Genomic DNA, 55190 nt, shown 5'->3' with positions numbered 1-55190 from the left:
CCCTGGAGGAACTCGAGGAGCAATTCCATGCGGGCGACACTGCCGCGCTTCGCCGGGAAGGCGCTTCGGTACTGGTCAACCGGCACTAGGCGACCGCACCATCTACCCCGGCCATCGTGAGTTCCTTTCAGGACTTGGAGGACTGCCCACCGGGAACGGTCGGAAGAAGAAGGGCCCGGGCACGGCAGAACAGCCGATCCCGGCCCCTCGTCATGTCCGGCCCTTTACCCCACGTGGTCAATTTGTTAGTATGTCAGGACAAACCAACCCTGAAGGAGGCGCACATGCCGCTGATCCGTATTGATGTCATCGAAGGCCGTTCCGAGCAGGAGCTCGAAGCCGTCAGCCAGGCCATCCACACCGCCGTCGTCGCGGAGTACGGGATTCCGGAACGGGACTACTTCCACATCCTGACCGTGCACCCTTCCGGCCAGATTGTTGCCCAGGACGCCGGCCTTGGGTTCGAGCGGTCCCGCGGCGTCGTCATGATCCAGATCTTCACCCAGGAAGGCCGCAGCGCCGTCGCCAAGACGAGCCTGTTCGAGGCCGTCCACAACTCGTTGGCCGAGGTCGGCGTCGCCAGCGAAGACGTCTTTATCGGCTACATGGAAAACGGGCCGGGGGACTGGTCCTTCGGCTTCGGGCGCGCCCAGTACGTCACCGGGGAACTGGCTGTCCCCAAGCGCTGACACCCCTGCAGTTACTCCAACGGCGGCCATCCTTCCACAGGGCACCGCCCTCCGCCGGCCTGCGGGACATGGTTTAGTGAACGGGACGATGCGGCTCCAGCCTGCGCATCGCGGCCCGGAACCCCATTTCCCGTTCTTCTTCGCTACGGAACGCATCGTTGCTGACTGTCACGGCGACGTTCCCCGGCCGCCCGCCAGCGCCGCTTCCATGATGCCGGCGACGACTGGCTGGAGAAGGCCGGCCGGCCGCAGCCGATGGGCAAGCTCGGTCAGCGGACTTCGTGGTATTCCTGCTGTCCGAACAGCCTCCGGCACATCCGGCGCCTTGAGAACCACGCCATGGCTCCAGCAGTGGCCGGCGATTCGGTCCAGCTGCGCCACACAACCGGCCGGCGTCCAATCCTCGTTGGAGGTGGAAGCGCGCGCGGAATATAGATGCTGGACCGAGACCGAGGGCGAGGACACTATCAGTTGGCTGTCTTCATCGGGCACGACCTGAATCCGGACAACGTCCACCTGCTGCGCGAAGGCCGGATCAGCGCATTGCTGCACCATGACCTGCGCCAAGACGTCAACCGGTGCTGCCGCATTCTGATGCGCCATCATGGTGCTCTGCCCGTGGACCCGGTGTCGGATGCGTCAAAGATCGACGTCGTCACCCCGCACAACATTCCGGCCGGACTGTAGGCAGTCCGGCCGGAATAACCCGGGATTTGCGTGCCCTGTTCCTTGAGTGGTCAGGCGGTAAAGGGCAGCCGGGGATCCATCTGCTGGCCCTCCCAGGTCTGGCGGATCCAGCCGTGGTGCGGGTCGTCGCTGATCAGCCATTCCCGGACGCGGCCGGGGCCGGCCATCACGTTCAGGTAATACAGGTCGTAGCCCGGGGCGGCCATGGCCGGTCCGTGCCAGCCGTAAGGGACCAGGACCACGTCGCCGGTGCGGACCTCGGCATTGACATCGATGGGCCGATCATCCGAGGCATAGACACGGGCATACCCGATAGCGTCCGCCTCGGCAGGAGCCGGCGCGTCCTTAGCCGGCCGGGTCTCAAAGTAGTAGATCTCCTCAAGGCTGGTCTCGCCGTCCTTCTCCTCGTCATGCTTGTGCGGGGGATACGACGACCAGTTGCCTGCCGGCGTAATGACCTCGCACACAATAAAGCGGTCCGCTTCCAATGCCGCGGGGGTGCCGAAGTTGTGCACTTGTCGGGAGCAGATCCCGGAGCCGCGCAGTTCCACCGGGGTATCTTCGGCTTTGATCAAGCGCACCGGGTAGCTGGCCTTGGCGGGCGCCAGCGCCACCGCCACCCGTCCGCCGTCGGACGAGGAGATGGCGATAGAGGTTTCGATGCCGGTGTACAGCACATCCGAGGGGCCTGCGAAAACGGATCCTCGCCCGCGGAGTGCGTAGTCAAAGCCGTCCACGGTTACGGTGAAGGCACCTTCAAGCGGGATCACGATGCGCTCCTCGGCATCGGCCGCCAGCTTCACGGCCTCGCCCGGGGCGAGCCGGGCCATTTTGATGCCGGTGTGGGCCCAGCCGTCCACCTGGATAGGGCTGTCGCCGGCGCCGAGCGAGACCTGCCAGGGGCCGTCGCCCGCGGTTCCTAGCGGGTACACCCATTGCGTAGATTCGGGCATGGCTATGCTGCCTTTCGTTGCGGGAACGGAGTCGGTCTGTGTGTAACGGAAGCTGCTTATGCGGTCTGCCGACCTGTCCGGTGTGTCAGCGTTGGACCAGGGTCATCTCGAAGCTGTAGGAATCGGCGCGGTAGACATGATGCCCGGTTTCGACATTACGCCCGGTGTCATCTACCGCGGTTCGTTCCATGGTGACCAGTGCGGAACCTGTCTCGGCGTCGAGCAGGCCGGCCTGCCTAGTATCCGCCACCATGGCACCGATACGCTGGCTGGCCAAGCGGAAGTTCACTCCGGCATCTCGCAGAATCTGGTAAAGCCCGAGCTGCCGCAAGCCTTCTTCGGTGATCTCGGTAATGTCATCCCGGACCCAGTTCTCCATCAGCGCCAGTGGTTTGCCACCCACGCTCCGCAGTCGGGTGAAATGGTAGACGTTCACACCGGAGGTCAGGTCAAGGGCCTGTGCGATGGACTCATCGGCCTTGCCATGACGGAACTCAAGGACCTCGGTGGTCGGCTCCTGGCCCGTGCGCTTAAGGTCGTCGAAAAGGCTGGACAGCTCGAGGTGGCGGCGGACCTGGTTGGAAACCACCTGTGTTCCCACGCCGCGTTTACGGACCAGCAGGCCGGAGCGGACCAACTCGTCCATGGCCTTGCGCATGGTCGGCCTCGAAAGCTTGAGTTTGCTGGCCAGCTCGATCTCGTTGTCCAAGCGGGAGCCGGACTCGAGTGTTCCGCTGTGAATGGCCGCCTCAATGCCCTGCACTACCTGGTGATACAGAGGCACCGGCGAGGACCGGTCTATAGGGATATTGAGGTCTGTGCTCATTACTCCTCCTCCGACTGCTTCCGGGTCTTGGGTGATGTTGTTAAAGATGATAGGACAAATGGCCTTGCCGTGATGGTATCAGCGATTTCTCTCGCGCCCACGGGTAGTCCCAGGAGTGAGGAGAGATCTAACGTCACAGTTTTTTCTTATTGTAAATATGTCCTTACATACTATTGACTTCTGTGACTCCTGTCACCATGCTTGTTCCCAAGGAACTGAACCGGGGCGAAGGCAATGCTTCGGGAAGCGGTCCACCGGCCTTCGGGGAAGGCCGGTCCACGAAAACAAAGGAGATTCTCGTGTCACAAAAGCTTTCCTGGCGGAAACTGGCGGCTACGTCGGTACTGGTTCCCGCCCTGGCCCTCTCCGCTTGCTCCAGCACTGGCGGACGCGCCCCGGAAGCGGGCAGCGAAGGCGGAGGCGGCGAAGTTGCCAGCACCGAGCGCATGAAGGTCGCGTTGATCACCCATGCTCCGGCGGGCGATACGTTCTGGGACATTGTACGAAAGGGTGCAGAAGAAGCTGCCGCTAAGGACAACATCGAACTGCAATACCTCAACGATGAGGACGGCGGCCGTCAAGCGCAGCTGCTCGAGCAGGCCGTGGACCAGGGGGTGGACGGTATTGCGATCACCCTCGCCAAGCCGGATGCCATGGCCTCGGCGCTGAAGGAGGCGACCGATGCTGGTATCCCCATCGTGTCGCTCAACGCGGGCGAGGACCAGTCAGCCGAACTCGGGGCGTTCACCCACTTCGGTTCCAACGAGAAGCTCGCCGGCGAGACGGTCGGCGAGCGCTTGAAGGAAGAGGGCTACGAGAATCCCATCTGTGTCATCCAGGCTCAGGGCCACGTCGGCTTGGAGAACCGTTGCGCAGGCGTTAAGTCCCAGGTGCCGGGCACAGAGATTCTTTACGTCCAGGGTACGGACATGACGCAGGTCCAGTCCACGGTGACGGCAAAGCTGCAGTCGGCAGCCGACGCCGACGTCATCATCGGCCTAGGTGCCCCCATCACCATGACCATCCTGCAGTCCGCTGCCACGGCTAACAACGACATCAAGGTGGCTTCCTTCGACCTTAACGCCGAACTGGCCCAGAAGATCGTTGACGGCGAGGTCATCTTCACCGTTGACCAGCAGCCGTGGCTGCAGGGTTACGGCGCCGTCGACGCGCTGTGGCAGAACAAGCGCGGAGGATTTGAAATCGGAGGTGGCCAGCCGGTCCTGACCGGTCCGACCGTGATCGACTCCACGAATGCCGAGGAGGTGCTGGCGTTCGCCGAGGAAGGCCTCCGCTAACCCGTTTTGATCAGCCCGGGGCGGCGGTGCTGCCGCCGCCCCGGGCCCACAGAAAGTGACATAGACATGACAAGTACAGCGACTATCAAAGCACCGGTGTCCGACGAACGGGTTGCCATCAAGAGCACGTTGGCCAAGCTTCTCGGCCGCCCTGAGATCGGCGCCCTGGTCGGTGCCGTCGCACTCTTCATCTTCTTTTCCGCTGTGGCACCCGTCTTCCTGCAGCCCGGTTCCATCGCGACGGTACTCTACGGTGCCTCGACCATTGGCATCATGGCGGTGGGCGTGTCCCTGCTGATGATCGGAGGGGAGTTCGACCTCTCCACCGGCGTGGCCGTGATCAGCTCGGCGCTGACTGCGTCGCTGTTCAGCTGGTACTTCTCCATGAACATTTGGGTTGGCGTGCTCCTGGCATTGGCCGTGTCTCTCGGAATCGGCTTTATCAATGGGTGGATCCTGGTCAAAACCAAGCTGCCCTCCTTCATCGTCACCCTGGCGACCTTCTTGATGCTGACCGGCCTGAACCTTGGCCTGACAAGGGCGATCGGCGGAAGTGTTTCCACTCCCTCCATTTCCACCATGGACGGTTTCGAGTCGGCGCACGCCATCTTCGCTTCCTCGGTGAACATTGCCGGCGTCGACGTCAAGATCACCGTCTTCATCTGGATCGCGATGGTGGCCGTGGCCTCCTGGCTGCTGCTGCGCACCAAGGTGGGGAACTGGATTTTTGCTTCCGGCGGCGATGCCAACGCGGCGCGTGCGGTAGGTGTGCCGGTGGTCCGGACCAAGATCGGACTGTTCATGGGGGTGGGCTTCTGCGCCTGGGTGGCCGGCATGCACAACCTTTTCGCCTTCTCCACGGTCCAGTCCGGCGAAGGCATAGGCAACGAATTCCTCTACATCATCGCTGCCGTTATCGGCGGTTGCCTGCTGACCGGTGGTTACGGTTCTGCCATTGGCGGCGCGATTGGCGCCTTCATCTTCGGCATGGCCAACAAGGGCATTGTTTACGCCGATTGGAACCCTGACTGGTTCAAATTCTTCCTGGGTCTGATGCTGCTCCTGGCCACGATCGTCAACCTCGTGGTCAAGCGCCGGGCCGAGCAGAAGTAAACGAACGATACAGGTACGTCCAGGTTGGAGCTAAGGAAATGACAATCATGAAAAACAGGGACATCACCCAGGACACGCTGCTCAAAGGCGAAAAAGACCCCCTGACCAGCACCCCCGTCCACCTGTTGGAACTGGACAAGGTCGGCAAGCATTACGGCAACATCATTGCATTGACCGACGTAACCATGGCGGTGGACGCTGGCCGTGTGACCTGCGTCCTCGGTGACAACGGCGCCGGCAAGTCCACGCTGATCAAGATTATCGCCGGACTGCATAAGCATGATGAGGGAACCTTCTCCATCTTCGGCGAGCCGCGGCACCTGAATTCGCCGAGGGAAGCACTGGATGCGGGCATCGCCGCCGTGTACCAGGACCTCGCCGTCGTGTCCTTGATGCCGATCTGGCGCAATTTCTTCCTCGGCTCCGAGCTGACGACCGGCTTCGGTCCGTTCAAACGGCTGGACGTCGAGACGATGAAGCAGATCACCAAGAAAGAGCTTCAGGAGATGGGCATCGACCTGCGCGACGTGGAGCAGCCCATCGGTCAGCTCTCCGGCGGCGAGCGGCAGTGTGTGGCCATCGCCCGCGCCGTCCATTTCGGGGCCAAGGTCCTGATCCTGGACGAGCCGACCGCCGCACTGGGCGTGAAGCAGTCCGGGGTGGTGCTTCGCTACATCCTGCAGGCACGCGATCGCGGCCTCGGCGTCATCTTCATCACCCATAATCCGCACCACGCGTTCCCCGTGGGCGACCGGTTCTTGCTGCTTAAGCGCGGTAAGTCCATCGGCTACTACAACAAGAAGGACATCACGCTGGAGGAGCTCACGGCCCAGATGGCCGGCGGTGCGGAACTGGCGGAGCTGGCCCACGAACTGGAGTCGCTCGGTGGCCACGGCGACGTCGTCGCAGAGGTCGAGGCCGAGGTCGCGAACACCGAAGCGCACCGCGGCTAAGCACAGTTAGACCAATCTAATCCGCAGTCACCAGGAACCAACAGGAAAGAGGACCATGACCATCCGCACAGGAGTGATTGGCGCCGGCATCATGGGAGCCGATCACGCGCAGAACCTGGCACGGAACATTGGCGGTGCCTCGCTCGCCTGTATCGCAGATATCGATGGCGAACGAGCGCAGGCGGTGGCGTCCACGTTTGGTGCCCGCGCAGTGACCGATCCGCTGGAGCTGATCAAAGCGGACGACGTGGATGCCGTGGTCATCGCGTCCCACGATTCCACGCACGCGGAACTGGTTCAGGCCTGCCTGGATGCCGGCAAGCCTGTGCTCTGCGAGAAACCGCTGGCCCCGACGGCGGCGGAAGCGCGCGAGGTCGTGGAGGCCGAGCGCAGGGTCAGCGGCGAGCACGGAAGGTCCCTGGTCAGCGTGGGCTTCATGCGCCGTTTCGACCCGGGGCACTTGGAGGTCCGCGAGGCCATTGAGGACGGCCGGCTGGGCCAGACGCTGCTGGTGCACGGTGTCAGCCGCAATGTCTCTGCGGCGCCGGGCGCCACGAGCGAGTCCGCCGTCACGAACTCGGCGATCCACGAACTGGACTCCTTCCCGTGGCTGCTGGACAGCCCGATCACGGAGGTGGCCTGGGTACCCGGCATCCTCCCGACATCGAAGGCGGCGGGCGGGTTGCGGGATCCGGCATTCATGATGTTGCGCCTGCGCTCGGGGGTGCTCGCCACGCTGGAGCTGTTCCTCAACGCCGGGCACGGCTACTCGACCCAATGCGAGGTTGTCGGTGAGCACGGCACTGGCCGCTTCCTGGAGCCAGCGTCCGTGGCCTACAACTCGGACCTGAAAAGCTACACGCAGTACCCGCAAGACTGGCGGCCGCGCTTCGCTGAGGCCTACCGACGGCAGCTGCAGGCCTGGATTCACTCCCTGCAGGAGGGGACAGGGTCCCCGCTGGCCAGCGCCGAGGACGGCCTGCGGGCCACTCTGGCTGCCGAGGCCATGGTCCGGTCCATGCACAACGGAGGAGCTTTCACCCCGGTGGGGCAGGCATGAGCCCGACATCAAACGCGCGCTTTCCTGACGCGCTTCCCGGCAGCCGCGTGCCGGACTCCCGGGACGCGCCCCCGCTACGGTGGGGCATCGCCGGACCGGGCTGGATCGGGGAGCGCTTCGCCGCTTCCTTGCAGCAACACACCCGCCAGATTGTGGCCGCCGTCGGTTCACGGTCTCAGGAGCGTTCCGGAGATTTCGCCGGACGGTTCAGCATCCCTGCGGCCTACGGCAGCTACGAGGAGCTGGCCGCTTCGCAGGACGTGGATATTGTCTACGTGGCCACGCCGCACAACCACCACCATTCCGTCGCGCGACTGGCGCTCGAGGCGGGTAAGCATGTCCTGATCGAGAAGCCCATCGGCGTCGACGCCCGGCAGGCCGAGGACATCGCTGGTCTGGCGGCGTCGCGGGGGCTGCTGGCTGCCGAGGCGCTTTGGACGTTCTTCCTGCCAAAGTACGACGTCGTGCGGCAGTTGCTCGAGTCCGGCGCGCTGGGACGGTTGGTCACCGTGCAGGCCGAGTACGGCGAGTACTTCGAGCCAGGCCACCGGATCTTCGACCCGGAGCTGGCTGGCGGGCCGCTGCTGGACCTGGGCACGTATCCGCTAGCGTTCATCTCCTCGGTCCTTGGCGTGCCCGAGACCGTGCACGCCCTCGGGACTCCGCACCCGGCCGGCGTCAACGGCCAGATCTCCGCGGTGATGGACTTCCCCAGTGGTGCGCACGCTGTGCTGAACACCAACCTCTTCGGATTCACACCCACCACGGCCACCATCGTGGGGACTGAAGCAACGCTCACCTTGGACGGACCTTTCAACGTACCCGGCGGTTTCACGGTCCGCACGGCGGATGGGCGGGAACTGCGCTACGGGGAACCGCCCGGTGATCACGTGGCGGGGCTACACTTCCAGGCCGCGGCAGTGGCCCGTGCGGTGGCCGCAGGGAAGCTCGAAGTGGCAGAGCGGCCGCTGGGCGAATCCATCAAAACGATGCGGCTGGCCGACGAACTGCGCGCCCAGCTGGGAATCAGTTTTCCCGACGCGCGGGATAGCGCGGCCGCGGCGGCGCGTACCAACTAGCAGCCCCGACCACCACCAGCAGCCTTATCAACCAGCAAAGGAAACAATGAAGAAGTTACCCCTCGGCCTGGCCGGCGTCGGCCGAATCGGCACCATGCACGCAAAGAACATCTCCGCCCTCAACGAGGGCCTGAGAGAGCAGGGCATTCAGATCCGGCTGCAGATTACCGACGTTGCCGCGGACCACGCGCGCGCGGTGGCCGAATCGGTGGGTGCGGAATTCGTCCCTAGCGTCCGGGAGATGCTCGACGGCGGGGTCGACGGCCTGGTCATCGCCACCGGCACCGCAACCCACCCTGAGCTCATCCGTGGAGGGGTGGATGCGGGCGTGCCGGTTTTCTGCGAGAAGCCGGTGGCCGGCAACGTGGCGGACTCGCAGCCCGTGCTGGAGTACATCCGGGAACACAACGGCGTGGTGCAGATCGGCCACCAGCGCCGCTTCGATGCGGGTTACCTGGAAGCCAAGCGCCGCCTCGATGCGGGGGAGCTAGGTTGGATCCACTCGCTCCGGGCCATCACCGGCGATATGTTTCCGCCGTCTGTGGAATTCCTGGCGACGTCGGGCGGGCTGTTCCGCGACTGTTCGGTGCACGACTTCGACATTCTCCGCTGGCTGACCGGCCGCGAGATCGTGGAGGTGTATGCCCGCGGCTCGAACAACGGAGATCCCGCCATCGGCGCCGTGGGCGACGTGGACACCGCGCTCGCCGTCGTTACTTTCGATGACGGAACGGTGGGCACGGTCTCCGCCACCCGCTACAACGGGGCCGGCCACGACGTGCGGCTCGAAATCCAGGGATCCAAGTCATCCGTGATGGTGGGGCTGGACGAGAAGACTGCGCTGCGGTCGACCGAGGCCGGAGTGGAGTTCCCGCAGGGGGAGACCCACAAGACTTTCGCTGAGCGGTTCGACGCTGCCTACCGGGCCGAGATGCTGGCGTTTCTCGAACTGATCCAGGGCCAGCGGGAAAACCCATGCACGCCCGAGGACGCCGTCGCTGCCTCCAAGGTAGCCGACGCTGCACAGCTGTCCTTGGAGACCGGCATCCCGGTCAAAGTGGAGCTCTGACTCTCCCAGTCACGAGGCCCGGACAAGGCCTCGCGGCCAGGACCCCCGATCGGTGATCGGGGGTCCTGGTTGCGGTACGCCCGGCATGGGCATTTGCTTGGAGGTGGAAGTCCTCTGGAGGAGAAGGTGGTTTAACTCCTAGCCAATGGCAACTGCGTCACCGCGAGGTGGGGTGGGAAGGAAGCCGGAGGCAAATCCCTGCACCGAGGGACACAAATCGCATATAAGGCATTCCGGTCGGGGTAAGGCCGCCGCAGAGGCTGAAGCCCGTTCCACCGAAACGGCCGGGGTGTAAATGCGGCGGGGGCAGGGGGAAAGTAAATGTTCTTATCCGGGGAGGTCTGTCCCGGTGCGCCGGTACCCGTCACGGGTGCTGGAGCGGGTCAGCCTTAAGGGCTGGTCTGACGGGGCAGAAGTCAGCCGAGGCCGTAGTACCGGCGGGAATCGTTATGGTTTGCCGGGAAGGGCCGAACGTTGGGAAATGACATGTTGAACGGGCATTGCTCGTGGACATTACGTTGATCGCAGCCATCCCGCCGTGCGCGGGCCAGAGCAGACGGAGGTATCGGTGAATCCGAAAGGGCCCCTGCCTGAGCGTAGTGATGTCCCGGCGCGTGTCGGTAATACTGTCAGCGGCGGGCAGGACCTGTGGGGACTGGTGTTCTCGCGGGATAACCTGCTGGCCGCGTTACGCCGTGTCGAGGCGAACCGGGGTGCTCCTGGTGCTGACGGACTGCGTACGGACGAGCTCCGTTCGTGGTGCTTAGGACATTGGGCAGGTATCCGAAAACAACTCGATGCGGGCACGTACCGCCCGCAGCCGGTGCGTCAGGTGATGATTCCCAAGCCTGACGGCGGTGAGCGGATGCTGGGCGTGCCGGCCGTGCTGGATCGGTTGATCCAGCAGGCGATCGCGCAGGTGCTCGTCCCGGTCTTTGATCCGGGGTTCGTGCCGGTCTCGTACGGGTTCCGGCCTAACAAGAGCGCCCACAACGCGGTCCGGGTCGCCCGGACCGTGATTGAGCAGGGCTATCGGTGGGTGATTGAGGTTGATCTGGATGCGTTCTTCGACCGGGTTAACCACGACGCTTTGATGGCCCGGGTTGCGCGGAAAGTGAAGGACAAGCGGTTGCTGGGCCTGATCCGCCGTTATCTTGAGGCGGGGATCATGGCAGGTGGTGTGAAGCGGCCGACGGAGGAGGGCACCCCGCAGGGGTCGCCGTTGTCTCCGTTGCTGTCGAACATCATGCTTGATGATTTCGACCAGTTGATGTGGTCGCGCGGCCACCGGTTCGTCCGGTACGCCGACGACATCCGGGTCTTCGTCAGGAGCAAACGCGCCGCGGGAAGGGTGCTGGACCAGTGCACGAAAGTGCTGGAGCAGGACCTGTTGCTGAAGGTGAACCGGGAGAAGTCGAAGATCAGTCCGGCAAAGGCAGCTACGTTGCTGGGCTATGCCTTCTTCTTCACGGCGAAGGGGGTGAAGCTGCGGGTCGCGCCGAAGGCCCTGAAACGGGCCAAGATGCGGATCAAGCAGCTCACGTCCCGGAAGTGGAGTATCTCGATGGGTGAGCGCATCACGCTGTTGAACCGCTATATCCGGGGCTGGATGGGGTATTTCCGTCTGGCCGATACGCCGCGGAAGTTCGCGGATCTGGATGAGTGGTTCAGGCGGCGGATGCGCCAGATCCGGTGGAAGGAATGGAAGCGACCGCGTACCCGCGTGGCTAACCTGCGAAAGCTCGGCATCTCTGCGCGCAACGCGTATGAATGGGGCATGAGCAGCAAGGGCTACTGGCGGATCGCCGGATCGGCTGTCCTCCAACGGAGCCTCACCAACGAATACTGGGAAACCTCGGGTTTGCTGTTCCTTCACGACGCCTGGCGTCGCTACAGGACAACCTGACGAACCGCCGTATGCGAGGCCCGCACCTACGGTGGTGTGAGAGGAGGGCCGGGAAACCCGGCCCTCCTACTCGATCTGCTGCTAACCGGTGGAGATTCCAGCACCGAAAGGAACCGAGCGCCGTAGCGTGAACGCTTCACGGAAGCGTGCCAGGGCCAGCTCGCTGTCGGATTCGGCCCACGCCTCCATCCCTACCGTCCCCTTGTACCCGATCTCGTCCAGCGCGCGGGCAATGGCAGGGAAATGGATCTCTCCAGTGCCCGGTTCGCAGCGCCCCGGAACGTCCGCTACCTGGATCTCGCCAATGTGCGGCAGAGCGCGGCCGAGCAGGTCGATCAGGTTCCCTTCGCCGATCTGCGCGTGATAAATATCGAGCATCATCTTCACATTGGGGTGCTTAATCGCCTCGACGAGGGCCAGCGTGTCCTTGGCCCTGGCGAGCGGAATACCCGGGTGGTCAATAATGGTGTTGAGGTTCTCGAGCGCGAATGTGACGCCGTGCTCCGCGCCGAGCTCGCCCAGCTTTTCAAGAGTCCGCAGTCCCGTGAGCCACATCTGGCCGGTAGCGCGGAAGGCCGGACGTGCAGCCTGCCCGTTGATCAGCTCCGCCGGGTGGACCACCATGCGGCTGACGCCCAGTTCCAGTGCCGTGGGAATGAGCTCGGCGGCCGTGCGGAGGACATCGGGCGCGGTGTCCGGATCGATGACGCTGCCAGCCGAGTAGCCGGTCATCGAGGAGAACTTGGCGCCGGTGGCGACGAGCTGTTCGACGTCGTGCTTGCGGGTATCCCATAGCTCGACGTCGAAGCCAGCGTCGGCGATCCGGCGGACACGTTCCTCGATGGGCAGGTCCAGGAAAACCATCTCTGCGCAGACAGCCAGGCGGATGTCGACTGGGCCCCGGCTCGGCGCGGCCTGCTCGCTCATCGGGCGTCCGCCGGAAGTGCGCCGGCCGGGACGGCGGCGGGGAGAACATCGGCGACGTTCACGGGGGCACCGGTCTCGACTGATTGGATGCAAGCCAGGGCGAGGGCTAGGGCCGCACGGGCATCGGCGCCGCCGGGTGCGGCAAGCTCAGGAGCGGGCGTGCCGTCGCGCCGGCTTCGGATGACCTCCGCGAAGTGGGCGATTTCCGCGGTGTAGGCCTCGTGGAACAGCTCTACGTTCAGACGCGGGGTTTCGCCGCCGAAGCCGTGCGCGGTGTAGCTTGTGGCTGATGTCTCGTGCAGCGAACCGGCCTGGACCATGCCGGCCGACCCGAATACCTCGCCGCGTACGTCGTAGCCGTATAGGGCGCTGAAGTTTGCTTCGGCGACGGCGATCGCTCCATTGCTGTAGCGGATGGTGACGACGGCGGTATCCAGATAGCCCGCATCCTTGAGGGAAGGTTCCACCAGCGCATCGGCCATCACATGGACCTGCTCCGGGACGCCTCCTTGGTTGAACCAGTTGAGAGTGTCGAAGTCGTGAATCAGCGTCTCGAGAAAAATGGTCCACTGCGGGGTCCGATCCGCGTTTAGGATGGCGTCCGTCGTGTTGGGATCGCGGGTAAGCGAACGTAGCAGGCGTGGCTCGCCCACTGTTCCGGCGTCGATGGTGCGCTTGGCAGCCGCGAAATCCGCCGCGAATCGGCGGTTGAAGCCGATCTGGAGCTCGACGCCGGCCTCGTCTACGGCGGCCAGCGCCTCGTCCAACTCTTCGAGGGTTCGGGCGGCCGGCTTCTCGCAGAACACATGCTTACCGGCGGCAGCGGCTGCTGCGATCAGGGACGAGTGGAAGCGGGCCGGTGCTGCGATGATGACGCCGTCGATGTCCGGATCGGCAAACAGGTCGGCTGGATGGGCAGTCACCTTTGCGACGCCGAGCCGGTCCGCCAGTTCGGTGGCGGGTCCAAGGGCAGGATCGGCGATCGCCTCGAGGCGGGTTCCGCCGATCCGGGTGGCGGCGCTTTCGGCATGGAAAGCTCCCATCCAGCCGGAACCGATCAGGGCAAGCCTGATGGGGTATGCCGAGATTGGGCTGCGCTCAACGTAGGCCATGGATGCTCCTTCAGCGAGGTTGTCCGGCGGCAAAGGCACGGACTAGAACGATCTAGTTAATGGGACGAGTCCACTGTGGCATACGTGGACAGCACTGTCTAGATCGTTCTAGTATCAATTTTGGGTCGAGGAAGAACTGAAACGGCGGCTGGAAAAGCCAGCTGATGTATCGGACGGGAACGCAGGCCGAAAACGAAGGAGCATGGTGCAAGTAACGTCTGAGGGCACACCAGGACGCAGGACCACCCTGGCGGACGTCGCCGCGGCGGCCGGAGTTTCGCGAGCGTTGGCTTCGATCGTGATGCGCGGCGCCGAAGGTGCCGGCGAGGCCACCCGCCGCCGCGTGCTCGAGGTGGCCAGCGAGCTCGGCTACCGTCCGGATTCCCGGGCGCGCCTGCTGCGTAGCAGCCGGACCAGGCTGCTTGGCGTCACCTTCACACTCTCCGAGCCGTTCCACGGCGAGGTGGTCGAGTCCATTTATGCCGCGGCAGAGGCGGCCGGTTTCGACGTGACACTCAGCGCTGTCGGCCCGCGACGGCCGGAATCCCGCGCACTGGAGTCGCTGCTGGACGCGGGCATTGAGGCCGCGCTGATGATCTCGCCGTCCTCCGCCCCGGAGGAATTGGCTGCCTATGCCCGTCAGGTGCCGGTGGTCAGCCTCCTCAGCCCGACGTCGGCTGAAGGTGTTGACGTAGTCCGCAGCGACGACGGCGCTGGCGTTCGTGCGGCCGTGGAACATCTGGTGTCGCTGGGGCATCGCAATATTGTGCACATTGATGGTGCCGGCGCAGTGGCCGCTGAGGAACGCAGCGCCGCCTACCGGTTGACCATGCAGGAGTACGGGCTCTCGGCCAATATCCGGGTGCTCCATGGCGGAGCCCACGAAGAAGACGGGCTGCGCGCGGGTGGCGAATTGGTGGCCGGTTCGGTCCCTGACGCCGTAGTGGCCTTCAACGACCGGTGTGCACTGGGCGTGCTCGAGGCGGTCCGACGAGCGGGACTGAATGTTCCTGAGGACCTCTCTGTAGCCGGGTACGACGACAGTCAGCTTGCCCGCCTCAGCCACGTGCAGTTGACCAGCGTCAGCCAGGACGCGCCGCGGTTGGCTGAAGCCGCCGTCGGGTGCGCGGCCGCGCGGCTGGCCTCCAAGGAGCCCGCCGGCCTGGTCCACCAGCCACAACTGGTGGTCCGGGCTACTACAGGCCCCGCTCCCGCCGCGTCTAGCGTCCGCTGACAGCGGGCGTCGCCGTCGTCGTAATCCTGGTGAGGTCTCGGGAGACGGGTACCGCCAGGAGGAGAGCCGCCGCGCACAGTCCCGCCAGGAGGAAGAAGCCGGCGTCGAACGAGCCAAGCGCATCTTTCGCCGACCCGAGCAGGTACAGCGAGAACAGGGCGCCGATGTTCGCCCAAAAATTAGAGAAGCCACTTATCGTGCCCGCAAATTCGCGTCCCAGTGCGCGGACAGGAATGTCGAAAAGCGGACCGAAGTAGATCTGGACCAGGAATTGGTTGACGGCCACCAGGACCAGCAGGGCAGCGGGGGACTGGGCCTGCACGATCAGCAGCAACGTTCCGCCGATCAGCACCAGTGCTGTGGAGATGACCGCCACGGGACGGTTGAAACGGTCCGCGATGTAGCCGCCGAGGAAGTTTGCCGGGGCAGAAAGCAGAGCGCCCGCGGCGAGCACCAGCCCTGCGGCCTGCAGCGACATGCCCTTGTCCGCGACCAGATACGTTGGCAGCCACATCGCCGTTCCGCCGGTGACAGCCAAGCGCACGAATTGGATACCTGCGCAGAGCCACAGGATGCGCTCGCGCATGATGGCCGCGAGCTCGTGGAGCCGGACGGGCCGGCTGTCCTGCCCGGTGCCAGGTGCCTCCGGCGTCTTCCAGAACAGGACCAGGAACAGCAGGCCCAACGCGGCAAAGATGAGGAATAGATTTCGCCAGCCAAGCGGGCCCACCAAGACCGGACCGAGGGTGTTCAGGAAGATGTTGGAGGTGAAACCCAGTGCCACGAACAGTCCCATTGCGGTTGCGCGGCGCTCGGGCGGGAACTGGCGTGACATCAGCACCATGCCTGGCGCGAACATAAGTGACCGGAATACCCCTGATACTGCCTGGTCCAGGAGTAGCCAGCCAAATGTCGGCAGCAATGCAAAACCTAGGGCTGTCAGGTTCACCCCGAGGGTGCCGATCAGGAATACCCGCTTGGCGCCGAACCGGTCCGCGAGATATCCCGCGGGAATCTGCATCGCCGCATAAGTGGCCGTGGTCGCAATGGCGAACAAACCGGACTCGGTAAAGGTCAGTCCAAGTTCCGTCCGGATCAGCGGAAGGAACAGCGCGATGCCTGCGTATGCCAAGGACTGGGAGCTTTGGCAGAGCACGATCAAACCGGCGATAAAACCGCGGGAACTTCTCATCGGACCAGTGTTGCAGGTCCGCCGTGTGGTGAAACATGTTGCAGGTAATGCTGAGTCGCAGATTGGCTTGCCAATCCCGCCCTCAGGGGTCGGACCGGCGGATAGCGGCGCTGACGGCAAACGCCCAGCCGAGGATGCCGACTAAACAGATCCGCTCCGCCAAGCCGAGCAGTTCCGGTGCAAAGCCGATGGTCAGGCCAAGGGACGCGAGCCCGGCGCCGGCGAGCAGGGTGAAGGCCAAGGCTGCCGGATACGCGTTGCGCAGTTCCGTGCTGGTCCGGATCCACAGTGTCAGCAGGACGAAGGCCGCCAACGCTGCGAGGAACCCGAAGGCCGCGACATAAAGATGGATGGTGCCTTCGGTGGTGGAAACCCGCAGACCGGATGCGCCGGCAGCATGGACGTCGGCCGAGAAGAACGCCAGCACCCCCGAGCACACACCTCCGACGCCCAGAAGCCAAGAGCCGGTGCGCCGCAGCCTCGTCGCCGGCCCCGTCCGGCTGATCGCGGCTATCACGCAGAAAGTCATGACGGCGCGGCCGAGGAAATTGAGGTTCATAATCCAGCCGAACGGACCCACCGCGAGGTTGCTTTCGGCGTCGCTGATCGGGTTGTAGTGCGGCGGCAGCAAATGAAGGACAACGTCCACCACGGCATAAATCACGGCGCCGGCCATGGCAGCCGCCGCGTATCGGCGTCGACCTGCGGTGAGCGGCTGCGTTGTCATAGGGCCCAGCATTCCACTAAGCGGGCATCAGCTTGTAGTTGGTCACCGCTAGGCCTAGCTGTAGGCGACTGACCCGGAAAGGTGAGCCCCGCCGTCGTCGGCCCACTACGCTGGAAGAAAATTCCAACGACGACGACGAAAGGCGGGGCGACGTTGAACCCACAGCAGCAGGTACAGCAGACCCGGATGATCAGCGCGGACGACAAGGGACTGCCCGGCGATGCGGCCGGGCGCACCGTTGAGGAGTACGTCGCGGCCGGTCCGGGCCTGGCCGATTTCTGGACTCCCTTGCTGGTTTTGGACGAGGAAGCCCTGGCGCACAATGTCGCGTTCATGGCCGGCTGGCTGGGCGAGCGCGATCTGGAGCTGATGCCGCACGGCAAGACCACCATGGCGCCGCAGCTCTGGCAGCAGCAGCTCGATGCCGGTGCCACGGGCATCACCGTGGCCAATCCCAGCCAGCTGCGGGTGGGGCGGGCGCGTTCCTTCAACGCGCTCCTGCTGGCCAACCAGCTCACGGACCCGAACGCGATCCGCTGGGTCGCCAGGGAGCTAGCTGATCCAGAGTGCTCCATCTGGTCCTGGCTCGACAATCCCGCTGCCATCGGTGTTGCCGAAGAAGCCCTGGCCGGGGTCACGCTGGCCCGGCCGCTGTCCGTGCTGGTTGAGCTCGGTGCGCCGGGAGGGCGGACCGGTTGCCGCAGCGTGGACGAGGCCGTTGCGCTCGCCGAAGCGGTTGCCGCGTCACCGGTTCTGCGGCTGGCCGGGGTGGCCGGCTACGAGGGGGCGCTCGGGCATGACCGGGACAAGGCGACGCTGGACTTCCTCCACCGGTACGTTGCGGATCTGTTGGAGCTGCACCAGCGGATCGGACACCTGTACGACGACGCCGACGTGCTGGTGACCTGCGGCGGCAGCAACTATCCCGACGTCGTGAGTGAGCTGTTCGCGCAGGCGCGGAAGTCCGACACTGCCCGGTACGTCCTGAGGTCCGGTGCCTACATCACCCATGACCACGGGATCTACCATGCGCTGTCGCCCTTCGACCCGGACCGCGCGTCCACTGGTGACGAGACACTGGTGCCGGCAGCCCGCGCCGTCTGCCGGGTGCTGTCCCAGCCGGAGCCCGGGCTGGCCCTGCTCGACGGCGGCAAGCGGGACTTTCCCTACGACGAGGGCTTCCCCATCCCGCTGACCGCCGTATCCCGGACAACGGGACAAACTTCAGACCTGCGCGGGGCTACCGTGAGCGGGATGAATGACCAGCACTCGTTCCTGCGGACGGCCGACGGCGCCGAGCCCGCCGTGGGGGACCTGGTGGTGCTGGGACTCTCGCACCCGTGCACCATGTTCGACAAATGGCGGCTCATCCCCGCAGTTGAAAGCTTCACCCCTGGGGCCAGCGCCAAGGTTACCCGGCTGATCGAGACATTCTTTTAGGAACACCACGTGCCCGGAAGCTGTGGGCTTCCGGGCACCCGGTGTTCCTGATGGCGCGATCTTGACGGGTTAGTACTTGTAGATGTACTCGTAGTGGCTCTTCTCCCAGCCGTACCACTTGGACCAGTCATATCCGTGCTTGTGCGTCCTGTAGTTCACGCTGTGGTAGACCTTCTCGCCATGCCTGTAATGGTCCGGGGCGTGGTACCGCACGGTGTAAGTTTCGTAGCCTTCATGGTCGAACTTGTCCTTGTGCTTCCATCCGCCCATGTACTGGTCGCCGCCGTGGCCCTTCTTCCAGGTCTTCTGGTGCAGATCGATCCAGTAGCCATCTTCGCAATGGACCTTGAGCTTGTAGTCGATGTAGTGGGCCTTCTTGTAGTAGTTGCCGTGGTGGTCCTTGTGCTTCTTGTAGTAAACCTTCGGCTTCATCGGTTCCACCTCGCACCCGTACTTGTAGCCGTGGTGGCCCTGGCTCTGCGTGACGGCTGCAGTTTGGGCGACGACGTTTGCCTGAGCCGGTCCGGCGAGGGCAAGAGGCACGGCCGATGCGGCGATTGCCAGGCCCGCGGCAGTGGTGGCTGCCTTGACCAGCGTGCCCTTGCTGCGTACTGATGCTGCTCCGTTACCGGAGTTCTTCTTAGCGAACATTGATTTTGCTCCTGCATGTCTTGGCTGATTCGTTGCGTCCCGTCGGGGTACGCCATCAGTTTCGCCTCGGCAGGGCATCCGGCGGATCCATCTGCAAGTTGGTTCGCGCGGTACATCTGCAGGTGTAGCACGATGCCCGTGGCGGTGCCGGCTACATCCCGGGAAGTACGGCGGTTTTACGCCCTGCGGTGGACGCTGCCGGAGCTGTTGCAAGCGCATTCTGGTTCAGCATCTATCGGACCTCAGGAGCGGATATGGACATCTTCGGCATAGGACCAAACGGCAGCGTCAATGATGAGGACCAGTGGAGTCTGGGGTTGATCGGCTGCTGGCGCTTGCGGCGCGGCATGGTTGACCACACACCCTCACGACGCGAGCAGCGCCTGATCGCCTTGCTGGCATTCCAAGGGCCAATGCCACGTTCCACTGCGGCACGCATACTATGGCCGGAGGCTAGCAAAAAGCAGGCTTCAGGATCGTTGCGCATCAGTTTGTGCCAGGTATCCCGGGACTTGCCGGGCGTCCTGGTTGCCGAATTCGGGCGGGTCGGCCTGGCACCGGACGTCCGGGTGGATGTCCAGGAACTCCGGCAGCAGCTGAGCGGAACCTCTGAAATCGAAGGCGCCGCGGCCATCGCCTGCAGCCACCTGCTGTGCCACGGTGAATTCTTGCCCGGCTGGTATGACGACTGGGTAGTGGAAGCGCAGGACGAATGGCGCAGCGTACGCACGCAAGCCCTTCAGCAGCTGGCCTGGAGACTTTTCCGGCTGGAGGACATGTATGGCGCCGTGGAAGCAGCCCGTTCCGCGATGGAAATCGATCCACTCAATGAAGAGGCCCAACGGCTGGCTATGCAGGCACAGTTGGCGGAAGGGAACTACGCCGAAGCCTTGCGCGGGTACAAGGAGTTCAGCTCCAGGTACCGCGAAGAACTTGGCGTTGCACCTTCCCGGCGCCTGGCCGACCTGCTGGTTGCTGTGCCCCGGTCCGGGGAGAGAAGCGACTCTCTGGCTGTCGGCGCCCGGGCTGGCCAGCTGATAGGTGAGCCGGCGTAACTAAGCCGCGCCGCCGCCGTCGTACGTCAACAGCCCCTCATCTTCCTCGATGGCCTTCAAGGCCAGGTCCCGGTAGCCCACCGAGTCGAAGAGCACGGTGATGCGGTCCGGCTGGGTCCCCATGACAATGCCGTGGCCCCACTCGCGGTGCGTGACCGGCCGCTGGATCTCGTAGCCTTCCGGCATGGCGGCCTCGTGTGCCTCTGCCTCGGCCCGGGAGCCCTCTTCGCAGTTGTCGCAGTTGCCGCAGTAGCCGTCCGTCTCCTCGCCGAAGTAGTTGAGCAGCCAGTCCCTCCGGCAGCTGTCCGTCTCGGCGTAGCCGCGCGCCATTTCAATCCGGGACTTGTCGATCAGCCGGCGCGATTCCGATTCCGCCAGGGCCTTCTCCACCGCTTCCTCAGTGCTGACGGAGCCGACGGCGCGGTAGCCCCTGCGGTTAACCGCGATGCTGCCGCTGTGCTCGAGCAGGTTCAGCACCCGGGTCTGTTTCCGCGGCGTCAGCCCGGTGTGTTCGCGCAGGCCGGCGGCGCGGATGGGGGAGTGGTCCCGGACGGCCCCGAACACCGCAGCCAGGTCCTCTTCGGCCGGGGTGCCGCCGACAAAGAACTGCTGCATCCCCAGGTCCTCGGAGCGGTAGTGCAGCACGGCGCGGGCGGGCTCGCCGTCCCGACCGGCCCGGCCGATCTCCTGGTAGTAGCTGTCCAGCGAGTCGGTGATGTCCGCGTGCACCACAAACCGCACGTCCGGCTTGTCGATGCCCATGCCGAACGCGGTGGTGGCCACCACGACGTCCACCTCGTTGGCGTGGAAGCGCTCATGGATGGCCTTCCGCTCCGAGGCCTTGCGGCCGGCGTGGTAGGCGTCCGTCCGCAGTCCGCGCTCGGCGAGCTCCGCGGCGTAGAACTCGGTGTCTTTGCGCGTGGCGGCGTAGAGCAGCCCCGGTCCCTGGAGCTCCGCGAGCTGGTCCAGCACGGCGTCCTGCTTGCCTCGTTCCTCGTGGTGGCGCTGCACGCTCAGGTTCAGGTTGGGCCGGTCAAAACTGTGCACAAAGGTGTGCGGATCGCGCATGCCCAGCCGGTCCACAATCTCGTTGCGGGTCTGCGGCGAGGCGGTGGCGGTCAGCGCGATCACCGGGGGATGGCCCAGCCGCTTCACCACCGCGGTCAGGGTGAGATAGTCCGGCCGGAAGTCGTGCCCCCAGGACGAGATGCAGTGCGCCTCGTCCACCACAAACAGGCTGATGTCCTGCTTGGCCAGCCGCGTCATGGTTTCCTCGCGGGCCAACTGCTCCGGCGCCAGGAAAATGAACTTGGCCTCCCCGTTCTCCAGCGCCTCCCACGCGGCCCGCTCGGCCTTGGCCCGCACCTGCGAGTTGATCGCGAAAGCCCGCTCCGCCTGCAGGTCCGCATTGATGGCCTCCACCTGGTCGCGCTGGAGTGCCAAAAGCGGCGAAACAACGACGGCGGTGCCCGGCATTGCCACGCCCGGCACCTGGTACACGGCCGACTTTCCGTGCCCGGTGGGCATGACGGCGAGAACGTCCCTGCCGCCGACGGCTGCCTCCATGGCTTCGAGCTGGCCCTCGCGGAGGGTCTCCATGCCGAAGGAGTGCTCGGCGATGTCCCGCAGTTGCTCCGCCGTCGGCTGTTCTGAAGTTTTTTGATCTACGTTTGCCACTTCTCGATCTTCTCCCGTGGACGTCCGGGATGGGGGAATAGGGCGATATTGGGCCTCGCGCTGAACATTACGAGGTTTGTAACAAACGATTCACCATAGTGTGCGGTGAATTGGCAGACTGTACACGGCACAGCTGGCCGCGATTATCTTCCCCCAAGATATTGGCCGCTCCCGGACCGGATGCTTTCCCCCATTCATCCGTCCGGGACGCCCGAAGACCCCCGCTCCGAGACTGGCGGGGGTCTTCACTTTTAACTCACGCGAGACTTTTAGCTCATCCGCGGTTGATCTGCACCTTGCGCGGCGGACTTCCGGCCGGCTTGGGTGGCATCGGCGTCCGCACTTCCAGTACGCCGTCGCGGTAGGTGGCGTTGATGTCGTCCGCGTTCACGCCATCGGGCAACGTGACGTCCCGCGTGAACGAGCCGTACCTGAACTCCGAGCGGTAACTGTCCTTGTCCCGGTGCTCGGTCTGTTCCCGGCGCTCGGCCTTGATGTGCAGGACACCGTCCGACACGGAAACGTCCACGTCCTGGTCCGGGTCGATGCCCGGCAGATCGGCGCGCACCACCATGGTCTGGTCGTCCACGAACTCCTCGACACGGATGCCCGAAGAGGACTCCATTTCCGTGTCGAACAAACGCCGGAGCGGTTCCAGCAGTTCGCCGGGGGACCTGCGGGGGTCGAAGGGAAGCCTCTTATGCTGCTCAGCCATGGCCGTGTCCTTTCAGTCGGGTTCCTTACAGATTCCCACCGGAGGCATGCGGTGACAAGGACAAGCCCGACCGTGATGCGGGCCCGGCCGTCAGTCCTGTTCGCGCGTCAGCAGCAGGACGGCGCCGGAGACCACCAGCACGACCAGGCCCACGTAGAGCAGGAACTTCACGGCCTGGACGGCGATGCCCAGCACCAGCAGGACGATGGCCGCAATCAGGAGGACGGTGAGCAATTGCTTCATGGTCCCAGTATGCCGCAGCCCGTCGCCCCGGCCCGTTCAGGCAGCCAGTGCGGCGTAGCGGCCGTTCTCTTCCACCAGCGTGTGGTGGGTTCCGGTCTCAACGATGCGTCCGCCGTCGAGCACTGCTATCTGGTCAGCGTTGCGGACGGTGGAGAGCCGGTGGGCGATGGTGATGGTGGTCCGGCCCTGCGCCAGCCGGTCGAAGGCCTCCTGCACGGCTCGTTCGGTCCGGGTGTCCAGCGCGCTGGTGGCCTCGTCGAGGATGAGCACCTGCGGGTTGCGCAGCAGTGTCCGGGCAATGGCGATGCGCTGCTTTTCGCCGCCGGAGAAGCGGTGGCCGCGGGAGCCGACCATGGTGTCGTAGCCGTCCGGCAGCGCCATGATGTGCTCGTGGATCTGCGCGTCGCGGGCGGCCTGTTCGATCTGCGCATCGGTGGCGTCCGGCTTGGCGTAGCGCAGGTTTTCGCGCACCGTGGTGTGCAGCAGGTAGGTGTCCTGGCTGACAATGCCGACCACGGAGGCCAGATCCGCCAGCGCCATGGTGCGGATGTCCACGCCGTCAATCGTGATGCGGCCGGAGCCGGGATCGTGCAGCCGGGCGGCCATGGAAGCGAGCGTGCTCTTGCCCGAACCGGTCCGCCCCACCAGCGCCAGGGTGGTGCCGGCCGGCACGTCCAGGCTGACGCCGTCGATCGCGGGAAGTTCGCTGCCCGGGTAATTGAAGCTCACCTCCTCGAAGCGGACGTGCCCCTTGAGCTCGGTAGGAACAACGACGGCGGGGGAGTCCGGGTCCTTGATCTCCACCGGCAGGTCGAGGTACTCGAAGATGCGCGCGAACAGGGCCAGCGAGCTGGTCAGCGTGATGCCGACGTTCAGCAGTCCCATCAGGGGCCGGAACAGTCCGCTCTGCAGCGCGGTGAACGCCACCACGGTACCGATGGTCATGTTTCCGGCCGTGGCGGGCAGGCCGGCGGCCAGGTAGATGACGGCGGGGACGGCCGCGAAGATGATGCTCATGGTGGCCATCCGCCAGCGGCCGGCAAGTTCGCTGCGCAGTTCCAGGTCCGTGAGCCGGCCGGAGGACTCGGTGAAGCGGGCGGCCAGCGCCGGTCCGGTGCCCAGGGTCTTGCTCAGCTGGATGCCGCTGACGGAGAGCGACTCTTCGATAGTGACGTTCATGTCCGCCAGCTCGCGCTGCTTGCGGGCGGTGATTTCGCGCCGCATGGTGGCGACCTTGCGGGTGAGGATCACGGCCGGCGGCATCACCAGCAGCGAGATCAGGCTCAGCTGCCAGGACAGTGCCACCATGGCGACGGCGGTGGCCACCACAGTGGTCAGGTTCGCCGCGATGCTCGTGGCAGTGGAGGTGACAACCGTCTGCATGCCGCCGATGTCGTTGGTGATGCGGGATTGGACCTCGCCGCCGCGGCTGCGGGTGAAGAAGCCGATGGACTGGCGCTGCAGGTGCGTGAACACATCCGAGCGCAGCCGGTGCATCACCTGCTGGCCGATCCGGGTGCTGATCCAGGTCTGGACCACGCCGAAGGCGGCCGTGATGACGGCGACGGCCAGCATGCCGGCGGTCAGGAAAACCAGCAGCCGGACGTCCTGCTCGGGCAGCGCGGTGTCGATGACGGCGCGCAGCAGGAAGGGCGAGGCCATCGACACCACGGAGGACGCGATGATGATGGCGGTGACCAGCGTGAGCTGCCAGCGGTAGGGGCGGAACAGTCCCGCAATGCGCCGCAGCGAAACGTGCTGCGCCTGGTCGCGTTCCGCGGCGGTGGGCGCGCGGCCGGGTCCGCCGCCACGGCCGCCGCCGGGGCCCAGGCTGATGGTATTGATGGATTCCGTGGGAACCACCCCGTTTCTCTCGAGGGGTGCCAGGCCGTTCTGATTGGACGGCCGGTTGATGACTGAGGACCAGCAGAATTGCTGAGGTAACCTCACTATGAGGGTACACCGCTACCGCTGATAGTCTATTCCCGTGGCCGATGAAAACTTGCTGGATTCTTTTTGGGCCGTAGCCCGACGGCTGCGGCACCTCTCCCGGGACGCGTTGGCGCCGTGGGATGTTGCACCGTCGCAGTCGCGGGCGCTGGGCATGCTCAGGCGCCACGGCCAGCTGCGGCTGGGGGAACTCTCCGAACGGCTCCACATCGTTCCGCGCTCCGCTACCGAAGTGGTGGATGGCCTGCAGGAGCGCGGCTGGTGCGTGCGCCAGCCGGACCCGGCCGACCGCCGTGCCACCGTGGTAACCCTGACCGACGCCGGCCGCGAGCTGTCCGAGGCCATTCGTGCCGCGCAGCTGGAGCAGGCCGACAAGTTTTTCGCGGTCCTGGCCCACGAGGAGCGCGCCGAGCTCGCCGCCACCCTGGGCCGGCTCCTGCGTGCCGAAGAAGGTGCCGCACTGACCGCCGACAGGGCGTCCGAGGACCGCGCGCAGTAGGTCTCGCCAATGCGGGCTATCCATGCTGTGATGGAATCACTCCAGATCGTCCCAGTTTCGCAGCGGAGCGGATATGTCCAGCCAGGAACTCATCCCCGTAAAGCGTCCGGCGCTCAGTCAGAACGCCAAGAAAACCCTTCTGGTCATCGGCATGTACGGCGTAGGTCTGTGTTGGTTCGGCGCCATCGCCCTGCTGTTCACAGTGCCCGGTCTTGCCCACGCGATACCGCATCTATTGTTCTTCCCCGTCCTGTTCAGCACAGGTCTTTACGCAGCCTGGCGGCTCTGGCTGAAAGAGCCGGTTCCCGCTTCCGCAGACGGGCGGCACCGGAAGCCTCCGCACGGCCAGCACCGGAAGGTTGCGGGGCGGCGGCAGCATCGGCAGTCCGGTCCAAGGACGAAACTCGGCCGGTACCCGGCCAACCACCCCCGCTTCTTCAACGGCCTTGCAGTGGTCGCAGCCTACGCGGCAGTGCTCTGTTGGATCGGCATGATGGGACTGCTAGCCGCCGGGAGCAATGGACTGGCAGGAGTGGGTCCGCTGGTCTTGATTCCCGTGCTGGCAACCCTGTCTGCCGTAGCCATCACGCGCTTCGCGAGAACCAGGAGCGTCAGAGCCAGAAGAGCAACGTCGCGGCGATGAGCCCCGCCACCACGGCTGCGCCGCCGGCAATCCAGAGCGGCTTGCGTCGCGAGGCCGGGTCCGCCGTCGTTGTTTCAGGTTTTGGCGCCGGCACATAGCGCGTTTCCGAGGACGGCTGGCCGTCCGCGGGCGGGACGATCTGGATCATCCCGGTCCGTAGTTCCTTGCGGGCGGGCAGGGCAGGTTGAGCCGGTACGGACAGCTTGGTTGGCAAAGGGACCACGGGGATCATGCCGGTCGGGGGCACGGGGTCCGCTGCCCCGCTGCGGATGTCGCGCCGGCGGGGGTAAGGGGCGTTTTCAGCCGGGGGATTCATCAACTCGACTTTCAGCCGGGCAAGCCGGACGTCGGATGGGAGTGTTTTCTCCATCCTATGGGCCGGGCCTGCTTCAAACGCCCTAGCCAGATAGCGTTTCCATCACATTTCCACACAGGACCTTCGCCACTTGGCGAAACCGGCAGACCCGGTAACAATGAACTAGGGGACCGGACCGTATGACGAGCACATGGGAGTGCCATCGTGAATGGGGAACAGGTGGATGAGGCAGCGCGCGCTCAGCCGGATTCGGCGGACCGCAGCATCAAGGTTTTTATTCTCGATGACCACGAACTGGTCAGGCGCGGACTTCAGGACCTGTTGGAGGGCGAGGGCTTCGAGGTCATCGGCCAGTCAGGCTCGGCGCGGGAGGCAACGGGGCTGATTCCCGTCCTGCGTCCGGACGTGTCCATACTCGACGCGCGGCTGCCGGACGGCACCGGGATCGAGGTCTGCCGGGACGTGCTCTCCGTGGATCCCTCGCTGCGGTGCCTGATTCTGACAAGTTACGACGACGAACGTTCGCTGCGCAGCGCGGTCATCGCCGGGGCGCTGGGCTATGTGCTCAAGCAGATTGTCGGAACGGATCTCGTGGCGGAGCTGCGCAAGGCCGCCAACGGGGAGTCGCTTTTCGAGCCGGACCTGAAGGCCCGGATCCTGCAGGGGCTGGCCCGGCCCGAGGCGGCGGATCCCCGGCTGGATGCGCTGAGCCCGCAGGAGCTGCGCATTCTGGCGCTGATCGGCGAGGGCCTGACCAACCGGCAGATCGGCGACCAGCTGTTCCTGGCGGAGAAGACGGTCAAGAACTACGTGTCCTCCATCCTGGCGAAGCTCGGATTCGAACGCAGGACCCAGGCTGCGGTGTTCGTGGCCAAGGCTGCCGGCGAAGCGCAGCCGGACGGGGTGGGGTAGCGGTCGCCTGATGACTGCCGGCGTTGCTGCGGAGCCTGCTACGCCAGCGGCACTGTCCAGACCAGGCTTGTGCCCTTGCCCGGAGCGCTCTTGATGTCCAGCGTGCCGTGGAGTTCTTCCGCCCGCTGTTCGAGGTTGGCCAGGCCGCTGCGGCGCAGGGGATGGGCGAATCCGCGGCCGTTGTCCTTGATGGCCAGCCGGACGCGGTTGTCGATGGCCGCCACGGCGACCTCGATATGGTCGGCATCCGAATGGCGCACCGAGTTGCTGAGTCCTTCCCGAATAACCGCCAGCAGGTGTTCGGCCACGTTGTCCGGCACATCCGAATCGATGGGACCGGAAATTTCGAGCCGGGGTGTGAAGGCGGACGCCCGGGTGCCTTCCTGCACAACGCGGACAATCCTGCTGCTGAGGACTTCTTCCTGGGCATCGACGCGCAGGGAGTAGATGGTGTCGCGCAGCTCGCGGATGGCTTCGTCCAGTTCCCGGGTGACGTCGGTGATCCGCTCCTGGGCGCTGTCCTCCATGGTGTAGCGGCGCACGCTTTGCAAGCTCAGACCGGCAGCAAACAAACGTTGGATAACGACGTCGTGCAAATCCCTGGCAATCCGGTCCCGGTCGGCAAAGAGCACCAACTGTTCACGCAGCCGCTGGCCCTGCGCCAGCTCCATGGTGAGCGAAGCATGCGTGCAGAAGATTTCTGCCATGTCCAGATCAACGGGGTGGAAACCATCGGCCCCGGCCTCCCGGCAGAGCACCAGCAGGCTGGGTTCGCCGCCGCGCGGGGACAGCCGGGCTACCAGTGCGGCCCCCAGCCCCTCCGCTTTTTCCGGGTCCACCAGATCTGCCGCTTCGCACAATACGGGCTTTCCGGTATCAAGCACGGAGTGGAGAACGGTGAGTGAGACCGGGACGCTCTGGCGGACAATTTCCCCCGCGCGCTCGCCTGCGGCAGCTTCGCACCGGGCGATCATCCCGTCCTGGGCCGGGGTGGCGAACACCGCCAGCGCAGCCCCGGACGGTGCCAGCGCGTGGTCAACGATCAGATCGCGCGGGTCCTGGGATTTGGAAGGCAACCGCATGCTCAGTTCCATCGAGGCCTGCAGCCACTGCTCACGGCGCGTCATGGCCTCGAATAAGCGCGCATTTTGTATCGCCACGCCCGCCGCCGCGGCAAGGGTGGTGACGAATTCCTCGTCCTGGACCGTGAAGCTGCCGCCGCCCTTCTTCTCCGTCAGGTACAGGCTGCCGAAGACTGCGCCGCGGACGCGGATCGGCACTCCGAGGAAGGACTGCATCGGGGGATGGTTGGGCGGAAAGCCATGGGCGTCCGCGTGTCCGCTGAGCGGATTGAGCCGCAGCGCTACGGGTTCGCGCAGCAGCAGCCCGAGCACGCCGTGTCCGGTTGGCAGATCCCCGATGCGGTGGTGTTCTTCCTCGTCGATGCCGACGGTAATAAAGTGGCTCAGCGATGTGCCGTCTTCACCGGCAACGCCCAGGGCGCCGTATTGGGCATCCACCAACTGGCAGGCCGACTCCACCACTCGCCGAAGGACGGTTTCCAGGCTCAGGTCTTCAGCGAGCGCCATCACGGCGGCCAGCAGGTGTTTCATCCGGTCCTGCCTTCAGCCGGCGAATCCGGAATCCACATACGTCCCCCAACCGATGTTCGTACTCTGCAGCCCGGCCGTTGCGCTAAAGCTCTGGACTGTTATCTAAGTTGCCGGGGACAACTCCCGTCAAGCTCTTAGGCCGCCGGATCGTTCTGCGGGACGGCTGCAGGGCCGTCCTGAACCCGGCAACCATCGCCGTCGTACGTGCTGAATGGTTCAATCAAGGGCCATTTGCGCCTTTGTAACAATTGGGGGACGAAAGGCCCTCCTCTTTCCAAGGTGGCTAGGGCAGACTCTTGATTATGCGGCCTTTGACGGCTGCTGCGCCGGAACAATGACGTCCGGCACAAGTCTTGAGCAAGACCGGAGGAAACCCCTATGGTTCTACCCGCCTGGCAAGAAGACGATGCGGCAACAGCGGTCCCCACAATTGGGATCGGACCGGAACTGCCCTTCTGCGAGACCTGCCGCTCGGACCAGTATCTGATCATTGAGGAGTTCATTCCGCCCCGGCTGCAGCCCGGGACAGGGCTTACGTCCGCCGAAGCCAGCTACAGCTGCCTTAAATGCGGGCAGTTCAGCGGCCATGATGTGCCCTCGGACTGGGAGCCGCCGGGCTGGTTTTGGTACGCCTGACCCGAAGGCGGGACTTTGGGCCCTATTGGCAATGGCCGGGGCACGGGAGCCTATAGGTGGTGCATATCGGGAGCCAGCAGGGGGGACTGGCCGCACCACATAAGTGGTAATCCCGATTCCGTACTGGAACCCCGAGCAAAGGCGCCCGGGGTCCCAGTACGGAAATGCAGCCGTGGACCGCCCAGGCTATCGGCGGTCCACGGCAGCAATCAGCAGTTCCCCGGAGATCTCAGAAGGACGGGTATGACAACCACGCAGCTAGTACGAAATCCCGCGCACCAGACCGGCTTCGCCGGCGCTGCCAGCCGGAAACTCAAGGTGCTGGTGCGCCTGGACACCACGATGCAGTCGGCGCGGATCCAGGTCGGCGGAACGGTGACGATCCAAAACCTCAAAGCGCTTTACGCCATCGCACGGCGTACCAACGCACTGGTGCCCGGGATGGAAATAGTTGTGGATCTGTCCAAGGCCCACGCCGGTGCCGAAGCACTGGCGGATCTGCAGACCGCGGTAGAGCGCGGCTGCCTGCCGGAGAAGTCCGATCCGCTGCATTCCGAATGCCGGCTCCAGGTGCTGGAGCCCCTGGCCGCCTAGGATTTTCGCCAGGCCAGGGCGACGGCGTCCTAAGAGGCCGGGGCCGAGGCCGTCTCCGAGGCGTTGGGGGACGGGGCGCCCGGCGGCAGGTACTGGCGGTAGGGCTCCAATGTGCCGTCGAAGACCGGGACCAGCAGCTCTGCACTCTCGGAGCCCACGGTGACGGTGACCGGCACGCGCGAGCCCGGCGGTTCGGTGACGGTCGGGAGCTGGTGGACGTTCGTGTCGAACCCATAGTCCGTGCCGCCGTCGACCGTCACCGTCACTTCACTGTTGGCGTCCGTGATGGTGACCTCGGTGGGCTCGGCGGCGGTGTTGGAGAGCGTGCCCAGCAGTCGGCCCGGCTGGCCTTCGGCCGTGGCAACGATCAGCAGGCTCCGCACCTGCATGGGCCCGATGTCCGCATTGACCCCGTTGGCCACCGGATCTGTTTCTTCCACGTCCGTTTCTGCGCAGCTTGAGAGCGTGAAGGCCATGGCTAAGGCGGCCAGCACGGCGATCAGATGCCGCAGGGCGGTGCCTGGTTTTCTCATGATGGGGGTCCTAACGCTGGTCGTCCAACAGGTACGTATATGCCCAACATAAGCATACTGATCAATCCGGACAACGGAATTGACCGGATCGTAACCGGCCGGGCGCGGACGCAGAACGGGGAGATAACGCCGCGTGCTGCCTGGTTCCGGTTGCGTTAAGTCCGTTGACCTTTCATCCGGCGCGTTTCTACGGTGAAGACAGCTGAATCAACTGCACACCGAAGGAGCAGGACCATGTCGATTCATCATTCCAAGAGTGAACACGCCAGGAGCTGGACGGTCCGCCTCGGGCTTCCGGGCGCCCTTGTTTTCGCCTCGCTCGGCCTGGCCGGCTGCGGAACGTCGGGACCCGAGAGCGGGGTCGATGTTGAGGACGTCCAGGAGGCAGCCGATGATCCGTTGGGAGCGGAGGCGCCGCGCTCGGCGTCGCCGTCGGTGCCCGGCGGACCCTATGAGGGACTGTATGACCAGAAGTTCGTCGACGAGCTGGACTCGCTCGAAGGCCAGACCGTCACGGTCTCGGCCGACGTGAACGAGGTGGTGGCGCCGGAGGCCTTCACCATCGCCGGTACAGACGATACGACGGTTGAACCGCTGCTGGTGATTTACGACGGCGACCTGGCAGACCTTGAGCCAGGCGAACCGGTGAAGGTCAAGGGCGTGGTCCACACGGTGCTGGACCTGCCGTACGTTGAGGACGACCTCGGCGCGGACCTCGATGACCCCCTCTACGCCACCTGGGACCAGGAGCCCTACATCATGGCGTTGAACGTGGATATGAGTCCCAGCGGCTGACAGCAGCCCCGGCTGGGGCAGAATGAGTGCATGAAGAGGCGCAGCGAACGCATCGGGGACGCCCTGCGGACCCAGCTCTGGCCCGTGCCGGCGGTCGCCGTCGTTCTCTCGGTAGTCCTGGGCATCCTCCTTCCCCGCCTCGATTCAGCTGTCGACGACGACCTGCCGCCGACGGTGACGGCCCTGCTGTTCGGTGGCGGGCCTGAGGCCGCGCGTTCGGTGCTGGAGGCCATTTCCGGGTCGCTGATCACGGTCACCTCGCTGACCTTTTCCCTCACGGTGGTCACGCTGCAGCTGGCCAGCAGCCAGTTCTCCCCGCGCCTGCTGCGCACGTTCACGCGCGACCGGTTTGTGCACGTGACGCTTGCCTTGTTCCTGGCCACCTTTGTCTTCGCGCTGACCGTGCTGCGCAGCGTGCGGACGCAGCAGGACGAGGACGGGCCATTTGTCCCGGAAATCTCCGTCACCGTCTCGTTTGTACTGTCGCTGGCCAGCGTGATGGGGCTGGTCCTGTTCCTGGCCCACCTGACGCGCGAGATCCGGGTGGAGACGATGATGCGCAACGTGCACGAGGAAACCAAGATCACCATTGACCGGATCTTTCCCGCAGGCGCCCCGCCCCAGCCGCAGGAACCGGAACCGGGTCCGGGCAGCATTCCCATTGTGTCCGCCCGCTCCGGATTCCTGACCAGCATTGACGAAGACGCGCTGCTGCAGACTGCGCGGGAGACCGGCGCGGTAGTCAAGATCGACCGGGAGCCGGGCAGCTCGCTGATCGAAGGAGTGCCCTTTGCCCGCGCCTGGAAGACCGGTTCCGGCGGCGCACTAAGTGCCGAGGAAGCCGCCGAGCTGGGGAAGCTGGTGAACGAGGCGGTGGCCACCGGCTTCGAGCGCACCAACGTGCAGGATGTGGCGTTCGGCTTCCGCCAGCTGGTGGACGTGGCGGCCCGCGCGCTGTCCCCGGGGATCAACGACCCGACCACGGCGATCCACGTGCTGGGCCACCTCTCCAGCCTGCTGTGCTGCCTCGTGGACCGGAACCCGGGACCGCGCATGATGATCGACAAAGACAACGACCGGGACAACGACGACGGCGGCCCGGTCCGCGTGGTGCTGGCGTTGCCCGACATCGAGGAGCTGCTGGATCTGGCCGTCACCCAGCCGCGCCTGTACGGCGCCAAGGACCCGATGGTGGCCGCCCGGCTGGTGGAGCTGCTGCGGGAAGTAGCCTGGTGCGATAAGGACCGGCGCTACCGTGGCACCCTGGCACTGCAGCTCGAACAGTTGCGCAGCGCCATCGAAGCGGCCTCGTTGGAGCAGGCCGAGCGCACCCGCCTGATGCAGGCCGCGAACGAAACTGCCGCCCTGCTCGCAAACTGAACGTCCCGCCGTCGTTCTCGGATTGTAATTCACAGCGGTTGCTTACTCGAAGCAAACGGTCAGGGTTGCACCTTACAGTTAAAACCATGCGCATTCACAAGACTCCTTTGCTGGACAGCTCGACGAAGCTGGGCAAACTGGCCCTCTTCTTCGGCGTGAGCGTGCTGTGCGGCGTCCTGGCGGCCGGGCTCCTGGTCCCGTCCGTCGCCGTGGCCGCCGCGGGAGCCAACACGTCGGTGGACATTTTCGACCAGCTGCCAAGCGATCTCGAGACCAACCCCATGGATGAGCCTTCCACCATCTACTCCGCGGACGGGGAGCTCATTGCCACCTTCTACGCCGAGAACCGGGTGCCGGTGACGCTGGACGAGGTGTCGCAGCACATGCAGGATGCCATCATCTCCATCGAGGACACGCGGTACTACGAGCACAACGGCGTGGACCTGCAGGGCATCATGCGCGCCGCGGCCAGCAACCTCGCCGGCGGCAGTTTGCAAGGAGCGTCCACGCTGACCATGCAGTACGTGAACAACGTGCTGATCGACAATGGCGTGGAAGCGGGCAAGAGTGCCGATGAGCTGACCATCAGCGGCACCAAGAACATCACGGACAAGCTGCGGGAGGCCAAGCTGGCCATCGCCGTCGAACGGGAGTACTCGAAAGAGGAAATCCTGCAGGGCTACCTGAACATTGTCCTGTTCAGCGGCCAGACCTACGGCGTGGAGGCCGCTGCGCAGACCTACTTCGGGATTCCGGCCACCGAGCTGAACATCGCGCAGTCCGCCATGCTCGCCGGCATGGTGCAGTCGCCCAACTACTTCAACCCGGTCACCAACCCGGAGGCCACCAAGGAGCGCCGGGATACGGTGCTGGGTGCCATGCTGCGCAACGGGAAGATCACCCAGAACGAGTACGACGACGCCGTCGCCTCGGATCTGGAGATTGACCTGCAGCCGGTGCACTCGGGCTGCGTGGGGGCCGAGTTCGCCGCCTACTTCTGCAACTACGTGGAAAACCTGGTCATGCAGTCCGACGCCTTCGGCGAAGATGCCGCCGAGCGCGCCAAACTGCTGGTCCGCGGCGGCCTCAAGATCCAGACCACGCTGGATTCCCGGCTGCAGGAGGAGGCGCAGGAACAGATTGAGGAGCAGGTTCCGGTGGGGGACACGTCCGGCGCTGGCTCGGCCATGATCTCGGTTGAACCGGGTACCGGCAAGATCCTCGCGATGGCGCAGAACACCAACTACACGCCCGAGGCAGGCGAGGGTAACACCGAGTTGAACTTCAACGTGGATCCGGGCATGGGCGGAACGCCGTATGGCTTCCAGCCGGGCTCCACCGTGAAGCCGTTCACCACCGTTGCTTGGCTGGAGGCCGGGAACGCCCTGAGCGACGTAGTGGACGCCAGCCGCACCTACTATCCCGGCGGGTACAACTGGACGGCCAGCTGTCTGCCGGACACTGCGTACTTCAGTGAATGGGATTTCAAGAACGCGCTGCCCGGCTATGCCCGCCCGATGACCGTGAGCGAGGGTCTGACCTCGTCGGTCAACTCGGCGACCGCGGCCCAGGCCGCCATGCTGGACCTGTGCGAGATCCGCGACGTGTACAACAGGCTCGGCGTCCACCGTGCGGTGGACGGCGAGCCGATGGTCGTGAACAACCCGTCCTTCGTGATCGGCGGGCAGGAGGTCTCCCCGCTGACCATGGCCGCCGCGTTCGCCACCTTCGCCAGCGGGGGAGAGTACTGCGAGCCGATCGCCCTGACCGAGGTCACCGACTCCGAAGGCAAGAGCTACGAGATCCCGGAGCCGGCGTGCGAGCAGGTCCTGGAACCGGGTGTGGCGGCAGCCATCAGCAAGCCGCTGCAGGACCTGGTGCAGGAGATGCCGGGCAAAATCACGCCCATCGGTGTGCCGGCCGCGGCGAAGACCGGCACCACCGACCTCTCCGAGCAGACGTGGACCGTTGGCTACACTGAGGGCATTTCCACCGCGTCCTGGGTGGGTAACTGGACGTCCTACTCGTCGCTGAACTACGTCCCGATCAACGGCGTGGTCCGCGACTATGTGGACGGTTCCACTATCGCCGGGGCGCAGTGGACCGAGTACATGCGCGAAGTGGCTCCGCTCTACGAGACCGGGGACTTCGGCGAGATTCCCTTCAGCATGCGCTAATCCTCCACGAGCTCCAGCTCCACGGTGGCAGTCACCTGCTCGCAGGCTCCCACAGTGCAGGTGGCCAGGAAGATGCGGGCGACGGCGGTTCCTTCGGTGAAAGCGAAGAAGCCGCCGGACGCCAGCACGGACACCTCCACGCTTTGCTCCTCGCCGGTGCAGTCGACCGGAGCGGCGAACCCGTTGCCGCTGGCGACACGGTCGTCCTCGACGGTTTGGGCGATTTCGGCGAACACGTTCGCATTCTGCCCGCTGTCGCACTCGTAGGTGATGGTCAGGGTGACAGCAGCGCCGCCGCCAAGGAGCTCGCCCTCGTCGGGAGCGGTGAGGGTGCCTGCCGCGCTTGAGGGCGCGGCGACGGAAAAGGCGGTCAGGAGTGCGGCGGCTCCGGCCGCAGCCAAAGCGCGTGACATGGTTTTCATGATGGGGAAGTCCGATGCGACAAAAGAGCGGGAATTCGGGGAGGTCGCCTAAGAAGGCTTGATCCGCTGAGCCGGAGCGCCGTTTACCACTTGTTCCGTCATTTTATCCGTCCGTTCCGCGCCCGGCGAGGGGTAGGAAAAGCCCTTGTCAGCGGCACACAGACTCCGCCCCGGTGCTGTGCGAATGCACACTGACGGGACGCCTCCGCCTCCCATAGTCTGTGACCAAGACCGCAAATCCCAACCGGAAGACCGGTCCGCACTCCGTCCGGGAGCGCAGGTCCAGGGCCTCGACCGACCTCTTGCCCTGAGGTTCTGGAACCGAACGGTGCCGTGGCAGCAGACCCTGCCACGGCACCGCATCTGGTCCTCCCGGCTGCAGGATGAGAAGCCGCGCTTAAGGACCCGCAATGACGCACACTGTTCTGGAAGAAAAACCGACCGAGAGCACCCTCAAATCCACCACCGGCATGGCCGCAGACGCGTTTCTGGACGCCTGCGGTTTCGGCTCCGGCCGCTGCCCCTACTGCGAAGGTCCTGAAACGGACTGACCCCTGGCGCCTGCTGCCGGGCTCCTCACCCTGGCCCGTGCGCCGCGGGCCTACGTGTCAGAGCTCGGGGACGCATTCGCCTTGGCCGAGGAGGGCAAGGCCGGCACGGTCCCCGTCGGCGAGTTGGGTCTGGGAGTTCCCGCCCGCGTACATCAGCTGGCCCGGATCATCCACATGGTCCAGCCCCAAGACGTGGCCCAGTTCATGCACGACGACGGACCGCGCACCTTCCCAGCCACCGGGGTACTGCAGGACCTCGCGCATCTGCGGGCCGTCCAGCTCAACCTGCCCGGTGACATAAACCATCGTTTCGCCCTCCAGGCCTACCGGCGAGCTGCCGCCTAGGCCGATGGTGTCGCCACCCAGATCCGGATTGTCCTCGGGTGTTGACCAGGCAATGAGCACCGGTGCCCAGCGTTCACCGTAGCGGTCAGGTTGGTACTTCGGCCGGCGAGCCTGGGGCGCTTCGGTGGTTTCGCCGTCGTTAATGAACTGGAGTCCGGAAGCCGCCGAGACAATGCCGACCGCCTCCTCGATCATTTCCGCGCCTCCGGCCGGCGCCCCGTCCGCGCGGACTACATAGTGGATCGGCCGGCAGGGGTCGAAGGCGACGAAGGGCTGGTCCAGCCCGTCGAATTCGAGGAACCTGTACTGGTCGGAGCCGGTGGCGGCCGGCGGGGTGCCCAGCGGCGCATCCGCAGCTTCAACGCCCGACGGCGGCATCTCGGCTGCCGCTAAAATCCCCGGCAAGGCGTTGAGCACCCGGCTCCCCATGGTTGGGGCCAGCAGCAGGGCGCCAACAACAGTGATGGACACCGCCGTGGTCAGCCAGAGAGGGTACCGGCGGTTCCGGGGGAGACCACCCCGGTTCCTGCGGCCTCGAGCGCGCCGTAGAGGGTGCGGGGAAACCGGGGAGGCCGTGGACACCGGGGGAGTCCGCCAGCCTGCCGGGGCCGGCCCCTGTCCAAGGGCCTCATCCAGCGCCCACTGCGGGATGCGTCCGGACACGGAACTGCGCAGGGTCTCCGGTGCCCCGGAGACCCTGCGGCTGACGTTTTCGGCGGGCGGAGGGTGCGGCCCATCCCCACGGCTATATGGCATTTGCTTCCCCCAACTGCCCGATCCACCCGGCCGTAGCCCACGGCCAGGACAATTCTGCGGCCGGCTGCTACCGGCCCAGCAGCAGCCAAAGGGCCCCGACGCACGCAGCGACGGCGAACGCTGCCGTGACGGTCCGCATCTGCCGCAGCCGCGGGCCCGTCCGCAGGTCCCGGCGCATCGGCAGCGGGCTGCCCGAGGGTACTGTGACCAGCGGAACCGCGGCGATCATGCCGGTGGGCGGAACGGGATTGGCGGTGCCGAGGCGGATGTCGCGGCGGCGCGGATAAGCCAAGGTCTTCGTCGTGTAGCTCATGAACCTGTCTTTCAATCGGCGGTCCGGCGTAGGTTGCAGTGGTCAGATGAAAAGTTACTTGGGTCACCTTGTGAATACCTTGAGGCCCCTGACAAGCCAAAACACTTCGGGGCGCCAATCAGCCGCGCGAGCGTGATCAAACCGTAACCCAACGGGTTGGTGAATCGGTTACTCTTATTCGGCGCCGCGTGTCTCGGATTGGGGCGGTGCACCAAGTCTCGCTATCTGGAGTTACCTATGAACACCGTTCATTCGCGCCCGCCTGCCTGCGGCCCTTTATATAAACGATTGACCTCCCGGAAGGCCTGGCAGCGCGCTGTTTCGGGCGCCACCGCCCTGACCATCAGCGTTGCCGGAGTGCTCATCATGCAGCCGGCTGCAGCGGCCGAATCCCTCCCCGCCCCGGCCGTCACGGTGACCGAACCAACCGAAACCCAGGCGCCGCCGTCGACGGTTGACAAGGGCCTGGCCGAGCCGCAAACGCTGCCGGACCTGCTCGGGTCCGCGGAACCGGTGGAAGACGCCGCACCGGCGGAAACACCCGCCGCCGACCCCATCGATGAGCCGTCAGTTGGGCCGGCCACTGAAGCGCCGGAGGTCCCCGAGCCGGGACAGACCGCCACTGAACCCGCCGACGATGAGGGCGCCCCGGCATCGGACACCCCCGTCGAGGTGGACGTGGACAAGCTGACCCAGGCGCAGAAGCTCGCCCTGCTCGAGAAGCTGCAGGGCGAACACGGCGCCGAGATGGGCAAGGGCCTGGAGATGCGGCAGGAACGCGAAGCCGAACTCAAGCAGGAAGACGCGCAGGAGGAGCTCGCCGAAACGCTCGACGTCCTGGAGATCGAGCGGACGGCAGCCGTCACCATCGCCGCGGCCACCAACCGCAACCACTGGCGTGCGCCGGGCGTCCAGGGTATGGACGTCTCCGGCTGGCAGCCGAGCGTGAACTGGCAGACCGAGTGGAACCTCGGCGCCCGCTTCGCTTATGTGAAGGCCACCGAGGCGACCAGCTACAAGAACCCCAGCTACGGCAGCCAGTACTCCGGCTCCTACAAGGTGGGCATGATCCGCGGTGCCTACCACTTCGCCATTCCCAACGTCACCAGCGGCAAGGCCCAGGCGGATTACTTCGTCAACAACGGTGGCGGCTGGTCCGCGGACGGCAGGACGCTGCCGCCGCTGCTGGACATCGAGTTCAACCCGTACCCGGAGCTGGGCAACACCTGCTACAACATGAGCCCCTCGCAGCTGGTCAACTGGGTGCGCGACTTCTCCAACCAGATCAAGGCCCGGACCGGCCGCGTGCCGGCCATCTACACCAACGGCAGCTGGTGGAACCAGTGCCTGGGCTACAGCAGCGCCTTCAAGGACCACCCGCTGCACATCGCGCACTTCTCCACCGGCAATGTCACCTACCCGTGGCTGCCCGCCGGCTGGACCCGCTTCGACATTTGGCAGTACAGCGAATCCGGACCCTTCCTGGGGGACTCCAACGTCTGGCGCGGCACCCAGGCGCAGCTCGTCGCTTTCGCCAAGTACCCCAACGGCGTGAGCGCCCCGGCACCCGCCGTAGCGCCGAAGCCGGCCGGCGACTACACGGTCACCAGTGCGGTCCCCGGCGACCTGAACCGCGACGGCAAGACCGACATGGTCTCGCGCCGCACGGACGGCAGCCTCTGGTACTACCCGGGCAACGGCGCCGGCGGCTACGGCAAGGCCGTGAAGATCGGCGGCGGCTGGTACATCTACAATAAGCTGATCGGCGCAGGAAATTACGACGGCGATGCTTACCCTGACCTGCTGGCCCGCCACCGGGACGGCTCGCTCTGGCTCTACCAGGGCACCGGCGCCGTCGGCACCAAGGCCTTCAAGCCCAAAGTCAAGGTCGGCTCGAGCGGCTGGAACCAGTTCACCGAGGTCATCGCTAGCGGTGATCTGAACGGGGACCGCCGGGCGGACGTGCTGGCCACGCGCCCGGACGGGACCGTGTGGTTCTACCCGGGCCTGGGCACCGGGAAGACCGGCTCCCGGGTCCAGGTCGCCTCGGGCTGGAAGTACACCAGGCTCGCCGCTCCGGGCGACTATTCCGGCGACGGCAAAGCCGACGTCCTCGCGGTCAAGGCCGACGGCACGCTGTGGCTGTACCGGGGAACCGGCCGGAAGGCGGCTCTGAATGCCTCGTTCGGCGTGCCGCAGAAGGTCGGCTCCAGCGGCTGGCAGAAGTTCAGCCAGGTCCTCGGCGCGGGCGACAACAACGGCGACAGGAAGCCGGACCTGCTGGGCATCTACCCGGACAAGTCGCTGCGTTTCTACGCCGGCACCCAGATGCAGGACACCTCCGGCATGCTGCCGCGCGCGGCCGCCGGAACGGGCTGGAACGCCTACAATCTGGTGGCGACGCCGGGCGATTTCAACGGCGACGGCAAGGCCGACCTGGTGGCGAGCAAGTCCAACGGCACGCTGTGGTTCGCCGCCGGCAACGGCCGGGGCGGCCACGCGGCCGCGGTGCGCATCGGCACCGGGTGGCAGATCTACACCGCGCTGGTCGGCGTGGGCGACTTCAACCGGGACGGCGCCAACGACCTGCTGGCCCGCGAAAAGGACGGCTCGCTCTGGCTCTACAAGGGCACCGGCCGGGTCAACTCCGTCAGCGAAGGCTACATGCCCCGGATCCGCATCGGCGCCAGCGGCTGGAACCAGTTCAACACGCTGCTGGGCGCCGGCGACGTCAACCGGGACGGCAAGAAGGACCTGGTCGGCGTGCGCCCGGACGGAACGGCGTGGCTCTACCCGGGAACCGGCACGGGCAAGGTTTCCGCGCGCAGCCGGATCGCCACCGGCTGGAACAAGTACGACCACCTCACCGCAGTCGGAGATTACGACGACGGCGGCACCGGCGACCTGACGGCCAGCAAGCCTGACGGGACGCTGTGGCTGCTGGCCGGACGCACCTCCGCTTCGGGCGGCTGGTACGCCGCGGAGCGCAAGATCGGCAGCAGCGGCTGGTCGCAGTACAACCGGATCCTCGGACCGGGCGATGCCGGCACGGACAACAACGCGGATCTGCTGGCGACCAGGCCAACGGGCGCCATGTACTACTACGCCGGCACGCGATTCACGAACAACGGCGTGAAGCCGGGCGTGGTCAAGGGCTCGTTGTAGGATCCGCCGCTGGAACCAGCAGGATCCGGTAGCACTCAGCGGCAGCACCAGGCGGCGGTTTCGGGCATTGTGCCCGGGGCCGCCGCCTTTGTGTTGCCGGAATCCTTGACCGCACTGCCCGGCAGGCGGATGCTGAACTTCATTAGCGCCCCGCCCGGGGCGCGGCTTTGAAGGAGCTGGCTGTGCAGACTCTGGACCGGGACGAGCTCACTACGTACATCATCGCTGCTCCCGAGGCCGTGTACGGCATCGTCGCGGACATCACCAGAACACCTGAATACAGTCCGGAGGTTGCCGAATGCGTTTGGCTTGACGGCGCTTCAGGACCCAAGGTCGGTGCGAGGTTTAAGGCCCGCAACACGGTCGGCCGGGCCAGCTGGCACAATAAGCCGGTGGTCACCACGGCGGAGCCGGGCCGGGAGTTCGCCTTTGCCCGAACCGAACCGTTCGCCGGTACCCTGGTCTGGCGCTACCGGTTTGAGCCGGAAGGAGCGGGGACACGGGTAACCGAATCCTATGAAGTCGTGCGTCCGATCACCCGGATCGGTTGGTGGATCATCCAGTCCGGCAGCAAGGAAAACAAGAACCGGCGGGCAGTCATGCACGCCGGCATGGCCCAAAGCCTCCAGCGGCTCAAAGCGCTGGCCGAAGGCCAACCGCGCTGACCGGACGATGAACGCGCTGACCGGACGATGAACACGAAGGGCGGGGGCAGGGAACCGGACCATCCGGCTTCAAACCCGCGCTGGTACCAGCGGATAGAGGCAACTGCCCTGCTCTGGCTGCAACGGCTGTTCTTTTTCCTGTCCACGGCGCTGGCGGGATGGGCCGTTTACGAACTGCTGCTCGACGAAATTGACGACGGCGGGCGCCGGTTTTGGCTGTTCCTGCCCATCTGGGTGCTGGCGGCTTACGTGCTGTTGCCGCGGCTGAACCGGGTGCTGACGAGGATCTACGTGCCCAGCTATTTCATCGGCCGGACACGCACTGCGGATGGTTTGCTCGGCGATCCGGTGAACCTGGCGGTCATCGGCACTGCCGCGCAGCTGCGGATCGCCATGCTGTCCGCCGGTTGGGTGGAGGCGGATCCGCTGACCTGGTGGACGGGCTGGCACATTGTCCGCGCCGCGCTGTTGCGGCGCAGCTATCCCGCCGCGCCTGTCAGCCCGTTGTTCGTTTTCGGGCACAAGCAATCGCTGGTCTTTGAACGGGAGGTAGCAGGCAGCCCGGCGGAGCGGCACCACGTCCGGTTCTGGAACTGTCCACCGGATTGGCGGCTGCCGGGCGGATTCAAAGTGGATCTGGTGGGTGCAGCCACCTACGATCGGCGAGTAGGACTATCCCTGTTCACCTTCCAGATCACCCACAAAATCGCGGAGAACACGGACACTGAGCGGGACCTGGTTGCGACCGCGCTGCATTCATTCGGTGCCGCAGTCCACACGGTCAGGCACTTCTCCACCGGCTACCACAGCAGGAACGGGGGAGGAGACGCCATCGAAACCGACGGCGACCTGCCCATCATCGCCCTGGCTGGTTAAAGCTCCTCGACCTGGTCGGCGACAACAACGAGTTCCTGCTCAAATTCGACAACGCGCTCCGTCTCGTCGTCGTTCAGATCGATGCCCAGCCTTGGCTCGACGTCGCTCATGAGGAAGCTTTGGACGGTTCCATCGACCCTTACGTCGTCTCCTTCTGCCAGGTTTTCGGTCATGCCGGCGGCCAGCACCATGGTGTCCTCGCCGACAATGAAAACGTTCGGTCCGACTACTTCTTCAACTTCGGACTCCATGGTCACGGACTCGCCCAGGATCTTGGCCGCGGCGGCAGGGCCCTCTTCCTCTGCCTCCTGGACCGGTGTTTCATTTCCGCAGCCGGTCAGCAGCGCCGTACCGAGCGCCGCTGCCGAGAGCAGCAGGATTGGCCTGTTCCTTCGTCCCATCATGATTTCATTCCTCGGATTGGAGGTGGCGTACCGATGTCGGGTGCCCTGATGGCTCCAACATAGGCAGGGCGGTCCAGCCCAACAACGGAGTTGGCACGATTGTGACCGGCCGCCCCGCCTCCGAATTAAGCGTTGCACCGGGTTGCCGCCGGTCGTGCCTGCTGAAAGGACTGCGCAGATGCTTTATGCGACTGTGACAAGGATGCACGCCTAGCTGTGACTTGGGCCGTTGCTCTGGCGAGGGCGAACGGTTATCTGTAGCGTGACCGCATGGGAACCGGTAAAACCGTGCCGTTATGGCAGCGGGCCTTGGCGTGGCTGGCCAATCTCGTGCGGCTGGCTGCGCTGCTCAGCTGTGTGGCGGCGGCAGTCTGGTTCGGCCCGGCCGAAGTGTTCCGGTTTGTCGCGGTTTTCCTGGGTTTGCTGCTGCCGCGCTGGGCAAAGGCTCCTGCGGGTTTCGATTTTTCCTTCGGGCTGACTGTGCTGGTGGCCGCGTGGAGCGGAGTCCTTGGGTGGTACGAGGCGCTGCGCTGGTGGGACGTCGGCGTGCATTTCCTGACCACCGGAGCAATCGCAGCCATGGCGTACTTCGTGTGCTCCCGGATCGGCATTGTTCCCGGTATCCGGGAAACGGCCGTGCCACGCCGAAGCGCCCGGCTCGTTCTCCTGCCGCTGGCCTTCGGCGTGGCTACGGCCGCCTGGTGGGAGTTGTGGGAGTGGTTCGGCCACAACTTTCTCAGTGAGGATATTTTTGTCGGCTACGATGACACCATTCTGGATCTGGCCGCGGGAACGCTGGGATCCCTGCTTGCCGGCGGTGTGATGGCATGGTGGTCATCCCGACGGGCCGGGATTGCCGGTCAGGAAAGCAGCACGAGGATCGGTTGATAGGACCATGACATTACCTCGAAGCCGGAGTACTCCGGGGTCCCGCCGGCCCGGACCGCGGTGGCCGGCAAGGCGGAAGGCAGAGGCCCTGGGTACAGCAGCCGGAGGCGGGCCGCGGCGGATCCAGGCATTCCGCTTGGGTCTTGCCGGCGCCTTAGGCGTGGGCGTCGGGCTTGTCGTCTGGGCCGCGGTCTCGTCGCTGGCGACGCTGATCATCTATGTCGGGCTGGCGCTCTTCGCCGCCCTAGGGCTTGACCCCGTGATCAGGTGGCTGGAAAGCATGAAGGTGCCCCGCCCCGCCGCCGTTACTGTAGCGATTGTGGTCCTCGGACTCATCACAGCCGGCCTGCTGTATTGGATCATTCCGCTTTTCATCAGGGAAGTCCGGGACCTGATCGCCTCACTGCCGCTGTTTACCGAACAGGTACTGCGTTCGGACTGGGTGGACAATGTAGAACGCATCCTCTCCGGCTATCTGGACGTGGACCAGCTGGCCGGGGAAGTGACCGGATTCCTGAGCAACCCTGCCAACCTGATCGCCCTCGGCGGCGGAATCCTCGCAGTCGGCGCGGGATTGGCGGGCGGTATTTCCGGCGCGATCCTCGTGTTCATCCTGACCGTCTATTTTGTGGTCTCGCTGGGCCGGATGAAGAAGCTTGCCTATGATCTGGTCCCCGCGAGCCGGAGGCCTGCCTTTATCGAGGTATCGGAAGACATTGCCCATGCCATCAGCCGATATCTGGTCGGGGAGTTCGGGCTCTCCTTCATCAACGGTGTCCTGTCCGCGGTCTTCCTGACAATGATCCAGGCTCCGAGCCCGCTGCTGCTGGCCACGGTGGCCTTTCTGGGTTCCTTCGTGCCGATGGTAGGAACGATCGTCTCCTCCACGATCATCACCCTCGTCTGCCTCGCCGGTTCGCCCCAAACAGCACTGGCAGCCGGAATCTACTATCTGGTGTACATGCAGGTGGAGGCCTACATCCTGACGCCACGGATCATGGACAAGGCCGTGGAAGTGCCCGGCGCCCTTGTCGTCATCGCCGTGGTTGCCGGCGGAACACTGGGCGGTGTCCTCGGCGCGCTGGTGGCAGTGCCCCTGGCGGCATCGGCAGTGATTATCGTGCGGAAAGTGGTCATCCCCAGGCAAAACCTGCATTAGCGTCCCGGCTCTGGCGGCGGCACCGTGCGGGCACTACGCTGGGCTGAACAAACCATCAGTCTGCTTATGAGCGGCGGGAGCCTTGGCTATGAGTGATTTAAGCGACGTGCGCGAAGGAATGGACGTCTTTGATGCGTCCGGAGAAAAAGTCGGGACGGTGAAGTCAGTTAAGTTCGGGGATCCGCAGGCGACCACCGCCGAGGGGCAGACCTTTGAGCGGGAACCCAATATCGTCCAGGCGGTGGCGACGGCGCTGAGCGGGCAGACGGACCTGCCGGAAGAACGCCGGGAACGGCTGCTGCGACTGGGCTATGTAGAGGTGGACGGAAAGGGCTTTGGCAACAACTTCTTTGAAGGCTCCGACGCGGTAAAGCGCGTCTCCGGAAACACCGTTTACCTGAACCACAGTTCGTGAATTCATGGAACTTTCTCCACGTTTTCACGCATTCGCACTGGCGCCTGGGAAGGGGCCGTGGCTAGCCGCACTGCGGAGCGGCGTCGGGAACCGGGAATCCGGCTCCCCGTCGAGCCTCGGGTAGGCGGTGCGCAGCCCCAGCGGGCCTTGAACGCATCGTCCAGCCGTTGGCGGACTGTCCCACGCTGTGACTTGGTTTTCGAGTCGCCTTGGGTATGCCAAGAACGTCTTGACAAAACGACCCGTGCACCGTTGATGTCGGCGTGGGTTTTCCTGCCGCAGAAGCGGCAGGAAAACTTGAGTCCCTTGCGGTTCCCGTCATGGACGAGACCGCAGGAGGAGCATTCCTTCGAGGTGTAGGCAGCGTTGACCTCGATCACGTCGAGGCCGGTGTCCTCGGTCAACGCTGCGAGCTTTTTCCTGATGGCGGCACGGCCGAAGCGGGTGACCAGACGGTTCATCTCCCGGCTCATGCCGCCGCCCCTGGCATCGAGCTTTTCGACGACCAGGCCCTGGATGTCCTCGGTCGAGAGCTTGTTCAGGATGCGGTTGACCTCATTGACGATGTATTCGCGCATGCGTCGCTGGAAGTTGCGGTACCGGCGGTTGGTCTTGAGACGGATACCCTGCCGCTGAAGGCTCTTGGCGAGTTCCAGTGCTTGCCGGTCCAGCTCCGTCAGATGCGGCATCGCGCCGACGCCGAACAGGCGGCCGTCGCTGGCCGCGAACAAGCTCTTCATGCCCCAGTCGAGGCCGAGGTATTCACCCTCGGGGCGCGGTCGGGCGATTGGGGATTTTTTCTGGAGGACGAACTGCAGGCTGCCATCCTTGAGCACGTTGAGTTGCACGAAGTCGGAGACCTCGCCCGGGGAGTCGATGAAGAACCGGTGTGCCTTCAGCGGGATCCATGCCACGTCGCGCTTTACCAGTGTGGAGATGCGTATCCAGTAGTCGAAGGAACTGTTCTTCGAGGGTTCGACCTGTGCGATGGTGCCGTCCATGAGCATCGTGTTCACCCGGGACAGATCCGGCAACGAAACGGCACGTTTGCCTACCTGCTTGACCATATGCCGGCAGAGCTTCAACAGTTCCGCAGGCACCGGAAGTTCCGCCGCGGCCCAGCCTTTGCCAGGCTTCCCGTCGCTATGCCGGACCTCGCCGGTAGCCTTGTTCACCAATATCGGGAGTACCAGTTCCTTGGCGTACCACGCCTTCCGCGCGTTCACCCGGTAGAGGACGGTCCGGGTCTCATCGTCCAGGCCGGAGCCGCCGATAAGCTCCCGAACGGCGTTCCTTACCAGGCCCGTCCAGGAGTTCAGTGCCTGAAACGTCTGGTTGTATACGGACTTGACCTGCCGGGCGGACAGTTCGGTGGTGAACGTCAGGTCCGTTATTTTGGTCGGCATGCGCTTCATCAGTGGCTGGCCGGTAAGGATTTGCCGGTGCAGCTGGGCCTGCATGCCGCCGAGGGCGTCGCGCCACGGACCCAGCAGTGCATGGACCCGGGCGAGTTTGCCCTCGTTCGCGAAAGTAGGCAGCGGGTACGCCCGGACCTTGATGGCCTGCTTCTGCAATGCCCCGGTCGCCGTCATTTACCGGCGGCTTCGTCGTCAAGGGCAACGATGAGCTTCTTGCTCCGGCGTCGTGAACCGCGCAGCCCGTACAAGCCCGCGGTGAACGAGTACATCAGGGACAAGAAGCCATCGCTCTGATCCGAAGTCTGCGCAAGGTCGGCCGCCTCGACGCGGAGCCCTTCCAGGGCGAGGAACACTTCGAAGCGGGTGTGCCCGGCGCGGGCGAGCCGGGCACAGTGTTTGACGACGGGCGCGCCCCGGTCCTCCGAACGGAGCAGCTTCATCAGGTTCGGGCGTTCATCGTGGACGCGACCGGCCGCTTCTCGGGTCACCGACACGACCTGAGGCCCCGCGCCACGCAGTAGCCGGCCATGCACCGTGCACTGACCCTCCCAGCCCGCCTTTTGGGCGCGGAGGAAACCCGGGCGCAAAACGGCGGCCCTGCATGCCCTGAGCGACCCGAACCCGGGCACGTGGATGGTGCCGCGCCCGTCCTGCCACGCACCGGGGAATGTGCCCGGCTTTGCACCGGCTCCACGCAGCACGATATAGCCCGTTCCGGCCTTCGTCGAGTACTGCGACAGTTTCATAACGCTTACGCTAGCGGGAAGGTGAGACATTATTTGTGGATAAAAATCCATAAACAAAGACACTAGTTACTAACACCCGCGGGGACGGACAAAATCCTAACCGGCAACAGCCCTGACGGATCGTGCAGGCGTACAGCCGCCTCCCAGCAGGCATGGAGACCGCGTGAAGTTTGACCGAATAGTGTGATGACCGGCCGCAGCCGGCTGATTACCCACGTGGAAGGTGACCTTCCGCTGCCAAGGCGAGCGGCCGACGTCGTTGTTTGGAAGGACATTATCGTATTGCGCTCAGCGTTCAGGACACTGGTTGCCGTGTTGCTGTTTGGGCTGGCCGTCACCGGATGTTCTTCGATTCCCGACATGGGGCCGGTAGATAAGATCGAACCGCCGACCGAAGGGGCCCCGGTCGGGGACTACACCTTCAATCCGCCGGGACCCGAGCCTGGTGCGGGACCAGAGCAGGTCATCGAAGGCTTCCTGCTGGCGGGCACCGCGGCCCAGGATGATTACGGTACGGCGCGGGAATTCCTGGCTCCGAAGCTCGCGGGCGAATGGCGGCCTACCGAGCGGACGCTGGTCTACGACGGCGGGGTAAAGATCACCAAAGCAGCCGGGGAACACGCCTATGTCCTGAACTTCGAGGTGGCGTCCGTGATTGATTCCCGCGGCATCAGGGTCATTGCGGATCCCGGGACCACGCGTTCCGTGCCCGTGGAGCTCGAACAGGTGGACGGCCAGTGGCGCATTTCCGGCATACCGGATGGGACGATGGTCTCCGCCTCGGACTTCCCCTCGCTGTTTGAGGGGTATACCGCGTATTTCTTCGACCCCACCTACAGCTACGCGGTTCCCGACACCCGGTGGCTTGCCAGCCGCCAGGGAGTCGCGGCGAACCTGGCAACGCTTCTGCTCGAAGGTCCCGCGCCCTATTTGGCCGAAGCCGTGGTGAGCGTTTTCCCCGAAGGCACCCGGCTCGCGCAGCAGGCGGTGCCGGTCGAATCTGGTGTGGCCAGCGTGGACCTGACGTCCGCTGCCCTTGACGGCACGACCTTCTTGGACCGCCAACGGATGCAGCAGCAACTGGAGCTGACCCTTGGTCCGCTGAACACGGTGAGCAGCATCAGGATGACGGTGGGCCAGCGTGATGTTGAAATCGGTGAAAGGGCCGCGGCGGGATTCGAGCCGGCGGTGAAGGATCCGGCGGTCGGAAGCAGGCAGATTGCCGTGCTCGACGGCGAGCTGGTCTTCTACGAAGGATCCGCCGTGCAGAACACGCCACTGCCGAAGGTTTCGCAGCTGCATCCGAGCGAACCCGCGCTGGCTCCCAACGGGGACGAAGCCGCCTTCCTCGGCGACGGCGGACTTTACACGATCGGTGCGGACGGAACGGTCAGGAACGTGGTCGCCGGCACGGAACTGACCGGTCCCAGCATCGGCCCGTTTGGGTGGGTCTGGACCGCATCCGGCCGACGCGGCACGGTCTCGGCGGTTCCGCTGGACCAGGGCGGCGTGCCTGCAGCGCCGGTTGCTGCAGAATGGCTGGCAGGTGCGGAAGTGACCGACTTGAGGATTTCGCGCGACGGAACCCGCGCCCTGCTGGTCACGCAAGAGGACGGGGAGAGCAAGGTGCTGGTGGCGGGCATAGTTCGTGACGGGGAGGGGGTCCCCATCCGGCTGAGCGAGCCGAACGAACTGCCTTCTCCTGTCGCCGCCGACAGCGCAGCCTGGGCAGACGAAACGACCGTAGCGGTCCTGGACTCCGACGGCAGCGAGGCCGCTGTGCTCCGGCTCGACGGCAGCTCCGAGGAACTGGGGAAGCTGGACGGCATGGAAGAAATCAGCGCAGGGAACGGACCGGACAACATCTACGTCCAGGCTTCGGACGCTCTCTACTCGCGCGTGGGGCAGAGCTGGGCGCCGCAGCCGCCACCGCTGGTCCTGGATCCGGCCTTCCCCGGCTAAGCGGGGAATCCCAGCATCAAGGCTTGGGGGAGCTGTGCACGCTCGAGCCCACCGGAATCAGGACTTCCCGCGGCCCAGGTTCTTCGGACCTCTGATCAGACCGATACCGAGCAGCACCCCGCCGAGCACCAGATGGAACCAGTTGTCCGCTTCGCCTGCGGGCACCCACAGGGTAGACCCGTACCTGACGTTGATGAGCCCATAGGCCGCGCAAGCGACATTGAACAACGCCAGCCCGATCAGGGTGGCTTTTGTCGCACCGGCGCTGCGCTGCGCAGCAGCAAAAATGCCGACCGCGAAGAGCAGCATCAGAACATTGTGCGTAATGGTCACCGGTAGCAGCCCGAAGAGGAGGGCATCGGTGCCGATGCCGGTTACCTCCAGCAGGCCATACTCAGTGGTAATGCCCGGGATGAAGCCAAGAATTCCCAGCAGGCCCAGGACTATGGCGACGACCCGCGCGGTTTTCTGCACCGGCGTTGCATGGGCCCGCCGTTCGTCCGGGCGCGGTTTGTTCATGTTGACCATTTTCTTCTCCCTCGGATTGCGACCTGCAAGGCCATGCTTCTGTCTTTGGACCAGCCCCACTGTCTGCTTGTTGGCTTTCCCTCCTTATCCGCTGAGTGCCGTAATGAGAGCCAGGAGGGCCGCATAGAAGAGAACTCCAACCTGCGGCGATCTCCGGGAGCAGGTGCAGAAAAACATAAGTGACCGCCAGACCGCCCGCGAACGACCCCGTGGCACGTTCCGGTACCAGCGGCAGTTTGCGGATGCCCGGTGCGCTTAAATGCAGCGCGGCGAGCAGGACAGCGATAAACAACGACCCGGCCACGCTTTGCGCCACATTCAGTTCAAGGGTCACCCGGAGAACTCCTAACGACGTGCGTGCGGGACGGTCAGGAAGGTACGGCTATCACCTCACCGGAGGATAGGGGTAGCCGGGGTAGATGTATCCGGGAGCCCAGTAGGGGGTGTATCCGTAGTAGCCGTAGAGATCCTCGTAATAGCCGCGTTCCTCGACGATGTCGGGATCGTACGTTGGCGCACCTGCTATCTTGTCTTTTGCCTGGTCAATACGGACTTCATCGGCAGTGATGCCGGAGACGGCTTCAACGGGAATGAACGACTTTGTCTGGCCCAGCCCCAGGAATCCTCCGGAGGCGACCACCAGGAAGCGTACGTTGTTCTCCGTCGGGTCGACCAGGAGGTCGTCGACTTCGCCAAGGTCTTCACCGTCTCTGGCTTTGACGTTCCTGCCACGGATGTCTTCGTCCTCTTGGGAGACGGTCCGGGCAATGTCGCTGAGCTTTTGGAGGCTGGCGGCTTTATCGTCTGTCATGATTTCTCCTCGTCGCAATTCAGTATCGAGCGGGTTCGGTTGCTTGGTCCTGGACTCCTCCATCCAGGGCGGGTTTGTCTGCGCCCTGTTTTTCACGTTACGGACGGTACCGAGGGGCTGCAACGGATGTTATCCACCTGTGACTCCATCCGAGGCCGGGAAGCCGCTACATCGTTTTCCCTGCCGGGCGCGTGATCATCCGCTAATTTTGGGCAGGGAAATGCGCTGGAGCGGTTCAAGGCGACACTCCAGCGCAAGGGCCGAGCTATGGCTACGGCGGTGCCGGAAGCCGGAAGCCGGTCACCGGCAGGCCGGCTAGGGCTTGTGTGCGTAGGTTAGGCAGTCCGCATTGTCGGCTCCCGGGCCGACATGGACTTCGGCTGCGCTGCAGAGCAGGTGGTCGTTGTGGACGCACTCCGCCCGCTGGCAAGCGCCCACCTGGGCGAGAACCTTGGGCAGGCCGCCATGCTTTCCGATGTCTACAAAGGTTGCGCAGGCGGCATGGTCTTCACCTCCGCCTACGGTGATGGCAACCGCGGTACAGCCTTCATGGTCATTGAACCCGCAGCGGGTCACGCTGCAGTCGGCAACACTGGTGGTAACAGTCACGACAGAACCTCCATGTCAGGTCGTCCGGAACGGACGACGCCTCATTCCACGATAAGCCCGGATGGAGCTGAATAATTAGTGCTGATTTTGTGCCCTAATTGTCGCTGTCTGTCCGTGATGGCGGGATCAAGAAAGCCCGTGTGGTCCAGGCTCATGACAGACCTGCCGCCAGGTTTGATGCGGTTGGTGCGGGGCCAGATGTAGTCGCGGGTGAGGTTGATGTGTTCCCATCCCCGGGGCGAGCGGAATCCCAAAAGGTCAGGATCGGTGGTGCCGTCGTCGTTGTTTGGGTAGTGACGGTGCAATCGAGACCGAAGGCAGCCCGGCCGGTGGCAACCCAGGCACGCTGATCACAGGCCCTGCACAGCAACGGCATAAGTAGGACCTAGCCACCCGTGTTGGGCTGGTAAACGAACAAGCCACACGACAAGTCAGACCCAGGAACGTCCCATGACGAACGAGGACAAGGATCCGCGATGAGTGCAGATGAAGTCTCCCAGAAGTTCACTGAGGATCCACCCGCGACGCCATCGGGCCGGGCCGGTAAGCGGTTGATCGGCATCGATGCGGCCCGCGGCCTGGCGCTGGTCGGGCTGATGGCCATCCACCTTTTCCCGTCCGAGGACGAAGTAACGCAGGAGCCGACCCTGGCGTGGAACCTGTTCTCCGGAGACTCGGCTGCGCTGTTCGCGCTGCTGGCCGGGATGGGGCTGGCCCTGTCCTCCGGCGGGTCGGCCCCGCACCGGGGCAAGCGGATGACTGGGGACAGGATTGGCTTGGCGGCGCGGGCCGTGGTGATCGGGTCCATAGGGCTGGTGATCTCGGCGATCCTGCCCTGGGATCCCCCGGCCTACGGCATCCTGGTGTACTACGCGGTGTTCTTCCTGATGACCATTCCGTTCCTGCATTTGCGTCCTCTAATGCTCTTCCTCAGTGCAGCGGCCTTCAGCATCATCGCCCCGATCCTGCACCAACTGCTGGGTCCGGTGTTGCCGGAGTCCTCGGCCTGGAACCACACCGTGGTGAACCTGGTTACCGAACCGCTCGGCACGGCCTCGGAACTGCTGCTCACCGGCTCCTATCCGGCCCTGGCCTATATGACCTATCTCCTGGTCGGGCTGGGCCTGGGCCGGCTGAACTTGCGCAGTATCCGGGTCCAGGGACTCATCACTGGGACCGGTGCCGCCCTGGCCGTCCTGGCCAACCTGGCGTCATCCCTGCTGCTCAAGGTCGCCGGCGGATACGAGGCGTTATTGGCCACCCCGGGCATGACCAGCAGCGATCTTGAGCGGGCTCTCACATTCGGTCCGGACGAAATCTCTGATCCCTCTGCCTGGTGGCTGGCCATCGCTACCCCGCACACCAATACCCCCCTTGCCATCGCCGCCAGCCTGGGCATGGGGCTGCTGGTGACCGGGGTCTTCCTGCTCATAGCACCCAAGGCCGGGCAGTGGCTGAAGCCCCTGGCCGCCATGGGTGCCATGACCCTCACTCTCTACTCCGCCCACCTGATCGCGCTGGCCCCGGAACTCCACTACGACGAACCCGCCCTGTGGTTCGTCCTCCACCTGATCACAGCCGCCGGATTCGCCTGGGTCTGGCACCGGAAGTTCGGTCAAGGGCCGCTAGAGAGAATGGTCGCCGCGGCCGCCCGAAATGCCAAGCAAACAGTGAAGGACGAAACCACCGACGCCACCCCCGCTGCACCAGCAACTGGACTTCCGGATGCGCCCAAGGCCGATCCACTCTTGGGCAGCGGCCGCGACAGACGGGACGGATCCGACAGCGGGCGGCAGTGAGCGGCGGTGTCCATGGAGAACCGACCGGTGATGCCCCGTTAGTAGGCCACGACCTGCAGGACCGCGGCAGCGTGACATCAGCCGCATTTGGGGTGTTGGATCCGGACGGGCGGAACTATGTCGAGGTTCCCTACCGGTGCCTTTCCCATCCGGCCGTCACCTTGTGGGAACACCGCCAGGTACTGTCGCGTTTGAAACAGCGCTGAACCGATAGTAGGGAAAGGCCCTGTCACCAGGCATGGCCATCGGGTCTACCCGGTGGCAGCCGGGCGGGCCGAGGGCTGGCCCGGCCCGGCAGCGCACTTTATTTCTTCGCGAGTTTCCTGCGGACCAGGTAGGCCGCGACGGCGATGAGGGCCAGGAGTATGGCGCCGCCGGCGATGAGTGCGCCGGTGTTAGGTCCTTCGCTGGTCTGGGATGCCGGTGTTGCGTCTGCATCCTCTGTTTCCTGGGGTGCCGGGGTGGTTTCCTGCGGCTGCGTTGTTGCGGCTGGGGATTCTTCCGCCGCTGCACTGGACGTTGCCGGGTCCCCGGTTTCTGCCGCAGGCGTTTCTGCGGCGTAAACGAAGGTGAAGGTGCCTTCGATGGGGTGTCCGTCGGCGGAGACCGTCCGCCAGGCGACCGTGTGTTCGCCTTCATGGTCGATTACGGCGTCGATGCTCAGGACGGCGCCGTCAATGGTGACGTCTCCGCTGCTGACGATGTGTCCGTCGGGGGCGGTGACTTCGATTTGGCTGGACTCGATGCTTTCGCTGGCCAGCGGGGGATTGCTCATGGTCAGGGTCACTTCGCCGGGATTTTCCGTCACGGTCTCCCCGTCGGAGGGGGTGGTCGAGAGCAGGGAGTCGTGGGCCTGGGCCGGCGCGGTCCCGAAGAATGCCGCCAGCGTAAGGGACAGGGCAGCGATCAGGGCTGCGGGGCCGGCGGTTTTCGTGGATCTCTTGGACATGGTGGATGGACCTTTCTGAACTGCTTCCGGGCGTATTCGACCGGGCGCAGGAGGGATGTCGGGAACAGGAATGATCCGGCCGGCACCCCGTCCAAATCGTTCAGAGGGGCAGCAGCGCCGGGACAGGCCTGGATGGTGGCCCACGCCGCCCATGGACATACGGGCAGACGGCGGCGGTCGGACGGAAAACAGGGCCGCCAATGCCCTGGCGCAGCCGGACGGAAGGCATGGGTGTTGGCCGCAGGAGAAGAACGAGCGGCCGGAGCCAAGCGGTCAGCAGCCAGAGCGCTTCCTCGCTTCTGGCCAGCATCAGGACGGTGGCGGCGGTAGCCAGCGCATGGGCTCCGAACATCAGCACTCCCGCTGCATCATTGATGACGTGGCTAGCTGCAGGGGAGCCGGGCAGTTGGCACGCCAGCGACGCCACATGTGCGTGGTGGCCGCGGGTTTCCCCTGCCGAGGGCAGGCAGGCCGCGGACAGAGACATTGCCGTGAAGGCCTGGTGCAGCAGGAACTGTCCGCCGCCGACCAGACCGGAGAGCATGGGGAAGGAAAACCTGCGCGAGGAGAGCATGGTCACCGGGACGAGGCAGAGAACCCCGAGCCCGAGCATGACCGCGGGGGCCGGAAGGGAACCGCCGCCGGCCACATGCGCTCCCGCGGCCAGGGCCATAACGACCGCGACCACGGCGAGGGAGCGGAGAATACGCAGGCGTGCCGTGGCGGGCATACAGATATTCTCCTTCCTCACTTCGGTTGATCTGGTCCTGGCAGACAATAGTAGCGGCGGCGGCCTGTGTATAGCATGTGGAGGTCACCGGGTTTCCGGGCGGAACGCCATCGCCCGGTCCGGGACGGCGGTTAGCGCGGGCTCAGTCGTGGACGGGTTCGCCGGTAATGCGGTGGTCGGCATGGTTCAGGGCTTCCAGGATCAGCCGGTTCAGGTGCCCGTCATGGATGGAATAAACGACCTTCCGCCCGTCCTTGCGGTCATCGACCAGGCCGCTGAGGCGCAGTTTGGCCAGGTGCTGGCTCACCACTGTCCTGCTGGCACCGGTTGCCTCGGTCAGCTCGGTCACATTGGCCGGCCCGGCGGTCAGGACCCAGAGCAGGTGCAGCCGCGTGGGCTCGGCGAGCATCCGGAGCAGGTCCGTGGCCGTTTCCAGCCGGACCCGGTCGGGCTCGACCGGATGCCGGAAACTGGGCACCCGCGCGGGTTCGCTCATGCTGCTGCTTTCATCGACGGGACAAAGGCGGCAGCGTCAGCCGGCCAGGCCTTCCACGCCGCTGCCGCTGCCATTATCGCAAGGATAGCCAGCGCAGCACAGGCGGCGGTCAATCCGATGCCGGCGCCGGCCCACCCGGCCAGCGGGTAGGTGAAGATAAAGCAGGCGTGGGAGAGGGCGAACTGCGCGGTAAAAACATAGGAACGGGTCGACTCCGTGGAGGCCTGGCGCAGCAACCGCGCCGAGGGGGTCAGGACCATCGAATTACCCGCTCCCATGACCAGCCACAGCCCAAGCAGGACCCACCAGCCGCCCCCGGACGCTCCCACGGCGGTCACGCCGGTGGCGGCCAGTAACCCGGCCGGCAGGACCAGGGCGCCGGTGAGCATCAGTCTGCGGTCCCCGACCCGGTCCAGGATCCGCGGTGCCAGCAGCGCCACGATCATCGACCCGGCACCGTAGGCCGCCAGCGCCAGCGCCAGATCGGTATCCGGCCGCCCGTAGACGTCCCGGACGTAGACCACTGAGT

At 65.0% G+C, this 55190-nt stretch carries 58 protein-coding genes (2 of these 58 running past the window's edge); 30 read left to right on the top strand and 28 right to left on the bottom strand.

The annotated features are described in order from the left end of the window. Both B0G38_RS03430 and B0G38_RS03425 read left to right on the top strand, forming a co-directional pair. Positions 1 to 89 carry the 3' end of a sugar porter family MFS transporter gene (locus B0G38_RS03430; protein ID WP_319801220.1) on the top strand. The gene continues 1387 nt to the left of window position 1, outside the view, so the window shows 89 of its 1476 coding nt (coding positions 1388–1476); its start codon lies off the left edge, out of view; its stop codon occupies positions 87 to 89. 195 nt (positions 90 to 284) lie between these two features. Next, positions 285 to 689, top strand: coding sequence for a tautomerase family protein (locus B0G38_RS03425; RefSeq protein ID WP_264668150.1), 405 nt, complete (start codon positions 285 to 287; stop codon positions 687 to 689). A 168-nt stretch (positions 690 to 857) separates the two neighbouring features. Here the strand turns inward: B0G38_RS03425 and B0G38_RS03420 are convergent, their stop codons facing one another. Further along, the gene (locus tag B0G38_RS03420) at positions 858 to 1181 is read right to left on the bottom strand and encodes a hypothetical protein (RefSeq protein ID WP_264668149.1); all 324 of its coding nucleotides are present in this window, start codon (positions 1179 to 1181) and stop codon (positions 858 to 860) included. On the opposite strand from B0G38_RS03420, the gene B0G38_RS03415 reads away from it, so the two are divergent. Next, complete coding sequence (locus B0G38_RS03415) at positions 1161 to 1376, top strand: type 1 periplasmic-binding domain-containing protein (protein ID WP_264668148.1); 216 nt, start codon at positions 1161 to 1163, stop codon at positions 1374 to 1376. The two genes, B0G38_RS03420 and B0G38_RS03415, sit on opposite strands and share 21 nt — an antisense overlap. A gap of 50 nt (positions 1377 to 1426) precedes the next feature. Here B0G38_RS03415 and iolB read toward each other — a convergent pair whose 3' ends face one another. Both iolB and B0G38_RS03405 read right to left on the bottom strand, forming a co-directional pair. Next, a complete protein-coding gene (gene iolB, locus B0G38_RS03410; RefSeq protein ID WP_264668147.1) occupies positions 1427 to 2329 on the bottom strand; it encodes a 5-deoxy-glucuronate isomerase in 903 nt (300 codons plus the stop codon). An 85-nt stretch (positions 2330 to 2414) separates the two neighbouring features. Then, the gene (locus B0G38_RS03405) at positions 2415 to 3155 is read right to left on the bottom strand and encodes a GntR family transcriptional regulator (RefSeq protein ID WP_264668146.1); all 741 of its coding nucleotides are present in this window, start codon (positions 3153 to 3155) and stop codon (positions 2415 to 2417) included. A gap of 299 nt (positions 3156 to 3454) precedes the next feature. On the opposite strand from B0G38_RS03405, the gene B0G38_RS03400 reads away from it, so the two are divergent. From B0G38_RS03400 to ltrA, 7 genes are all read left to right on the top strand, one after another. Beyond that, a complete protein-coding gene (locus tag B0G38_RS03400; protein WP_264668145.1) occupies positions 3455 to 4453 on the top strand; it encodes a substrate-binding domain-containing protein in 999 nt (332 codons plus the stop codon). A gap of 66 nt (positions 4454 to 4519) precedes the next feature. After that, on the top strand, positions 4520 to 5566 hold the full coding sequence (locus B0G38_RS03395) for an ABC transporter permease (protein WP_264668144.1): 1047 nt from the start codon (positions 4520 to 4522) through the stop codon (positions 5564 to 5566). 38 nt (positions 5567 to 5604) lie between these two features. Next, positions 5605 to 6519: an ATP-binding cassette domain-containing protein gene (locus B0G38_RS03390; protein ID WP_413542019.1), complete on the top strand. Its 915-nt coding sequence runs from the start codon at positions 5605 to 5607 to the stop codon at positions 6517 to 6519. A 55-nt stretch (positions 6520 to 6574) separates the two neighbouring features. After that, entirely contained in the window at positions 6575 to 7579 is a 1005-nt protein-coding gene (locus B0G38_RS03385) for a Gfo/Idh/MocA family protein (RefSeq protein ID WP_264668143.1), read from the top strand. After that, complete coding sequence (locus B0G38_RS03380; RefSeq protein WP_264668142.1) at positions 7576 to 8658, top strand: Gfo/Idh/MocA family protein; 1083 nt, start codon at positions 7576 to 7578, stop codon at positions 8656 to 8658. Before B0G38_RS03385 ends, B0G38_RS03380 begins: the two co-directional genes overlap by 4 nt. 46 nt (positions 8659 to 8704) lie before the next feature. After that, on the top strand, positions 8705 to 9727 hold the full coding sequence (locus B0G38_RS03375; protein ID WP_264668141.1) for a Gfo/Idh/MocA family oxidoreductase: 1023 nt from the start codon (positions 8705 to 8707) through the stop codon (positions 9725 to 9727). Positions 9728 to 10295: 568 nt separating this feature from the next. Continuing rightward, positions 10296 to 11633 carry a group II intron reverse transcriptase/maturase gene (ltrA, locus tag B0G38_RS03370; RefSeq protein WP_264668140.1) on the top strand — a complete coding sequence of 446 codons (1338 nt, stop codon included), beginning with the start codon at positions 10296 to 10298 and terminating at the stop codon, positions 11631 to 11633. Between the two features lie 81 nt (positions 11634 to 11714). On the opposite strand, the gene B0G38_RS03365 is transcribed toward ltrA, so the two are convergent. Both B0G38_RS03365 and B0G38_RS03360 read right to left on the bottom strand, forming a co-directional pair. Next, on the bottom strand, positions 11715 to 12560 hold the full coding sequence (locus tag B0G38_RS03365; RefSeq protein ID WP_264668139.1) for a TIM barrel protein: 846 nt from the start codon (positions 12558 to 12560) through the stop codon (positions 11715 to 11717). Further along, positions 12557 to 13672 carry a Gfo/Idh/MocA family oxidoreductase gene (locus B0G38_RS03360; RefSeq protein WP_264668138.1) on the bottom strand — a complete coding sequence of 372 codons (1116 nt, stop codon included), beginning with the start codon at positions 13670 to 13672 and terminating at the stop codon, positions 12557 to 12559. Before B0G38_RS03360 ends, B0G38_RS03365 begins: the two co-directional genes overlap by 4 nt. Before the next feature lie 202 nt (positions 13673 to 13874). Here B0G38_RS03360 and B0G38_RS03355 point away from each other — a divergent pair, with 202 nt between their 5' ends. After that, the gene (locus B0G38_RS03355; protein ID WP_264668137.1) at positions 13875 to 14906 is read left to right on the top strand and encodes a LacI family DNA-binding transcriptional regulator; all 1032 of its coding nucleotides are present in this window, start codon (positions 13875 to 13877) and stop codon (positions 14904 to 14906) included. Here the strand turns inward: B0G38_RS03355 and B0G38_RS03350 are convergent. Continuing rightward, a complete protein-coding gene (locus B0G38_RS03350) occupies positions 14893 to 16098 on the bottom strand; it encodes an MFS transporter (protein WP_264668136.1) in 1206 nt (401 codons plus the stop codon). The two genes, B0G38_RS03355 and B0G38_RS03350, sit on opposite strands and share 14 nt — an antisense overlap. An 82-nt stretch (positions 16099 to 16180) precedes the next feature. Beyond that, positions 16181 to 16825 carry a DUF998 domain-containing protein gene (locus B0G38_RS03345; RefSeq protein ID WP_264668135.1) on the bottom strand — a complete coding sequence of 215 codons (645 nt, stop codon included), beginning with the start codon at positions 16823 to 16825 and terminating at the stop codon, positions 16181 to 16183. 153 nt (positions 16826 to 16978) lie between these two features. On the opposite strand from B0G38_RS03345, the gene B0G38_RS03340 reads away from it, so the two are divergent. Next, positions 16979 to 18265 carry an alanine racemase gene (locus B0G38_RS03340; RefSeq protein WP_264668134.1) on the top strand — a complete coding sequence of 429 codons (1287 nt, stop codon included), beginning with the start codon at positions 16979 to 16981 and terminating at the stop codon, positions 18263 to 18265. A 69-nt stretch (positions 18266 to 18334) separates the two neighbouring features. Here the strand turns inward: B0G38_RS03340 and B0G38_RS03335 are convergent, their stop codons facing one another. After that, positions 18335 to 18916 (bottom strand): hypothetical protein, encoded by a 582-nt coding sequence (locus B0G38_RS03335; RefSeq protein ID WP_264668133.1) that lies wholly within the window; start codon positions 18914 to 18916, stop codon positions 18335 to 18337. Positions 18917 to 19170: 254 nt separating this feature from the next. On the opposite strand from B0G38_RS03335, the gene B0G38_RS03330 reads away from it, so the two are divergent. Further along, positions 19171 to 19971 carry an AfsR/SARP family transcriptional regulator gene (locus tag B0G38_RS03330; protein ID WP_264668132.1) on the top strand — a complete coding sequence of 267 codons (801 nt, stop codon included), beginning with the start codon at positions 19171 to 19173 and terminating at the stop codon, positions 19969 to 19971. Here B0G38_RS03330 and B0G38_RS03325 read toward each other — a convergent pair whose 3' ends face one another. The 4 genes from B0G38_RS03325 to B0G38_RS03310 all read right to left on the bottom strand — a co-directional run bounded on the left by B0G38_RS03325 (position 19972) and on the right by B0G38_RS03310 (position 24469). Further along, positions 19972 to 21648, bottom strand: coding sequence for a RecQ family ATP-dependent DNA helicase (locus B0G38_RS03325; RefSeq protein ID WP_264668131.1), 1677 nt, complete (start codon positions 21646 to 21648; stop codon positions 19972 to 19974). It lies immediately after the preceding gene. A 274-nt stretch (positions 21649 to 21922) separates the two neighbouring features. Further along, positions 21923 to 22363, bottom strand: a complete 441-nt coding sequence (locus tag B0G38_RS03320; RefSeq protein WP_264668130.1) for an Hsp20/alpha crystallin family protein — start codon at positions 22361 to 22363, stop codon at positions 21923 to 21925. A 90-nt stretch (positions 22364 to 22453) separates the two neighbouring features. After that, positions 22454 to 22606 (bottom strand): hypothetical protein, encoded by a 153-nt coding sequence (locus B0G38_RS03315; RefSeq protein ID WP_264668129.1) that lies wholly within the window; start codon positions 22604 to 22606, stop codon positions 22454 to 22456. Between the two features lie 36 nt (positions 22607 to 22642). After that, on the bottom strand, positions 22643 to 24469 hold the full coding sequence (locus B0G38_RS03310; RefSeq protein WP_413542018.1) for an ABC transporter ATP-binding protein: 1827 nt from the start codon (positions 24467 to 24469) through the stop codon (positions 22643 to 22645). Positions 24470 to 24593: 124 nt separating this feature from the next. On the opposite strand from B0G38_RS03310, the gene B0G38_RS03305 reads away from it, so the two are divergent. Both B0G38_RS03305 and B0G38_RS03300 read left to right on the top strand, forming a co-directional pair. Next, positions 24594 to 25055, top strand: a complete 462-nt coding sequence (locus tag B0G38_RS03305; protein WP_264668128.1) for a MarR family winged helix-turn-helix transcriptional regulator — start codon at positions 24594 to 24596, stop codon at positions 25053 to 25055. A gap of 73 nt (positions 25056 to 25128) precedes the next feature. Beyond that, positions 25129 to 25698 carry a hypothetical protein gene (locus tag B0G38_RS03300; protein ID WP_264668127.1) on the top strand — a complete coding sequence of 190 codons (570 nt, stop codon included), beginning with the start codon at positions 25129 to 25131 and terminating at the stop codon, positions 25696 to 25698. On the opposite strand, the gene B0G38_RS03295 is transcribed toward B0G38_RS03300, so the two are convergent. Next, complete coding sequence (locus B0G38_RS03295; protein WP_264668126.1) at positions 25667 to 26068, bottom strand: hypothetical protein; 402 nt, start codon at positions 26066 to 26068, stop codon at positions 25667 to 25669. The genes B0G38_RS03300 and B0G38_RS03295 overlap by 32 nt on opposite strands. Positions 26069 to 26233: 165 nt before the next feature. Here B0G38_RS03295 and B0G38_RS03290 point away from each other — a divergent pair, with 165 nt between their 5' ends. Then, the gene (locus tag B0G38_RS03290; RefSeq protein WP_413542023.1) at positions 26234 to 26926 is read left to right on the top strand and encodes a response regulator; all 693 of its coding nucleotides are present in this window, start codon (positions 26234 to 26236) and stop codon (positions 26924 to 26926) included. A 38-nt stretch (positions 26927 to 26964) separates the two neighbouring features. Here the strand turns inward: B0G38_RS03290 and B0G38_RS03285 are convergent, their stop codons facing one another. After that, positions 26965 to 28539: a GAF domain-containing protein gene (locus tag B0G38_RS03285; RefSeq protein WP_264668125.1), complete on the bottom strand. Its 1575-nt coding sequence runs from the start codon at positions 28537 to 28539 to the stop codon at positions 26965 to 26967. Positions 28540 to 28917: 378 nt separating this feature from the next. Here B0G38_RS03285 and B0G38_RS03280 point away from each other — a divergent pair, with 378 nt between their 5' ends. Further along, positions 28918 to 29175, top strand: coding sequence for a hypothetical protein (locus tag B0G38_RS03280; protein ID WP_264668124.1), 258 nt, complete (start codon positions 28918 to 28920; stop codon positions 29173 to 29175). A gap of 243 nt (positions 29176 to 29418) precedes the next feature. Next, positions 29419 to 29769 (top strand): hypothetical protein, encoded by a 351-nt coding sequence (locus tag B0G38_RS03275; RefSeq protein WP_264668123.1) that lies wholly within the window; start codon positions 29419 to 29421, stop codon positions 29767 to 29769. A gap of 29 nt (positions 29770 to 29798) precedes the next feature. On the opposite strand, the gene B0G38_RS03270 is transcribed toward B0G38_RS03275, so the two are convergent. Continuing rightward, positions 29799 to 30302 carry a hypothetical protein gene (locus B0G38_RS03270; RefSeq protein ID WP_264668122.1) on the bottom strand — a complete coding sequence of 168 codons (504 nt, stop codon included), beginning with the start codon at positions 30300 to 30302 and terminating at the stop codon, positions 29799 to 29801. Positions 30303 to 30536: 234 nt separating this feature from the next. Between B0G38_RS03270 and B0G38_RS03265 the strand changes: the two genes are divergently transcribed. The 3 genes from B0G38_RS03265 to B0G38_RS03255 all read left to right on the top strand — a co-directional run bounded on the left by B0G38_RS03265 (position 30537) and on the right by B0G38_RS03255 (position 34654). Then, the gene (locus tag B0G38_RS03265; RefSeq protein ID WP_264668121.1) at positions 30537 to 31097 is read left to right on the top strand and encodes a hypothetical protein; all 561 of its coding nucleotides are present in this window, start codon (positions 30537 to 30539) and stop codon (positions 31095 to 31097) included. A 30-nt stretch (positions 31098 to 31127) separates the two neighbouring features. Next, positions 31128 to 32477 carry a DUF2254 domain-containing protein gene (locus tag B0G38_RS03260; protein ID WP_264668120.1) on the top strand — a complete coding sequence of 450 codons (1350 nt, stop codon included), beginning with the start codon at positions 31128 to 31130 and terminating at the stop codon, positions 32475 to 32477. A gap of 86 nt (positions 32478 to 32563) precedes the next feature. Beyond that, a complete protein-coding gene (locus B0G38_RS03255; RefSeq protein WP_264668119.1) occupies positions 32564 to 34654 on the top strand; it encodes a transglycosylase domain-containing protein in 2091 nt (696 codons plus the stop codon). Here the strand turns inward: B0G38_RS03255 and B0G38_RS03250 are convergent. Further along, on the bottom strand, positions 34651 to 35076 hold the full coding sequence (locus tag B0G38_RS03250; protein WP_264668118.1) for a hypothetical protein: 426 nt from the start codon (positions 35074 to 35076) through the stop codon (positions 34651 to 34653). The two genes, B0G38_RS03255 and B0G38_RS03250, sit on opposite strands and share 4 nt — an antisense overlap. A gap of 410 nt (positions 35077 to 35486) precedes the next feature. Between B0G38_RS03250 and B0G38_RS03245 the strand changes: the two genes are divergently transcribed. Further along, a complete protein-coding gene (locus B0G38_RS03245; RefSeq protein WP_264668117.1) occupies positions 35487 to 35627 on the top strand; it encodes a hypothetical protein in 141 nt (46 codons plus the stop codon). Between the two features lie 57 nt (positions 35628 to 35684). Here the strand turns inward: B0G38_RS03245 and B0G38_RS03240 are convergent, their stop codons facing one another. Next, positions 35685 to 36443, bottom strand: a complete 759-nt coding sequence (locus B0G38_RS03240; RefSeq protein WP_264668116.1) for a matrixin family metalloprotease — start codon at positions 36441 to 36443, stop codon at positions 35685 to 35687. A gap of 352 nt (positions 36444 to 36795) precedes the next feature. Beyond that, entirely contained in the window at positions 36796 to 37041 is a 246-nt protein-coding gene (locus B0G38_RS03235; protein ID WP_169995093.1) for a hypothetical protein, read from the bottom strand. Between the two features lie 237 nt (positions 37042 to 37278). Between B0G38_RS03235 and B0G38_RS03230 the strand changes: the two genes are divergently transcribed. The 3 genes from B0G38_RS03230 (at position 37279) to B0G38_RS03220 (ending at position 41747) form a co-directional block, all read left to right on the top strand. After that, a complete protein-coding gene (locus tag B0G38_RS03230) occupies positions 37279 to 40206 on the top strand; it encodes a GH25 family lysozyme (protein ID WP_264668115.1) in 2928 nt (975 codons plus the stop codon). Positions 40207 to 40388: 182 nt separating this feature from the next. Continuing rightward, the gene (locus B0G38_RS03225) at positions 40389 to 40871 is read left to right on the top strand and encodes an SRPBCC family protein (RefSeq protein ID WP_264668114.1); all 483 of its coding nucleotides are present in this window, start codon (positions 40389 to 40391) and stop codon (positions 40869 to 40871) included. Between the two features lie 27 nt (positions 40872 to 40898). Further along, positions 40899 to 41747: an LssY C-terminal domain-containing protein gene (locus tag B0G38_RS03220; RefSeq protein WP_264668113.1), complete on the top strand. Its 849-nt coding sequence runs from the start codon at positions 40899 to 40901 to the stop codon at positions 41745 to 41747. On the opposite strand, the gene B0G38_RS03215 is transcribed toward B0G38_RS03220, so the two are convergent. Further along, positions 41744 to 42151, bottom strand: a complete 408-nt coding sequence (locus tag B0G38_RS03215) for a hypothetical protein (protein ID WP_264668112.1) — start codon at positions 42149 to 42151, stop codon at positions 41744 to 41746. The two genes, B0G38_RS03220 and B0G38_RS03215, sit on opposite strands and share 4 nt — an antisense overlap. A 270-nt stretch (positions 42152 to 42421) precedes the next feature. Here B0G38_RS03215 and B0G38_RS03210 point away from each other — a divergent pair, with 270 nt between their 5' ends. The 3 genes from B0G38_RS03210 to B0G38_RS03200 all read left to right on the top strand — a co-directional run bounded on the left by B0G38_RS03210 (position 42422) and on the right by B0G38_RS03200 (position 44613). Further along, positions 42422 to 43039, top strand: a complete 618-nt coding sequence (locus B0G38_RS03210) for a hypothetical protein (RefSeq protein WP_264668111.1) — start codon at positions 42422 to 42424, stop codon at positions 43037 to 43039. Positions 43040 to 43175: 136 nt separating this feature from the next. Further along, positions 43176 to 44198, top strand: coding sequence for an AI-2E family transporter (locus B0G38_RS03205; protein WP_264668110.1), 1023 nt, complete (start codon positions 43176 to 43178; stop codon positions 44196 to 44198). An 88-nt stretch (positions 44199 to 44286) separates the two neighbouring features. Further along, positions 44287 to 44613, top strand: coding sequence for a PRC-barrel domain-containing protein (locus B0G38_RS03200; RefSeq protein ID WP_264668109.1), 327 nt, complete (start codon positions 44287 to 44289; stop codon positions 44611 to 44613). Positions 44614 to 44615: 2 nt separating this feature from the next. Here the strand turns inward: B0G38_RS03200 and B0G38_RS03195 are convergent, their stop codons facing one another. Continuing rightward, positions 44616 to 46205, bottom strand: coding sequence for a zinc ribbon domain-containing protein (locus B0G38_RS03195; RefSeq protein WP_264668108.1), 1590 nt, complete (start codon positions 46203 to 46205; stop codon positions 44616 to 44618). Next, positions 46202 to 46777, bottom strand: a complete 576-nt coding sequence (locus B0G38_RS03190) for a recombinase family protein (RefSeq protein WP_264668107.1) — start codon at positions 46775 to 46777, stop codon at positions 46202 to 46204. Before B0G38_RS03190 ends, B0G38_RS03195 begins: the two co-directional genes overlap by 4 nt. Before the next feature lie 312 nt (positions 46778 to 47089). Here B0G38_RS03190 and B0G38_RS03185 point away from each other — a divergent pair, with 312 nt between their 5' ends. Then, positions 47090 to 48739 (top strand): LpqB family beta-propeller domain-containing protein, encoded by a 1650-nt coding sequence (locus tag B0G38_RS03185; RefSeq protein ID WP_264668106.1) that lies wholly within the window; start codon positions 47090 to 47092, stop codon positions 48737 to 48739. 57 nt (positions 48740 to 48796) lie between these two features. Here B0G38_RS03185 and B0G38_RS03180 read toward each other — a convergent pair whose 3' ends face one another. From B0G38_RS03180 to B0G38_RS03170, 3 genes are all read right to left on the bottom strand, one after another. Next, positions 48797 to 49267, bottom strand: coding sequence for a DUF4383 domain-containing protein (locus tag B0G38_RS03180; protein ID WP_264668105.1), 471 nt, complete (start codon positions 49265 to 49267; stop codon positions 48797 to 48799). A 385-nt stretch (positions 49268 to 49652) separates the two neighbouring features. Then, positions 49653 to 50078, bottom strand: a complete 426-nt coding sequence (locus tag B0G38_RS03175) for a PRC-barrel domain-containing protein (protein ID WP_264668104.1) — start codon at positions 50076 to 50078, stop codon at positions 49653 to 49655. 315 nt (positions 50079 to 50393) lie between these two features. Beyond that, positions 50394 to 50687, bottom strand: a complete 294-nt coding sequence (locus tag B0G38_RS03170; RefSeq protein ID WP_169995070.1) for a DUF1540 domain-containing protein — start codon at positions 50685 to 50687, stop codon at positions 50394 to 50396. 476 nt (positions 50688 to 51163) lie between these two features. On the opposite strand from B0G38_RS03170, the gene B0G38_RS03165 reads away from it, so the two are divergent. Continuing rightward, on the top strand, positions 51164 to 52486 hold the full coding sequence (locus tag B0G38_RS03165; protein WP_264668103.1) for a heparan-alpha-glucosaminide N-acetyltransferase domain-containing protein: 1323 nt from the start codon (positions 51164 to 51166) through the stop codon (positions 52484 to 52486). A gap of 304 nt (positions 52487 to 52790) precedes the next feature. Here the strand turns inward: B0G38_RS03165 and B0G38_RS03160 are convergent, their stop codons facing one another. The 4 genes from B0G38_RS03160 to B0G38_RS03145 all read right to left on the bottom strand — a co-directional run. Beyond that, entirely contained in the window at positions 52791 to 53435 is a 645-nt protein-coding gene (locus tag B0G38_RS03160; protein ID WP_264668102.1) for a copper resistance CopC family protein, read from the bottom strand. A gap of 100 nt (positions 53436 to 53535) precedes the next feature. Then, the gene (locus tag B0G38_RS03155; RefSeq protein ID WP_264668101.1) at positions 53536 to 54165 is read right to left on the bottom strand and encodes a selenocysteinyl-tRNA(Sec) synthase; all 630 of its coding nucleotides are present in this window, start codon (positions 54163 to 54165) and stop codon (positions 53536 to 53538) included. 142 nt (positions 54166 to 54307) lie between these two features. After that, positions 54308 to 54661: an ArsR/SmtB family transcription factor gene (locus B0G38_RS03150; protein WP_264668100.1), complete on the bottom strand. Its 354-nt coding sequence runs from the start codon at positions 54659 to 54661 to the stop codon at positions 54308 to 54310. Further along, a protein-coding gene (locus tag B0G38_RS03145; RefSeq protein WP_264668099.1) for an MFS transporter crosses the window boundary here: on the bottom strand, positions 54658 to 55190 show its final stretch. The gene runs 706 nt beyond the window's last position; the window shows 533 of its 1239 coding nt (coding positions 707–1239); its start codon lies beyond the right edge, outside the window — the gene reads right to left on this strand; the stop codon is at positions 54658 to 54660. The genes B0G38_RS03150 and B0G38_RS03145 overlap by 4 nt, the downstream gene beginning before the upstream one ends.

The sequence above is a fragment of the Crystallibacter permensis genome (assembly GCF_025960875.1).
GTDB lineage: Bacteria > Actinomycetota > Actinomycetes > Actinomycetales > Micrococcaceae > Crystallibacter > Crystallibacter permensis.
This window is presented reverse-complemented; position numbering and strand designations above follow the sequence as displayed.

Excerpts from the sequence above, each read along its gene's own strand:
- B0G38_RS03390 (WP_413542019.1), top strand. The coding sequence starts at position 5,605 with ATGACAATCATGAAAAACAGGGACATCACCCAGGACACGCTGCTCAAA.
- B0G38_RS03175 (WP_264668104.1), bottom strand. The coding sequence starts at position 50,078 with ATGACAGACGATAAAGCCGCCAGCCTCCAAAAGCTCAGCGACATTGCC.
- B0G38_RS03380 (WP_264668142.1), top strand. The coding sequence starts at position 7,576 with ATGAGCCCGACATCAAACGCGCGCTTTCCTGACGCGCTTCCCGGCAGC.
- B0G38_RS03250 (WP_264668118.1), bottom strand. The coding sequence starts at position 35,076 with ATGAAAACCATGTCACGCGCTTTGGCTGCGGCCGGAGCCGCCGCACTC.
- B0G38_RS03280 (WP_264668124.1), top strand. The coding sequence starts at position 28,918 with ATGGTTCTACCCGCCTGGCAAGAAGACGATGCGGCAACAGCGGTCCCC.
- B0G38_RS03350 (WP_264668136.1), bottom strand. The coding sequence starts at position 16,098 with ATGAGAAGTTCCCGCGGTTTTATCGCCGGTTTGATCGTGCTCTGCCAA.
- B0G38_RS03330 (WP_264668132.1), top strand. The coding sequence starts at position 19,171 with ATGGACATCTTCGGCATAGGACCAAACGGCAGCGTCAATGATGAGGAC.
- B0G38_RS03200 (WP_264668109.1), top strand. The coding sequence starts at position 44,287 with ATGAGTGATTTAAGCGACGTGCGCGAAGGAATGGACGTCTTTGATGCG.
- B0G38_RS03150 (WP_264668100.1), bottom strand. The coding sequence starts at position 54,661 with ATGAGCGAACCCGCGCGGGTGCCCAGTTTCCGGCATCCGGTCGAGCCC.
- B0G38_RS03265 (WP_264668121.1), top strand. The coding sequence starts at position 30,537 with ATGTCGATTCATCATTCCAAGAGTGAACACGCCAGGAGCTGGACGGTC.
- B0G38_RS03190 (WP_264668107.1), bottom strand. The coding sequence starts at position 46,777 with ATGAAACTGTCGCAGTACTCGACGAAGGCCGGAACGGGCTATATCGTG.
- B0G38_RS03425 (WP_264668150.1), top strand. The coding sequence starts at position 285 with ATGCCGCTGATCCGTATTGATGTCATCGAAGGCCGTTCCGAGCAGGAG.
- B0G38_RS03180 (WP_264668105.1), bottom strand. The coding sequence starts at position 49,267 with ATGGTCAACATGAACAAACCGCGCCCGGACGAACGGCGGGCCCATGCA.
- B0G38_RS03355 (WP_264668137.1), top strand. The coding sequence starts at position 13,875 with ATGGTGCAAGTAACGTCTGAGGGCACACCAGGACGCAGGACCACCCTG.
- B0G38_RS03395 (WP_264668144.1), top strand. The coding sequence starts at position 4,520 with ATGACAAGTACAGCGACTATCAAAGCACCGGTGTCCGACGAACGGGTT.
- B0G38_RS03235 (WP_169995093.1), bottom strand. The coding sequence starts at position 37,041 with ATGAGCTACACGACGAAGACCTTGGCTTATCCGCGCCGCCGCGACATC.
- B0G38_RS03285 (WP_264668125.1), bottom strand. The coding sequence starts at position 28,539 with ATGAAACACCTGCTGGCCGCCGTGATGGCGCTCGCTGAAGACCTGAGC.
- B0G38_RS03220 (WP_264668113.1), top strand. The coding sequence starts at position 40,899 with ATGAACACGAAGGGCGGGGGCAGGGAACCGGACCATCCGGCTTCAAAC.
- B0G38_RS03295 (WP_264668126.1), bottom strand. The coding sequence starts at position 26,068 with ATGGAGAAAACACTCCCATCCGACGTCCGGCTTGCCCGGCTGAAAGTC.
- B0G38_RS03270 (WP_264668122.1), bottom strand. The coding sequence starts at position 30,302 with ATGAGAAAACCAGGCACCGCCCTGCGGCATCTGATCGCCGTGCTGGCC.
- B0G38_RS03365 (WP_264668139.1), bottom strand. The coding sequence starts at position 12,560 with ATGAGCGAGCAGGCCGCGCCGAGCCGGGGCCCAGTCGACATCCGCCTG.
- B0G38_RS03275 (WP_264668123.1), top strand. The coding sequence starts at position 29,419 with ATGACAACCACGCAGCTAGTACGAAATCCCGCGCACCAGACCGGCTTC.
- B0G38_RS03210 (WP_264668111.1), top strand. The coding sequence starts at position 42,422 with ATGGGAACCGGTAAAACCGTGCCGTTATGGCAGCGGGCCTTGGCGTGG.
- B0G38_RS03165 (WP_264668103.1), top strand. The coding sequence starts at position 51,164 with ATGAGTGCAGATGAAGTCTCCCAGAAGTTCACTGAGGATCCACCCGCG.
- B0G38_RS03405 (WP_264668146.1), bottom strand. The coding sequence starts at position 3,155 with ATGAGCACAGACCTCAATATCCCTATAGACCGGTCCTCGCCGGTGCCT.
- B0G38_RS03300 (WP_264668127.1), top strand. The coding sequence starts at position 25,129 with ATGTCCAGCCAGGAACTCATCCCCGTAAAGCGTCCGGCGCTCAGTCAG.
- B0G38_RS03155 (WP_264668101.1), bottom strand. The coding sequence starts at position 54,165 with ATGCCCGCCACGGCACGCCTGCGTATTCTCCGCTCCCTCGCCGTGGTC.
- iolB (WP_264668147.1), bottom strand. The coding sequence starts at position 2,329 with ATGCCCGAATCTACGCAATGGGTGTACCCGCTAGGAACCGCGGGCGAC.
- B0G38_RS03245 (WP_264668117.1), top strand. The coding sequence starts at position 35,487 with ATGACGCACACTGTTCTGGAAGAAAAACCGACCGAGAGCACCCTCAAA.
- B0G38_RS03260 (WP_264668120.1), top strand. The coding sequence starts at position 31,128 with ATGAAGAGGCGCAGCGAACGCATCGGGGACGCCCTGCGGACCCAGCTC.
- B0G38_RS03320 (WP_264668130.1), bottom strand. The coding sequence starts at position 22,363 with ATGGCTGAGCAGCATAAGAGGCTTCCCTTCGACCCCCGCAGGTCCCCC.
- B0G38_RS03160 (WP_264668102.1), bottom strand. The coding sequence starts at position 53,435 with ATGTCCAAGAGATCCACGAAAACCGCCGGCCCCGCAGCCCTGATCGCT.
- B0G38_RS03315 (WP_264668129.1), bottom strand. The coding sequence starts at position 22,606 with ATGAAGCAATTGCTCACCGTCCTCCTGATTGCGGCCATCGTCCTGCTG.
- B0G38_RS03385 (WP_264668143.1), top strand. The coding sequence starts at position 6,575 with ATGACCATCCGCACAGGAGTGATTGGCGCCGGCATCATGGGAGCCGAT.
- B0G38_RS03345 (WP_264668135.1), bottom strand. The coding sequence starts at position 16,825 with ATGACAACGCAGCCGCTCACCGCAGGTCGACGCCGATACGCGGCGGCT.
- B0G38_RS03375 (WP_264668141.1), top strand. The coding sequence starts at position 8,705 with ATGAAGAAGTTACCCCTCGGCCTGGCCGGCGTCGGCCGAATCGGCACC.
- B0G38_RS03230 (WP_264668115.1), top strand. The coding sequence starts at position 37,279 with ATGAACACCGTTCATTCGCGCCCGCCTGCCTGCGGCCCTTTATATAAA.
- B0G38_RS03215 (WP_264668112.1), bottom strand. The coding sequence starts at position 42,151 with ATGATGGGACGAAGGAACAGGCCAATCCTGCTGCTCTCGGCAGCGGCG.
- B0G38_RS03255 (WP_264668119.1), top strand. The coding sequence starts at position 32,564 with ATGCGCATTCACAAGACTCCTTTGCTGGACAGCTCGACGAAGCTGGGC.
- B0G38_RS03335 (WP_264668133.1), bottom strand. The coding sequence starts at position 18,916 with ATGTTCGCTAAGAAGAACTCCGGTAACGGAGCAGCATCAGTACGCAGC.
- B0G38_RS03360 (WP_264668138.1), bottom strand. The coding sequence starts at position 13,672 with ATGGCCTACGTTGAGCGCAGCCCAATCTCGGCATACCCCATCAGGCTT.
- B0G38_RS03195 (WP_264668108.1), bottom strand. The coding sequence starts at position 46,205 with ATGACGGCGACCGGGGCATTGCAGAAGCAGGCCATCAAGGTCCGGGCG.